Genomic DNA, 57,671 nt, shown 5'->3' with positions numbered 1-57,671 from the left:
TCAAGCAACCACACTACAAAGAAAATCAGTGTGACTGGAACGAGAATCAAATTAAAATCAAAATCCATAAGCGATTCCTAAGACTTTTTCTATCGATCAACTTTTAATACAGCCAAGAACGCTTCCTGTGGAATTTCGACACTTCCCACCTGTTTCATGCGTTTCTTACCTTCTTTCTGTTTCGCAAGCAGTTTCTTCTTACGAGACACGTCACCGCCATAACATTTTGCCAAGACGTTCTTACGCATGGCTTTAACGGTAGAACGTGCAATGATTTGCGCACCAATGGCTGCCTGAATCGCGACATCATACATTTGGCGGGGAATCAGGTCTTTCATCTTCTCAACCAGTGCAATACCACGATGGCGGGCATCCTGACGGTGACAAATCATCGCTAGGGCATCCACCTTTTCGCTATTAATTAACACGTCAACCTTAACCAGAGATGAACTCTCAAAACGGACAAAGTTATAATCCAGTGAGGCAAAACCACGAGAACATGATTTCAATTTGTCAAAGAAATCCATCACCACTTCAGCCATTGGAATCTCAAAGGTGATGGACACCTGATTGCCCAGGAATTTCATGTCTTTCTGCACACCACGACGCTCAATACACAAGGTCATGACATTACCCAGATATTCCTGTGGAACAAGGATATGACATTCTGCAATCGGCTCACGTAAATCTTCAACTGTCGAACCATCTGGCATTTTCGATGGACTGTCGATATAGATAATTTCACCTTTTTTGGTGAGCGCCTCATAAATCACTGTTGGCGCAGAACTAATCAGGTCAAGATCATATTCACGTTCCAAACGTTCCTGCACAATTTCCATATGCAGCATCCCCAGGAAGCCACAACGGAAACCAAAACCTAAAGCATCAGAGCTTTCTGGTTCAAAGAATAAAGCTGAATCATTAATCTGGAGTTTTTGCAGAGCCTCACGGAATGGCTCGAAATCACTGGCATCAATTGGGAAAAGCCCAGCATACACCTGTGGCTTCACTTTCTTAAAGCCTGGAAGTATTGCAACATCTGGCGTAGAGGCGAGCGTGATGGTATCGCCCACTGGTGCACCAAAAATATCCTTGATACCCGCAATGACAAAACCAACCTCACCTGCCTCAAGCAAGTCAGTCTCAGTATGTTTTGGATTAAACACACCTACCGATGTTACTGGATGCGTTTGGCCAGTTGATTTGACCAGCATCTTGTCGCCCTTACGGATACGACCCTGTTTAATGCGGACAAGCGAGACAACACCCAAATAGTTGTCAAACCATGAGTCAATGATCAACGCCTGCAACGGCGCATCACGGTCACCTTCTGGTGCTGGAATCACATCAACCAGACGCTCTAAAACGCCCTCAACCCCTAAACCTGTTTTTGCAGAACAGGTTGGTGCATCTGTTGCCTCAATCCCGATAATTTCCTCAATCTCATGGATGACACGTTCAGGTTCAGCCTGAGGCAAGTCAATCTTGTTCAGTATAGGCAATACTTCCAAGCCTTGCTCAATTGCGGTATAACAGTTTGCAACAGATTGAGCCTCAACCCCCTGTGCCGCATCCACGACCAGCAACGCACCTTCACATGCAGCCAAGGAACGAGACACTTCATAAGAAAAGTCAACGTGTCCTGGGGTGTCAATAAAGTTGAGTTGATATTCCTGACCATTCGGATGCGTATAGTACAATGTGACCGATGCAGCCTTAATGGTAATCCCACGTTCACGCTCAAGCTCCATGGAGTCCAGCACCTGAGCCTGCATCTCACGATCCTGTAAGCCGCCACACATTTGAATGAAACGGTCAGCCAGTGTTGACTTACCGTGGTCAATGTGAGCAATAATCGAGAAATTTCGTATATTTTTGATATCTACGGATTTTTTAGCTTGCGCCATGGGTTACCTTGAGAAAATAGAACGCCTGATACTTTTAAAAAGCAATAGGCCAAAGCGGTTTAACAAAATTGTTGCCGATTATAACAGAACAGCTTTTCAAAGTATCCAAAATAATGAGTTTCATTTAAAGGCTTCATGATTCACGCAACACCTGGATTCACTCTATAACAGCATAGGAAATTGAAAAATCCATCGGATCTATATCGGCTGAAATGGGCTGGTAGGCATGGGTAAAACTTGGTGACATGCGTTTGGGACGGCCTGTGGCAATTTCAATACAGGCCCATTTAGTGTTGCCAACAAACAGGATACTTTGGTCCTTGGGACGGTAAAATGCATACTGGCGAAAAGAATATAATGCATTAATATCATCAAGCCACGTCCTTAAGATGACTTCCTCCCCCTCAAGTGCAGCCCTACGATATTGCACATGGTGTTCAACCGCGACCATCGCATGCTTGAGTTGCAGATATTGTGCCAGCCCTAAACCCAATGTTTCGATATGCGCCTCAGCAACATCTTGCATCCACTGGATATAAATCACATTGTTGACATGCCCAAGTACATCAATATGTGCGGGCTGAACCTGTATTTTTAAATCAAAAATGGTACTCATTGTCCTGATATTTCATTAGTCAAAGTTTCGTTGCATACACTAGTCTAAACACATCGTCATTACAAAATAAAAACCACTCCAATGAGGAGTGGTTTTAAAAATCAAGATGAATTACTGAAGACGTAAACCAACAATTGCACGTTGCCCCTGACGGAGAATCACAATACGGGCCACACTATTTTTGGGCAATGCTGCAATTGCCTTGGCAAATGCCTGACTATTCGCAACAGGTGTGCTGTTGACTTGTACAATCACATCCCCCGCAACCAGATTCGACAATGAGGCTAAACCACCGCGCTTCACTTCTCGGACCAGAGTACCACCATTAACATTTAAACGGCTTTGTTCAGCTTCCGTTAGGTCTCGGATATTCATACCCAAGCCATTGGTTGGATTGTCTTTATCCTCAGCCGCAGGTGTATCATCTGGCGCCACACTTAAAGTCGCAGCAATGGTACGGAGCTTGTCATCTCTCAGAACTTCTAGCTGGATAGTTTGATTTGGCGCAATACGGTTTAAGCGATAAATCAGGTCGCTGGTACGGCTAATGCTGTTGCCATCTAGTTTTAAAATGACATCACCTGGTTTTAGGCCTGCTTTTTCGGCAGGAGATTTTGGTGAAACCTGATTAATTAATGAACCTTCTGGTTTTGGCAGTTTATAGGCATCGGCCAAGTTGCGGTCAATATCCTGCAACATCACCCCCAAATAAGAACGCGTTACCTTGCCATTGGTTTTCAACTGCTGCACAACATCCATCGCTACATCAATTGGGATAGAGAATGACAAGCCCATATAACCACCCGTACCACTAAAGATACGCGAGTTTACACCCACTACCTCACCACGCTGGTTAAACAATGGTCCACCAGAGTTACCTGGGTTTAAGGCTGCATCAGTCTGAATAAATGGAACTGATGTTTCACCACTCATATTACGTGATTTGGCACTAACAATACCTGCCGATGCTGAATAATCAAAGCCAAAAGGAGAACCTATTGCCAACACAGGTTCACCCACTTTTAGCTGATTTGAATCACCAATTCTCAATTCAGGGAAACTCGCGCCATTCACTTTTAACAAGGCAATATCAGTGCGCTCATCACTTCCAACCAGGGTTGCATCAAGCTCGCGGCGGTCATTTAAGGTAATGGTAATACGTGACGCATCGTCAATCACATGACGGTTGGTTAATAGATAGCCATCCTTACTGATAAAGAATGCGCTACCATAAGCTGTTTTTTCCTGTGGTCCCTGCTGTTGGGGAACAATCACCTGATTACCAAAAAAACGACGTAGAATTTCGGGAACCTGTTGCTGCAACAACTCTTCCTGAGTCATTTTCTTCACAACATTGACACTCACCACAGCAGGGCTAACCTGCTCAACGAGACTAGAAAAATCTACTGGCGATGCAGCATTGACTTGAGCAGCTGCCACCGTAAATACCGCAGCATACATTCCTTGTTGTAAATAGCGACTTTTCATGAAGCAAGAACCTACACACTGATGATCAAATAAAATTCAAGATTATGTTTTTATCATAACCCCAGCATTCTTTTCGTAAAAATATGTTTATATTTTCAAGGCATACAACGAAATAGAATGACAAAATATGGATAAATTATGGAGACAAGTCTGCTCACATTTACACTACATTACTTTTTATAAAAGATATCTTAAAAAATAATTAAAAAAATATTTCAAGTTCAGTAGAGATATGTTTTATTAGTGTTAATTAATTCATGTTTTTCGTATAAAATAACAATTATAAGATTGCAAGGAGGCAATAAATGTTTGAAAACAAATTAAATCAGGGCTCTGTATGTGCCTCCTTAGCACTAATGATAATTGACTTCTGTAAAGCCCATAATCTTCAAGTACCAAATGAATGTTTTTTATATGAAATGGATGAACGGATTCCATTTAATGTTTGGTGTTATATTCTAGAGAAAATTAAGTTACAAACCAATATTCCTGCCCTGGGTTTAGAGATTGCCAACTTTATTCAACCTCCTTATGCAGGGATTGTTTCTTATCTATCCTTTACCAAACCAACATTATTTGAAGCTGTACCAGAGTTTATTCATTATGGACGTTTAGCTTATGATTTTAACTTTATGCACTTTCAAATAGAAGACAATGAGATCGAGTTTAGCTGGGGTGATTATATTGCAAGACCAGGATTGTTAGTTGATGAAAATGCAATCTCCCTGCTCATCAATATTGTTCGGCATGCCATCACCCCACAAGAACTTCCGCTCAAAAGTGTACACTTTATTTACGAAAAACCAGATAACATATCAAAATATAATGATTTTTTTAAGTGCCCTGTTTATTTTAACGCAGCCGTCACCTCCGTATGTTTTTCCGTTACTGAGGTTAAAAATATTTCACTCCCTAAAACTGATCCATTTTTACATAAATTATTACAAAAACAGGCAGATTCTCTATTAAATAAACTTTCATCCTACAACCAGTTCGAACAAAAAATAAGAATCTGTATTATTAGCAGTTTAAAAAACAAGAAAATAAACATTGATATTATTGCTGAACAGATGGGTTTAAGTATTAAGAACTTAAGAGAATCACTTCACGAATATGGTTATACATTTAATGATATTCTTAATGATGTTAGATATGATCTGGCCAAGAAATATCTAAGCAATATTAAACTAAGTATTAATGAAATTTCTGATTTACTCGGTTATTCAGAACAAAGTGTTTTTCAGCGGGCATTTAAAACTTGGTCAGGAGAAACACCTTTAAAATGGAGAAACGACAATAATAGATATTTTCCTTTATAAAATGTAGCTAAAACTCCAGTTTTATTTCACCTAGTTTATAATCAAATTCACCTTGGTAAGTTTTGCCATCGTCAGCTATTAAGGAAAATATTATTCTATCAGGTTGAATAATATTAAAATCACTGGGTAATAAATAAGCCCGTTGGCTTAATGCTTTCGTCATCATATCCATATCCTGCGGAACCTGAACACCCTGCTCTGCCTGTACAACTGTAAGACCTGCAAATGAGACATTGTAGGGTGTTGGATTCTGGCAGGTTAAAAGCCATTGCCCTTGTTGCTGCTGCAAGGAAAAACGCAGTTGTTCAGCAATTTGCCTTAATTCCATCTTAGGGAGGCTTTTAGGTCGATAAAATACCTTGAGCTGAGTATTCATTGCCAAGTCCAGACGAGCCTGGTTGGGTTCTAGAGGCTTTATCTGCTCTTTGGTTTTGCCTGGAATTTCATATAGATTTAACCAGAAAACAGTTTCTCGGTCCTGTGGCATGGTGCTGCCATTTTGTACAATACGTAAGGCTTGAATGGCTTTGGTCTGCATTTTAAATACTGCTGGAAGCACAACAAACGGAGCATTTGCCTGATCAGGATTACCCTGCCCATCATCCACCCAGGTTTGGGCAATAATTGGATAATCATTGATATTCGACAGAATGAGGGAACGTTCCCGTTCTCCCTCAATGTAGATGATACGACTTGATGAGGTTGCAAATCCTGCATGGCACATACCACTTTGAAATAGCACAAGTAGTGGCGGAATAATAAGATTCAACCATTTCATTGGATTTTAACAACCACATATGCTGTTGAGTTGATCGTTCCAGCAGTGACTGGAGGCGCGCCTGTAATACGTTTAAGGTCAGCCATATAATTTGTGCGGTAAGTTGTATATCCAGTCAAAGGCGTACCAATATTGCTAAAGTAACCAGGATTCAAGACTGGATACCAACCTGCTGTATTCCCCTGTGGATAGGTGACAGCTGGGTAACACACTTGATTATTTGACGGCCCACAAGTCGAGTTATAGACATCTCGTGTAGTTTGAAGCAATGTTCCAGTTGCGCCTGGTTGCCCAAGCAATGTCAGGTAACTGCCTGCACCCTGATATTTAATATAGATACCCACATTTTGAGCAACACCTGTGGCACCATAACTATTGTCCAGTAATGCCACCACTCCATTATTACCATTTACCAACGAGACAGCCGAATAATTCTTCGCTGCATTATAAGCCTGTTGTGAGGGTTGTATACCTATCGCAATTTTTCCTGAAGCTGTTCCTGATTTACTGCCTGAAAGCACGCCATCATGACAGTCGACATCCACAGCAAAACTTCGACTGACAATATTTCCACTATTTAAAGCAGCGGTAGTGGTGGCATTAAAGTCAATGGTTGGTGTTACTGTCTTTAATTTGCAGGCGACACTGTCATTAATCAGGTAGGCCGCATTATATAAGGTATAGCCAAAACCATTATCCGCGCCCCAGAAACGATATGTTGAACCATCATAACCATGGGTCACACCCACAGTATCATGTGGAAAACTCACCAGATCGTCACCACTGTCAGAGCCTCCCGTATGTGCCGAGCCTGTATGGCCCAAGGTAATGTAGGATGAGGGTTGCGCACAGTTATAATTACCTGACTGGCCTAAATCCCTTAAATCCCCCGTTACACCAGAAGTTGGCGTCTGGTCTGTACACCACTTGTTATGTGTTCCACCTGTGCTGGTGCTATAAGGCGGCAAACCAGCCACCCGAACCAATTCAAACTGTAAAATGGGTAGATGTTTTAAACGGATACAATGCCAACCATTTTGACAAACGTCTTTTCCAGCGCTCGTTCCACCCGTTCCCGTTTCATACTGTATAGGCAGCTCAGTCCATTGCGGTGCTAAAGTCACCCCATTCATCACCTGGCGAATCCCTACACCAGCAAACCATGTATAAAATACGTTAGTCTGCCCACCAGCATCACTGGGATTGACAGGAAAAAAACCACCGACCCGATCATCCCCATTCACTGAAGTCAAAAAACGAATTTTTGCCATATCCGTTCCAGGAGTACATGCCCAGAGCAGGCTATTTTCATTGGCATTACGGATTTTATATTCTGTAGGTGGTACAGAGGCCTGAGCCAGAACACTGCCTATAGGCTGGATGGCAATATCCATAAGATGAATATTACCCACCCGAATCTTGGCGGCATGGCCATCTTCTGTTTGGGTAATGGGCCTTGAGTTTGAAAAACCTGTGTAATAAACGCCAGTTTGCCAATCTACCTGTTGGCAAGCTGCCCATACCTGTTTCCCACTACAGCAGCATATTGCCAACGTGATCAGTTTTAAAATGTCTATTTTTTTCATTGTTATTCTCCAACTGTACACGTTGCCTGTAACTTAATCAGTGCCTGGCCCAGTTGCTGGGAGTCAAGCTGGTATGGAAGCTTACAGCTTTGTCCAGCATCATTCCCCCAACGTAAAGTCAGTTGACCCTGCTGCTGTTCTACACGTACATACACCTGTCCGTTTTGACCCACCATTCCAATCACCTCGCCTGTATCTTTCAGGACATCGGCTCCCATTGGAATGATTTTTCCATCTGCAAGTCTACTTTGAATGAGTACACTATAACCACGACGGGTTTTAAATTTAACCTTAACCGCTGCACCTGCATAAGGGGCGATCCGTTGTTCACCCCCTTCCAACTCTACATCACCAGACATGCCCTGCGGGTCAAGTGCAATCGTGTTGTAACGATATGGACTGACACTTGGTAAAAGCGCATAGCCAAAACGGTCAATTTTGCTGGTTGGCGCACTGACAATTTTTGCACCTGTGGCATCCTTTGCCTCAATCAGGGCAAAGGTGTCTCCCACATATTGCCCGAGTGTGATGCCGCCCGAGTGAACTGCCATCGCACCGCTGGCATTGACTGAGCCTTGCCAGTATTGATCACTATAGGCTGTATTTAGTCCAAGCTGAATATTAGAGAAACGTTTGTATAAGCCCGCATTGTAGGTTTGCTGATCATTCCCCATGCCATTCATGCCCACGTTGTAGCTTAAACTATAGTCCTGATCCAACGCCCCACTGACACCCACCTGATAATTATCCATATCATTGCTACGGTTATAATTGGCATTGAGATTTGGTGTCATGACATTGCGGGAACGGCCTAAAGGCATATTGATAGATAAGCCACCAAAGTTGTCAAAACGTTCTTCCTTAAGTACGCCATTATTAAGGGTATGGATTTTCTGACGGGTATAGGTCAGGTTCATACTCAAAATGCCAAAGTTCTTGTTATAGCCCAACTGTAAAGAGGTATCCCGATCACGTCCATCCCGATAGTCCTGGGTTGAGCCTGTCACATAAAAGGAACCAAAGCGCCCCAATGGTTGGCTCATGCTGACCTGAAAACGCGAACGCTGCAAATAGGTAGAGGATGTATAAACCACACCATCCTGCCAAGCCTGCCTGATTCCCAAAACATCATTTAAGTCCCGATAGCCACTGGTTGAGTAACGGTAACTTGCCAATGAAAAGGTGGTCTGAGTGGGTGTCAAAGTCTTGCTATAGGTTAAGTCAGCCATCCAGCCATCAACATAGTCATTATTGTCTGTGGGGAGTTTCGCTCTGGAATAGGTAATATTTGAACCAATTGCACCATAACGTCCACCCAATACATTGCCCAAAGCCATTGCCTGATAATCATCCGCAATTCGCAATCCACTATTGAGGGTAATCAGGTTATTCACACCATATTCATAATTTAGGTCGGCAAAATAACTATTCAAACCCATGTTCTGGTCAGTTTTTCCAGCCGAAAAACTGTAGTTGGAAATCCCCTCACGTAATGATGTTGGAACGGCAGCATAGGGAATTTCAGTGGAATGGGTTGAACCATCCGCCTCAGTCACCACAACCGTCAAGTTGCCATTGTAGTTGGTCGGATAAAGATCAGTAATTTCAAACGGTCCTGGCGCAACAGTGATCTGATAAATATCCCGACCATTTTGCTGAACTGAAACTTTAGCATTACTTTGTGCTGTTCCCCGAATCACAGGCGCATAACCACGCAATGATTCTGGACGCATACGCTCATCTGTTGCCAAATTTAATCCTTTAAATGCCAACCCTGAAAAAAATCTGCCTGAGGTATATAACTGCCCCAGGGTGAGTTGTGACTGTAGCTGCTCAATCGGGCGCTGGACATAACTACGGATATTCTGCCATGTGGTTTCATGGTCATCATTCATCGATAGATTGGACTGCTGGCGATACTGCCATTTTCCAATATTGATCCCACCATTTAAACTCAGAAATGCGGATTCATTATTGAGATGATTACCTAAACGGCTCTCTGTGTAGTAATAGTTCCCCATATAGTTAATAAAACCAATGCTGGTACCTACGTCCAGTTCCGAGGGATTGACATAACCACGGGGTAAATTTTTCATTAAACTTTGTGGTACGGTTAAATCCAGGCGCAAGTTTGAAAAATCAAAAGAGCTGACACTTCCAGTTGCGACTTGTGCCAGTGTTAAACATTGTGCTAACTGAACCTGGGCATTTTCCTTATGCTGCTGCCGATAATCCATATCCCCTAAAATACCTGCTCGCTCAATTAAATCAGCATTTAGGCAAGCAACAGCACCTTGTTTGTTCTGTTCATCTTTTTCAAACCTGATATTGCCGCGTTCAAAAAAACATCCGTTGATATAGATATCAACTTTATACATTCCTGCCTCAACCTGATCAGCATGATTAAAACGTTCAATCATACTGGGTGTTAAACCACTCCCCTTAAACAGGTTGGGATCAAAAGCATACTCTTCCTGTTGCTTCGTACTGTGATCCGTTTTCACTTCCCTATCAGTTGTGTCTTCAGAAACAGATGCCATCACCTGTGCCTGTACTGTCTGCAATAAAATACCACTGACCAAAGCCGCCAGATATGAAAGACGAAAAAGGGGCGTATACCGTTCCATGTAATACTTCCTTTTTTAAATTATTATGGTTGTGCAATAAGGTCATACTTGGTGTATGCACCGTAATCTGTCACCAGAGTCACCGTAACGGTTGCCGAGGCTGTATGGGTCATGTTTTTCTGCACCAGCCATTTTTCACTGGACTTTGGCGCAACCATACCAATTGGCATTTCGGTGGTTTGTTCACCCACCTTGATAAAGGCCTGGGTTAAATTTGCGTAATAGCCTGTTGGATTATTGATCTGTAACCAGATGCCTTTTGCATCCTGCTGTAGGCGATAACGTAATTGTTTAGGTACATCCTCAACCTTGCCCACAATCGTTTTAGGGCGATAAAAAATTTTAAAACGGTTTTTGACAATTAAGACCAGCTTATTCTGGTCAACCGCATCCTTGCTCATGGCTGGAATTTGCTTGAAATTCAGGTAATAAATCGATTCACGGTCTTTGGATAATTGACCATCACCTGTATAGAATAACCGTGCGGTTTGCCCTGCTTGTGGATTAATCCGAAACACTTGTGGATTCACCATAAATGGTGCATCTGCCGTTTCAGGGGTGGATTGATCATTCCCTTGATCAACCCAGATCTGCACTAAAAAGGGCAGATTGTCTTTATTACTAAACTGAAGTGACTGGTCTTTGCTTTCCGCAGGAAAAACGACACGCGTCCCTGCCATCGTGACTCCCGCATACGCCATTGTTATCCCGAACATCTGGCAAAACAGCAGAAAAGCAAGCACCATATATCGAATCATGATCATTCCTCTATTCCTTGAGTCTTATCCTGATTAACACCATCAATAAAGTAATAGGATCACTTGCCATATCGAAACGGTTCAAGGGGTATGGCAAGTGATGTTCAGCAAGTTACGCGCTTGTGTAAAAATCAATCATAAACCAAGGTCCAGCCGAGTGCTGCCAATACAGTACCTGCTGTTGCATTACCTGTTGCCTTATATTTGGCAGTGAGTGGTAACGAACCAGTACCTGCTGTAGCGCCTGTAATAGCCACATTACCTGAACTTGCTGCCGCACCAGCAAATGCATATGGTGTAGATGAACCTATTGTTCCTCTTGCAATTTCAATCCCAACATTGGTGGCCGTACCTGTATTGGCAATCAAGCTATTATTCGTTGTATCAAAGCTCGCTGGCGTGAGGGTAAAATGTACACCACGGGCATCAGCACCTTCACAACCCGTTACATCCAGTGAAAATGCAGTTTCATTCGCCGTATCTCCAGCTGTAGCCAAAGCAGTTCTGTTTACCGTCGCCAAAGTCACTGCCGTTGCGCTTGCCCCACCCGTTAAGGCGGTTGCACAAGAATCCTGAATAACCTGTCCAGTAAAGTTAATTGTTCCTGTATCTGCCATTGCCATATTTGCTGCACCCATCGCAACAAATGCCAACGCTAAATGTTTAATTTTCATAAAAAGTCTTCCTTTTCAAACGCAAAAAATAAATTATTTTGTCCTTGGAGATCACATAAGAATACATCTCACACTCCACCAATTATGTGAAGTTGTTAGCATTCTTTTTAAAAATTAACAGAACAGCATGAAAAGCTCATTGATAGATATAGATTATTTTTTGACAATTCATTTTCAGTATTTTATGTTTTATTTTTATTTAAATTTTCCATTTATAATGAAAGGTTTATATTTTAAAAATCTCCATTTGATCAAAAAACCATCTCATATTCTGGTTTCTCCTGTTCTCAGTCCTCCATTGTCGAAATAAAAGGTAAAAACCTTTAAACTTTCAAAAAGAAAACTCATCATTTTTTACCAATTTATTTTTAATTCTGACCCTTTTTGTCGGTTTTATATTCCAATAACTTTCATTAAAAGTATTTTATTCGCAAAAAAATTGAGCAATTCTAGGCAGATTGGCACTTGCCTTTTTCATTAAAAAGCGTTGTCATTAGCGAACGTTTGAAAATGAAGCAGATCGTCATGCCTGATTTAGAAACAATTCACCATTTTGATGTGATTATTGTAGGCAGTGGTGGTGCAGGCCTAAGCCTCGCACTCTCTTTACCAAGTCATTACAACATTGCAATTTTGGCAAAGGCAGCGCTCACAGAAGCCAGTACCTTTTATGCTCAGGGCGGTGTTGCTGCGGTACTGGACGAGACTGATTCCATTCAACAACACATTAGTGACACTATGATTGCAGGCGCACATTTATGTGAAATGGATGCCGTCAAACATACTGTTGAGGGTGGCAAACCCTCTGTTGACTTCCTGCTAAAACAAGGTGTGCAGTTCACACTGGATGATGATGAGCAATTACACCTTACCCGTGAAGGGGGTCACTCACAACGCCGTATCATCCATTCAGCGGATGCAACAGGCAAAGCAATTTCAACCACATTGGTTGAACGCGCCAAAGAACGCGACAATATCACCATTTTTGAAAATTACATTGCAATTGACCTAATCACCTTGCATAAACTTGGCCACCAGAACCAGCCTAACCGTGCCATTGGCTTATATGCCCTGGATGAAAGTGCTGAACAGGTTCATACGTTTCTGGCACCGTTCACCGCTCTGGCATGTGGTGGGGCAATGAAAGCCTATCTATATACCTCGAACCCTGACATCGCGACAGGTGATGGTATTGCAATGGCCTATCGTGCGGGTTGCCGTGTTGCCAATATGGAATTTAACCAGTTCCACCCAACCTGTTTATACCATCCCAAAGCACGTTCGTTCCTGATTACTGAAGCAATGCGTGGTGAAGGAGCCTATCTGCGTTTACCTGATGGTGAGCGTTTTATGCTACGTTTTGATGAACGTGCCGAACTTGCACCCCGCGATATTGTGGCCCGTGCCATTGACTATGAAATCAAGCGTTTAGGTATCCGTCATGTATGGCTGGACATTACCCATAAATCACCAGAGTTTATTACCGAACACTTCCCTACACTCTATGCACGCCTGCTAGAGCTTGGCATTGATATTACCAAGGACATGATTCCTGTTGTACCTGCTGCCCACTATACCTGTGGCGGCGTGGTGGTGGATTCCAGCAGCCAGACCGATTTGACGGGTTTGTATGCCATTGGTGAAACCTCATATACAGGTCTACATGGTGCAAACCGTATGGCGAGCAACTCCTTGCTTGAGTGCTTTGTGTATGGCATGAGCGCAGCGGAAGATATTGAACAGAAATTTGATGCGGGCTTTAAATTCCCTGAGGTTCCTGCATGGGATGAATCACAGGTCACCGATGCGGATGAAGATGTGGTGATTCTGCAAAACTGGGATGAGTTACGTTCAACCATGTGGAACTATGTTGGAATTGTACGGACGACCAAACGTTTACAACGTGCCCTGCACCGTATTGAAATGTTAAAACGTGAAATCACGGAGTATTATCAGGATTACCGTGTCAGCAAGAACCTGATTGAACTGCGTAATCTGGTGCTTGTTTCTGAGATGATTGTTCGCTGTGCCATGCAACGCAAGGAATCCCGTGGTCTGCATTACACGCTGGATTATCCTGAACTTTCCAGTGAAATTCGTAAAACTGTTCTGACACCACCAAATTTTGCAGTGGAACAGCCATTGGTCAATCAATCCTAAAATTAATAAATAAAAACTAGGGTCTGTTTTTCAGCTTATGAATATAAACAGGCCCTATTCTTTTCAATGCTTATTTATATCCAGAATCAGGTACATTCCTTACATTCAACCTGGATAATCAAATTATAAGATTTAACATTCAACTGTTGCTGCTGATAAAATTGCTGCAAATTTTGGTCTAATTCACGTTGGTCCACTTCTATTCGTTTTTTGCACTTAATACATTCACAAATAACAGAACCCGATTGCGTACCTATAGAGAAAACAGCCTGGCGCTCACCTGGTTTATGATAACGCTGGATAATATTCGCCTGTTCCAATGACCTTAACACAGTATAAATACTGGTTAAAAATAGCGTACTATTTAATTCCGCCACAGCTTTTTCAATTTCATAGGCAGTCATCGCCTGATTGGATTCACTCAATATCCTTAAAATTAATAATCGGGGCAGCGTGGCGCGAACCTTGGCAGCACGTAACTTCTTTACGAGTTCATCCATGTTAACAGTATGATTCATCTTTCTTTATTCACATTTAATACCAGAAATCCACACTCAAAATAAACGCTTATGATCAAATAAGCTTCCGCTTTTTCTAGGATTTTATCTAAAGTAAAACTTAACATCCCGAGCTTACTTTAGCCTAAAACTTTAAAATTATGGCATACTCAATGTCAAAAAAATGTCAGATTTTTCCAATGAAATATCCACAAAATAAAATTTATCTCAAGTTTTATTTAGACAAATCAATATAATATGAAAATTTCAAAACATAAAAAATTATTTTTATTTTTTTATAAAATAGATTATTATTAAACAATAATAATTCTTATTAATATAATTGCTGTTTAAAAATAAACAAATAAAATACATAATCTCCATCATCATGGAGATTATGTTTATGCTTTATTAATACTGTTAGATTCATATTGTGAATGTAAATAAGAATTACTATTATTTCTCCACATTTGTAACCATTTATTAAGGTTGACCATGTCTTTTATTAAATCCCGTAAGAAAATTGTCAGTACGGCAATTCTTTCTACTCTGTCAGCGGTAGCAAATGCTGATAATAATGCGACACAATTACCAACCATTGATGTAAAAGCAGAACAAACCCAAGGTTTAAAAGTAGATTCTTCAGCAAATACAAAATATGTTGCACCTTTACTGGATACCCCTAAATCAGTCTCAGTGATTTCACAACAACTGATTCAGGATACTCAAGTGGTCACTTTGGCGGATGCACTTCGTACTGTACCAGGCATTACCTTAGGGGCTGGTGAAGGTGGAAACCCAAACGGCGATCGTCCGTTTATTCGTGGTTATAATTCTGAAGGCTCAATGTATGTCGATGGCATCCGTAGTATGGGCTCACAAAACCGTGAAATGTTTGCGGTAGAACAAGTCGAGGTCACCAAAGGCTCTTCTTCTAGTTTGGGCGGTGGTGGTAATGCCAGTGGTAATATCAACATGGTATCTAAAGTTGCCAAAAAAGGTGACAGCATTGAAGGTTCTGTATCACAAGGTACAGATGATTATCGTCGTATTGTGCTTGATGGGAACAAAGACTTTGGCAATGGTATTGCAGCACGTGTTGTGGCAATGGGGCATGAAAATAATAAGGCGGGTCAGGATAACGGTGCAGAATACAAACGTGCAGGTATTGCACCAAGTATCAGTATTGGTCTAGGCACACCGACCCGTGCGACGGCAAGCTATTATTATTTAAGAACTAATGATGAACCTGATTCAGGTGTGCCATATAGCAACCCATTTGGTGTAACAACTGCCAATGCAAAATTTAATGGTGATGGTTCGCCAATCAATGTAAAACAAGGTATTTACTATGGCTGGAAAGACCGTGATTTCCAAAAACAGGAAAATCAAATCGGTACATTAAAGCTAGAGCATGATTTACTTGATAATCTTACTGTAAGTAATATTGTAACTTATAGTAAATCTACCAATGATTATCTATGGACACAACCTGATGATTCTAAAGGTAACTTTATTAATCTAACAACAGGTGCATTGCAAGATACAGGTGTTTGGAGACGTGCAAACTCTCGTAGTACCGATACCACAACTTATGGTGACCAATTATCTTTGCGTGGTAAATTTGATACCAGCATCTTAAAACATAGCTTTAATGCAGGCGCAGAATATTCTAAGTTAGATAAAGATACCGCAAGTTATACCATAAAAGACCCAGCTTCTTCTAAAGTTGATGGTACGCTTGGAACAGGTGCTTGTTCACTTGGTTTGGCTAATGCAAATGGTTGGTGTACATCGACCTTTAATCCAAATGCAAATGACCCATTCTTAGGTACAATCACTAAGAATGCACCAACGTCAAATACCACAACCGAAACTACAGGTATCTATTTCTTTGATAATATCGAAATTATGCCTCAGTTGTTGCTTGATGTAGGTGTGCGTTGGGATAAATTTGAAACAGCAGTTAAGACTTTAGCAACTGGTGTGAAAATTGAAAGCGATTCAGATTTCTGGAGTTATAATGCTGGTGTAACCTTTAAGCCAACTGAAAATAGTGCGGTTTATGCAAGCTATGCAACTTCGGCAACACCTGTTGGTGTAGATTCTGGTGAATCTGCTGAATCAAGTCCATCTGTAGCCATTAAAGATCTTGATCCTGAAAAAGCACGCACCATTGAAGTCGGAACGAAATGGAACTTATTAAATAATAAGTTGAATGCAACCGCAGCAATTTTCCGTACTGAAAAAACCAATACTCGTGTTGCTGTTGATGCAAATACCACAATGAATGCTGGTTCAAGTAAAATGGATGGTTTTGAGCTTGGCTTGAGTGGTAATATCACAGACGCATGGGCGATTTCATTTGGTTATAGCTTCCTAGATAGCGAACTGGTTACAGCAGCCTACAATGCCAAAGCAAACGAAGGTCTGCCTCTAGCAAACGTTCCTAAAAACAGTGCAACTCTTTGGACAACTTACCAAGTCCTGCCACAAATCACTGTTGGCGGTGGTGCAACCTATATGGATAAAGTCTACGGTGCAAAATCAGCAACGGCTGAAAAATGGGTACCTGACTATGTCCGCTATGACGCAATGGCTCGTTATAATGTCAACAAGAATGTTGATTTACAGTTAAATGTAAATAACTTAAGCAATGAGCGTTATTTCACCAAAGCCTACGGTTCGCACTATGCAGCAGAAGCCGAAGGTCGTAGCGGTGTATTATCACTTAGCTTTAAATACTAATTGCTGATTAATCTTATATAAAAGTCTTTTGAGATAGCTTTAAAACTAAGGCTATCTCTTTTCTGTTTATTGACATTACACATAAATAAGGTGGTGGTTGTGATTCATCATATTCCTCAAGTATTAAGCAAGGAACAAGTGCGGTACTTCCGAGATGAAATGAATAAAATTGAATGGGTCAATGGCAAGGTCACCGCTGGCACCTTATCTGCAAGCGTAAAACAAAACCAGCAGCTTCCCGAAGACCATCCACTGACCCATCATTTGGGCAATATTATTTTAGAGTCTTTAGGCCAGCATCCACTGTTTTTATCTGCCGCCATTCCTCTGGATATCATCCCGCCCCTGTTTAACCGTTACGAGCATAATGAGCATTTTGGTTTTCATGTCGATAACTCGATCAGACGCATTCGCGGAACCAAGGACCGACTGAGAACTGACCTGTCCTGCACTGTTTTTCTCAGCGAACCAGATGAATATGAGGGCGGTGAACTGGTTGTGGAAGACACCTATGGCTACCATGAAATCAGGCTGCCCGCTGGGGATATGATTCTTTATCCATCCACCAGTCTGCATGAGGTGACAGCTGTTACACAGGGCTGCCGAATCGCCTCATTTTTCTGGGTGCAAAGCATGATTCGGGATGATGCCGAACGCCATATCCTGTTTAATCTGGACCAGACCATACAAAACCTGAGAATGCAGTTGGGAGACCATCATGAAGAAGTCATTAAACTCACCAGCCTTTATCACAACCTGATGCGAAAATGGGCAGAGCTTTAAATAATTTTCATAGCAATGCATAACCCAATCTGCATATAAGGATGATAAACACAACATGAGAATCCTGATTGTCGAAGACCATATTGACCTGCTCAGCAATATTTTTGCTTATCTGGAACCCAAGGACTATGTTTTAGATGCGGCTTATGATGCAGAAACAGCCTACCAACTGTGTCATATTCACCAGTATGATGTGCTGGTGATTGACTGGATGCTGCCGAAAATGCAGGGTATAGAGTTGCTAGAAAAACTGCGTCAGGACACAATTGAAACACCGATTATCATGCTGACGGCAAAAACAGAACTGGAAGACAAACTTTCCTGTTTTAACCTGGGTGCAGATGATTATCTGACCAAGCCTTTTTCAATTGAAGAACTGGAAGCCCGTATTCTGGCACTACACAAACTTTATAGCCGACAGAAAAAAATCCTACAGGTGGCAGACCTTAGCTATAACCTATATACCGATGAAGTCTCACGAAACAATACCGCCATTCATCTGCATGCAAGTGATAAAAAGCTATTGGCTATCCTGATGCAGGAAAGCCCCAAAGTTGTCTCCAGGGATAAGCTTGAATATGTTTTATGGGGCGATGACCGACCTGAAAAAGACCTATTGCGCACCCATATTTATGAATTAAGAAAAAGAATAGATGCGGAATATAAAACCAAGCTGTTAAGGACCATTCCCAAAGTGGGTTATCAAATCGCATGATCAGATTACCCAACCTTAGAAAAAATATTGTCATTGGTTTAGTGGGTTATACCCTCTTGCTTAGCTTTGCAGTGGGTCTGCATGGTTTTCTTGTTAATGAGCATATTGAAAAACTGGTTTGGCAAAATATTCTGGGCATTGATTTTGAAAACTTTAACCTGAACAAGATTCGTGCAGAGAACAATCAGGATTCATCAAACAACAACCTCAAATGGTATGACGAAAACCAGAATGACCGTATTCCTGCGGAATTTAGCGATTTTGAGGTTGGCATCCATGATGAGGTGGAATATCAGGATCGAGTTTATGTGATTCGTGTGACTGAAAAGAATGATAAAAAACAGATTCTTGCGCTGGACATTACCGAGATTGAGAAGCAGGAATTCTATGTCGTATTCTTCGCCTTTGTATTGATGGTTTTCTCAATCATACTGATTACCTATATTGCCTATAACCAGCTTGGTAAATTGATTAACCCATTACTGAGTTTGGCCAATGATCTGTCCAGACTAACTCCGATTCAGGACCAGATTCAAATTGACCGTTCAAAAATAAAATATTATGAGTCCTATGTTTTATCTGATGCCATTCAGAATTATGTTGAAAGGTCACAGCATTATCTAGAAAAGGAAAAGGTATTTTTTTCCACAGTGAGTCATGAACTTCGCACCCCTGTTTCCGTAATCTTGGGTGCAATTGAGGTGTTGCAACATCACCAGTCCACTCCTGCCACTGTGCTGCCACATCTGGACCGAATCGCACGGATCACACAAGATATGGAGGAGCTGATTGCCTGTCTGTTATTTCTAGCACGTGATCAGCAACGTTTAAACCTTTATGCTGAAGAAGTGGATTTGTACCATGAAATTCCAGTGATGATTGAACATCATATTTCCCTGTGTAAAGGAAAAAATGTGGAGATATTAAATCTGGTCAACCAGCCATTTAGAATTAACGTGCCCCCACAATTGATTCGGGTGGTGGTAAGCAACCTACTGAGGAACGCCATAGAAAACTGTGACGATGGCACAATTAAAATATATCAACATGACGCGCAGATCATGATTGAAGATTCGGGACATGGCATGTCGGCTGAGGCACTGAGTACCTTTTATACCTCACGTGCCAGAATGGGCAACAATCAAAGTGCGGGAATTGGCATTCCATTGATTTTAAAAATCTGTGACCATTTTGGCTGGTCACTCACCTTTAAATCCAAACCAGAGAAAGGAACCATTGCGATTTTAAAGTTTAGTTAAAATAATCCATCGCATCCTTAAACACCTGTTCAGGGTTCTGTGTGGCATCGAGTCGCTTAATCCGTTCAGGTTCAGCCTGCCACAAGGATTCATATCCTGCCCGCACCTTGGTAAAGAAGCTCAGCTTTTCCTGTTCAAAACGATCCAGTGCCCCACGCTCTCTGGCACGGGTCATACCCAGTTCAATCGGTGCATCCAGCCAGAAAGTAATCTTCGGCATATGCGAAACGAAAGTCTGGTTAAGTAGCTGCAACTTTTCCTGACTTAAGCCACGCCCAGCACATTGATAGGCAAAACTGGCATCGGTAAAACGGTCACTTAACACAATCTTGCCAGCCTCCAAAGCTGGAATAATCACCTGCTGTAAATGTTGCGCCCGTGCCGCATAGATTAGTAGCAACTCAGTATCATGGCTCATTTGTTCTTCATGATTCACCGCCAACAGCAACGAGCGAATCTGTTCCGCCAATGGTGTTCCCCCTGGTTCACGGGTGAGTACCACCTGTTTACCCTGCTGTTCAAAGTACTGATGAATTTTGCGAATCAGTGTGGTTTTCCCTACACCTTCCGTCCCTTCAAAACTAATAAACATCATTCACCCTGCTTTTTCTTTGAACGTAACACAGTTAAATATTCCTGCACCGCACGGTTATGCTCTTCCAACGATGCTGTAAATTTATGCCCACCATTACCTGTGGCAACAAAATAAATATTTTTTGAGTCATCTGGATGCATGGCGGCTTCAATCGCCTTTTTACTTGGCAAGGCAATCGGTGTTGGCGGCAACCCGTTAATAGTATAGGTGTTATAAGCTGTTGGGGTACGTAAGTCATTACGTGTGATATTGCCCTTATAATCAGCCCCCATGCCATAAATCACGGTTGGGTCGGTTTGCAGACGCATTCCGATTTGCAGGCGACGCACAAACACACCTGAAACCTGTTGCAACTCACTGTCCAGACTGGTTTCCTTTTCAATAATCGAAGCCATAATCAATGCTTCATACTTATCTTTGTAAGGAAGATTCGCCGCTTTATTTGCCCATGCCTCATCCAGTGATTTCATTTGACGGCGGTATAAATCGGTCAGGATTTTCTTGTCCGTTTCACCTTTGGCAAAGAAATAGGTATCAGGCGCAAACAAGCCTTCAGGATGTGAATATGGAATATCCAGTTCCTTGAGCAATTGATCCCGTGGCAAATCCAGAATGGTTTTGCTGACATTAGGGTCTTTTTTAAGATTCTGAACCAGTTGCTTAAACGTTGTTCCCTCAATCACCAGAATACGGTTCATCTGTGCATTTTCAGCATTCGACAACATATCCAGCACCTGACGAACACTCATGCCATGAGTGACTTCATACACACCCGCTTTCATACTGTCATGAATCATGAACTTCTGGTACAGCTTTAATATTATCGGAAAATTCACCTTATTTTCTTTTGCGAGACGGTCAATAAATCTGGAATAGGTATCGCCCGAAGAAATGACTAAAAGCTGTTTCTTGCCCTCAACAGGATAGTTTTTAAACAGGCTTGTCCCCACAATGCTCAACAGGATGACAAGTAAAACAATGATTGCACCCAAAAATGCTTTCACTGGAAATCTGGATTTCGGCTTGACTTTCGGTTTTTTCTTGCTTTTGCTTGAATTTGGCGGCTTTGGCATATTAATCAATCTGGTTCAGTTTTAAAGTTTTAAATAAATCAAGGCAGGGTTGTTGCTCTAAAGCCCGATCATGAAATCGAACAACCGCTTTCATCGGGTGCAAGGCATTACAGAAAAACAGGCTTTGAATCTGCCCAAGCTCATCTATTCCAATATAACGTTGCTCACATTCAATCTGTGATTGCTGCATCCGCGACAGGATGGTTGCCCGCATGACACCGTGGACGCCATTATAGCGAAGTTCTGGCGTAATCCACCGTCCATTTATACGAATAAAACAATTACTGCTCACGCCTTCAACAATATAGCCCTGTACATCACTGACCAATGCCTCAAGCCAACCTTGTTGGTCCGCTTCCTGTTTCAATAGCACTTGCTCTAAACGGTTCAGGGTTTTTAAGCCCACCAGATTCGGCATGGTTAGGCCCAAAGCACGATTTAGCATTCCACTGGCAATCCATTCAGGCTGGAAAGCCTGCAATGTGGCTGGATAATACCAAAGGTAAATATCGGCGGGATGTAAAGGCAAGCTATAGCCACGGTTTCCCTCTCCACGACTAATCACGATCTTTAAGGTGCCGTTTAAGCTTGAATGCTGTTGTTGCAACTGCTCCATTGATTTTTCAATTTGAGATAGATCAGCATCCAGACTCAGGCTCTGGCAAGCCCGTTTTAAACGTGCAAAGTGCAATTCTTTTAGTTCAAAAATTCCCTGAAAAATACGTGCTGTGGTAAAGCAGCCATCTCCATAGTGAAATGCCCGATCAAGTAAAGGGATAGAATCAATTAACTGTCCATTTTTATAGCATTGCATGATTCAAACACCTTTCAATCCAAATAGCCCACATGATTAATAATAAATAACTCTTTGATTTTAAATAATTATAACAATTTAAGAATTGGAATAAAAATTTATTATTTATCAATAATTCAGCATAGTTTATCTATTTTATGCAATTGCATTTTTTTCATATCAAATTCGTTTTTAATTATTTTTTTTGCAAAAAAACTAGCGTTATGCTGCATCCATATTCCAAATCAAGATTGAAGATCTGTTTATAACAGATCAATTAAAGGGGTTTTTCATGCGTTTATCTCAGTTAAAAGTTGGTGTCATTGCCGCATTACTCTCAGTGTCTTCTTTCGCGGCACAAGAGTTTTTGAATGTCTCTTATGACCCAACCCGCGAGCTTTATACCGATTTCAATAAGCAGTTTGGTGCTTTCTGGAAACAGCGTACAGGTCAGGACATTGATTTCAAACAATCCCATGGGGGTTCAGGCAAACAGGCCCGTGCCGTGATTGATGGCTTAAGTGCTGATGTGGTGACACTTGCCCTTGCAGCGGATATTGATGAAATTGCTGAAAATGCAAAATTGCTTCCAGCAGACTGGCAGAAGAAACTGCCAAACAACTCAACACCTTATACCTCAACCATCGTTTTCCTTGTGCGTAAAGACAACCCTAAACAGATTAAAGATTGGGGCGACCTGATTAAGCCAGGTGTAGAAATCATTACACCGAACCCTAAAACTTCAGGTGGTGCGCGCTGGAACTATTTAGCAGCGTGGGCTTGGGCAAAACACCAGAAAGGTGGTAATGATGCCAAGGCACAGGAATTCGTACGCCAGATTTATAAACAAACCAAGGTGCTTGACTCAGGCGCCCGTGGTTCAACCACGACCTTTGCTGAACGTGGAATCGGTGACGTGTTGCTGGCTTGGGAAAATGAGGCGTTCCTTGCCGTACGTGAGCAGCCAGGCAAGTTTGAGATTGTGACTCCATCACTTTCAATTCTTGCTGAGCCACCTGTGGCAGTGGTTGAGAAAAATGCCGAGAAGAAAGGCAACCTGCAAATTGCCCGTGGTTACCTGAACTATCTCTATTCACCATCAGGTCAGGAAATTGCAGCGCGTAACTTCTACCGTCCGCGTAATGCAGATACATTGAAGAAATACAGTAATGTATTTAAGCCGCTCAAACTTGTCACCATTGATAAAGAGTTTGGTGGCTGGACCAAGGTGCAAAAAACCCACTTTGACAACGGCGGTATTTTTGACCAGATCGTTAAGACCAATAGTACAGGCAAATAGAATCCCTCCCTCTTGCGGAACTATAATCGTTCCTCATCCCTCCTAAAATAAGGAAGAATTTCCACGAATACAAAAACTTACCCATATTCGTGATATTCCCTCTCCTATTAGGAGAGGGCTAGGGAGAGGTTAAGAAAATTTAAAGGAGAATAGACATGGTTCATACAGTCATTGTTCCTGGTGTTGGTGGCAGTGAAGCACAACATTGGCAGTCGTGGTTACAACAGCAACTCGTGTCTAGTTCTCGTGTGCAGCAAAAACACTGGGACCGACCAGTATTAAATGAATGGGTTGCCCAGTTTGTCAAAACAGTTGCAACAATTAAATCACCTGTGCAAATCGTTGCACACAGTTTTGGTTGCCTAACCAGTGTTGCGGCACTTGCTGAACATCCTGAACTCAGGGCAAAAGTGAAAAACCTGATTCTGGTGGCACCTGCCAACCCTGCCCGTTTTGGTGAAAGTGGTTTTGCCCGTCATAGTTTGACTGATTACAAGCAATATTTTCATCAGCTCAGCATTGATGTACCGACCACATTATTGATTAGTGAAAATGATCCGTGGCTGGGTTATGTCGATGCGTTACAGCTTGCACAGGCATGGAAACTTGCCCCAATCAATTTAGGTCAGGTTGGTCATATCAATGTGGCATCTGGGTTTGGTCCTTTTCCTGAAATCCTCAATTACATGCTGCCCGAAAAAAAGATGCGGCCTGTAAACCGAATGAGTCAGGCAAATTTTAACCTAAAATTTGCCTAAGCTCAGCTCTTCATACTTTTGGTTTTCGCGTTATTTATTTGCTTACTGGTCTTTAGCAAGCATCTCTCATCTTGAGGAAATATCATGTCGCAGCGTTCCCGAGTGCTGCCTGGGTTTGGTCTCTCTTTAGGCTTTACCCTCGCTTACGTGTCTTTCATTGTGCTTATTCCTTTATCTGCTGTGTTTATCAAATCCTTTGGGATTGGATGGGACGGATTATGGGAAATCTTAACGTCAGAACGAATTTTAAAGTCTTTACAACTGAGCTTTAGTGCGGCCTTGATTGCCGCCACAGTCAATGTGATTTTTGGCTTATTACTGGCATGGTGTCTGGTACGTTATAGCTTCCCAGGCAAAAGAATTGTCGATGCACTGGTTGATCTTCCTTTTGCATTACCAACTGCGGTTGCAGGTATTGCCCTCACCTCACTGTATGCAAAAAATGGCTGGATTGGACAATACCTTGAACCTTTAGGCATTCATGTGGCCTATACCCCGCTGGGTATTACCCTTGCCCTGATCTTTATTGGCCTACCTTTTGTGGTGCGTACCGTACAACCCGTACTCAGTGACATTGAAACGGAGCTTGAAGAAGCGGCTTCTGCACTGGGCGCAAATCGCTGGCAGACCATTAGCAAGGTGATTCTGCCGATTTTATTCCCAGCATTACTGACAGGTTTTGCGCTGGCATTTGCCCGCGGTGTTGGTGAATATGGTTCAGTTATTTTCATCGCAGGAAATATGCCATATAAGACCGAGATTGCACCATTGATGATTATTTCCCGTCTGGAAGAATATGATTATGCAGGTGCAACCACCATTGCCGTGGTGATGCTGGTTCTCTCCTTTGCCATCCTATTTTTAATTAACTTATTACAGGCATGGGCAAGCCGTCGCACAGGGAGAGTTGCACAATGAGCTTAAATAACAATAGCAATGCCTTGGCACTCAAGTTACAGGCCCGCGATGCAACCCGTGAACCGACCTGGGTACGTTATACGCTGATCACAGTGGCAATGATTTTTTTCCTGAGCTGCCTGATTTTGCCGCTGATTCTGGTGTTTGTAGAAGCATTTAAACAAGGGATTGAAGTGTATATCAATGCCCTGACCGATTCAGATACCCTGTCTGCAGTGAAGCTGACTTTATTAACTGCTGCAATTGCCGTTCCAATCAATGTGGTATTCGGGGTTGCAGCGGCATGGGCGGTGGCTAAATTCCAGTTTCGTGGCAAGGCCATCCTCACCACCATTATTGATATGCCGTTTTCGGTTTCCCCTGTCATTGCTGGTTTAATGCTGGTGCTGATTTTTGGTACGCAAGGCTGGATTGGTGGCTGGTTAATGGATCATGACATCAAGATCCTGTATGCCGTTCCTGCGATTGTATTGGCGACCATTTTTATTACCGTTCCTTTTGTTGCCCGCGAGTTAATCCCACTGATGGAAGCTCAGGGCACAGAGGAAGAGGAAGCTGCAATTGTTTTGGGCGCTTCAGGCTGGCAAACCTTTTGGAAAGTGACCCTGCCAAATATTAAATGGGGTCTGATTTACGGTGTGATTCTGTGTAATGCCCGTGCAATGGGTGAGTTTGGTGCGGTATCGGTGGTGTCAGGACATATTCGTGGTCAGACCAATACCTTACCGTTACACGTTGAGATTCTTTATAACGAATATACCTTTAGTGCTGCATTTGCTGTGTCTTCATTACTGGCATTTTTAGCGATCATTACCCTGATTTTGAAAACATGGTTAGAAATCCGTCAAGACCAAGCCAATGAACATCAGCCAAATACATAAGGAATGAACACATGAGTATTCAAGTTAAAAATATTGAAAAACACTTTGGTGCATTCCATGCGCTAAAAAACATCTCCCTGGACTTTCCTGAGGGTGAACTGGTTGCATTGCTTGGCCCATCTGGCTGCGGTAAAACCACCCTGCTACGCATCATTGCAGGACTGGAATCTGCCGATGGCGGTCAGGTCCTGCTTGAGGGTGAGGATGCCACCAATATTCATGTACGTGAGCGTCAGGTCGGCTTTGTATTCCAGCACTATGCCCTGTTCCGCCACATGACGGTATTTGACAATATTGCCTTTGGCCTACGTGTTCGCCCACGTGCCACCCGTCCAACAGAAGCTGAAATAAAAAAACGTGTGACTCGTTTATTGGACTTGGTGCAATTGGGATTTCTGGCAGACCGTTACCCTGCCCAGCTTTCGGGTGGTCAACGTCAACGTATTGCTTTGGCTCGTGCCTTGGCAGTTGAACCACGCGTCCTGCTACTGGATGAGCCATTTGGCGCACTGGATGCCAAAGTGCGTAAAGAATTACGTCGATGGTTGCGTACCCTGCATGACGAACTACATATCACTTCAATCTTTGTCACCCATGATCAGGAAGAAGCTTTGGAAGTTGCTGATCAAATCATTGTGATGAACAAAGGTGATGTTGAGCAAATCGGTTCACCACGTGAAGTGTATGAAAAACCTGCCACACCATTTGTATTCGATTTTCTGGGTCAGGCAAACCGCTTTGAGGGTGAGCATACAGGCGGTATCATTCGCCTCGGTGATGACCGTATTCAGTTACCGACTGCTATTGATGCTCCGCAAGGAAAAGTGATCGCCTTTGCACGACCAAATGAACTGCATATTCATGCACAACCACAGCCAAATACTATTGAGGCAACGTTCCTACGTGAAGTCTGGATTGCTGGTAAAGTCATTGCTGAATTACAAGATCGCAGTGGACGTAACATCGAAATTTTATTAAGTGTAGAAGAAGCGAATTTACATCAATTCAAGCCAAATCAAACCGTTTGGATTAGTGCGGCTCAACTTCATTTATTTGCAGACCAAACAACGCAAGTGGCTTAAAATAATATATGGAGGAACACTAAACTTCCCTACTGAACTTTAGTTGTTCCCCACCTCTTATGTGGAAAAATATTTATGAACTTTCAACAACTCAGAATTATTCGGGAAACTGTTCGTCAAAACTTTAATTTAACCGAAGCGTCTGCGGCACTTTATACCTCCCAGTCAGGTGTCAGTAAACACATTAAAGATCTGGAAGATGAGTTGGGCGTACAACTTTTTGTCCGTAAAGGCAAACGTTTACTGGGGCTGACTGAACCAGGCCAGTCATTGTTGAGTATTGTTGAACGGATGCTGGTCGATGCAGACAATATCAAGCGTCTTGCCGATGACTTTAACAAGGTGGATGAAGGAACACTGACCATTGCCACCACCCATACTCAGGCACGTTATGTACTTCCACCGATTGTGAATCAATTCAAGAAATTATTTCCAAAGGTTCACTTGGTCTTACAACAGGCCAGTCCAGTAGAAATTGCAGAAATGCTACTTCAGGGCGAGGCGGATATTGGCATCGCAACGGAATCATTAACCACAGAGGAAAATCTGGCAAGCGTGCCTTATTATGAATGGCATCACAGCATCATTACGCCTAAAGATCACCCATTAGCCAAATTGGACAAAATTAGCCTTGAAGTCTTGGCGGAATATCCGTTGATTACCTATCATGGTGGTTTTACAGGTCGTTCAAAAATTGACAAGGCCTTTGAAGATGCGCAACTGCATGCTGACATTGTGATGTCTGCACTTGATGCCGATGTCATCAAGACCTATGTTGAATTGAATATGGGTGTAGGGATTGTCAATGATGTCGCCTATGATGCTGAGCGGGATTATCGTCTACAACAGATCAAAACCGATATTTTTGGTGCCAATACCACATGGATTGCTGTACGCAAAGGACATTTGCTCCGTGGTTATGGTTATGAGTTTATTTCCTTATGCTCACCTGAAACCGATATCAGGGCGCTTAAAAAAGTTGCCTATCCTGATGAATAATCAAAAGCCTATTCAACTTACACTGAATAGGCTTTTAAATTACAAGATTATGGTTTTATTTATGAATTAGGAAATGCCAAACGAATGTTATTCCACCATGTAGTGCCAAACTGCCGTGTCAGGGAACCCCTGTTATAGGGAATACCATAACGTGCAGCCAAAGCTTCAACACGAGGCGACACTTCTGGATAACGGTTGCTACACATATCAGGGAAAATATGATGCTCAATCTGATGGCTTAAATTTCCCGACATAATATGGAACAGTTTACCGCCCTCAATATTGGCTGAACCGAGCATTTGACGTAAATACCATCTTGCTCGTGTTTCTCCCTCAACCTGTTCCAAGGTAAAGGTATGCACCCCTGCTGGAAAATGTCCACAGAAAATAATCACAAAGGCCCAGACATTACGAATGATATTGGCAATCGCATTTGCACCAGCCACCAATCCAAATACTAAAAATGGTGAGGCAGGCACATAAAAAGAAATTGGAATACTGACCAGCATGGCTGCCAGAGGCCACATCAGATAATCTTTAATGACTTGTCCTCGAACTTTACGTCCGATATGCCGTAACATCGGAAAAGTCTCTTTCCATTTCCTTTTGCCATGCAATTTATCATCAATCACCTGTTCATGCACAGCTACACCCTCTTCAAACAACAGCATCAACAAAATAAACCAAAGGGGTTGCAATAAAAAAGAGGGTTTCCACGGCTGCATCGGAGTCACCCGCAAAATGCCATACCCCACATCCAAATCTTTTTCCAATACATTGGTCCAAGTATGATGCACCACATTATGCGAGTTCATCCAACGGTCAGACGGGCTCATGTTATCCCATTCCCAAGTATTGGACTGAATTTCGGGGTCTTTCATCCAGTCCCACTGGGCATGCATCACATTATGGCCAATTTCCATATTTTCCAGAATTTTGGCACACCCCAACATAAATGTACCAATTGCCATAATACCTAATGCGATTCCCCATGACGCCAGGGCATGCCCCCACGCTGGAATAAAAAACAGGCCTGCATAAATAATGATTCGTCCAATTACCGCCATACTGCGTTGGGTACGAATCACCTTGAGAATATAGGCACGGTCTTTCTCTCCCCGACTGTCCATGACTTCGTTATAAATGTCATCCATTTCACGACCGAACTCTTCAATCTGGGCATCAGTAAGATTTACAGGAAGTTTATGTGTCATATCATCCGCTCCTATTGATTCAGTTCACAATCACCAGCCGCCGCACAAACACAGGTTTGTACAATGCTGCCTGCTTCATTAATAATCTTGCCTGTACGCAAATCACGGACACAACCTGAAACCAGCGTGGTATTACAAGTATGACAAATACCCATTCGACAGCCATGCGGTGGATTCATCCCTGCATCTTCGGCAACACGCAATAAAGGCGTTTGATGATCTGCTTGCACTGCAATATCACTTTGGGCAAAACGCACCAGACCACCCACCGCATCTTTAGGTACTTCTGCAAATGCGGCACGGAAGCGTTCAGTATGCACATAGCGGAAACGCCCAGCCTGTTCAAACAATTGTTTAACCGCATCCAGCAAGGCTGGAGGACCACAGGCATAAACTTCCCGCTCACGCCAGTCAGGGCAAAGTCGGGACAGTTGCTCTTCATTAAAATAGCATTGACGGCGTTTTTCCTGTTCATCCCCCAATGCATGGGTATGCACTTCGTGTAAGGTGTAACGTGGATATTGTTGCGCCAGTTGCCGTAACTCCTGCCCAAAAATCATGTCAAACTCATGTGGTGCATAATGAATATGCACACTATCAGGCAAACGTTCCCGTGCAATCAAACTGGTGATCATACTTCTGGCTGGAGTAATGCCACTGCCTGCGGTAATAAATAGAGGTTTTACGGGCTGCGCATCAGGCAGATAAAAATCTCCCTGTGGCAAACCAATGGGTAAATAATCTCCAACCTTTAAATTACGCACAATGTGGCGTGAGATCCGTCCATCTGCAATGGCTTTCACCGTAATGGTAAAACATCCATCCTGCTCTTCCCGTTCAGCTGAGGAAGAGATGGTATAGGTTCGGGTATAGTGCATTCCCTCAACAGGAATCCCAACCCGAACATGCTGACCAGCACGGTGACCACGCCAATTTAGACCAGGTTTTAAGGTAATGGTACGGGCATCTTTGGTCTCATCCCATACACGCTCAATCCTTGCCTGTAATTTATGGGTTGACCAGAGTGGATTGACCAACTCAAGGTAATGAGAGGTTCTCAGTGGAAAAGCAAATAAATCGGTGATGACTGCAACTTTTGACCATAATGAAGTTGTGGCTGTTCCGTTGGATGGCTGCATATTATCTTATCCTTATCGTATTATATTGAATTTCATCCTGATTCATTTTTATTTTATAAACTTTCTAGAATTGTTCTCCTTTATTTCATAATGCTGTTGTTTTGATCATTAAACAAAGTGAAACATACAATCAAGGTTTTTTTATAATCACAGCTCGACAATAGATAAGCGGTAGCTTTTTTAAAGATGGAAAAGCTTGGATATACTTGAATATACTTGAATATTGCAATAAAACAGACATAAAAAAACGAGCATTACGCTCGTTTTTTTATAACAACTAAAGTATTAGAAACGGAAGCTCACACCAAGTTTAGCAGCAGGCAACCATTCATAAGTACCTTTGTTCTCAATTTTGCGTTCTTCAGCGCGAATTGCCTGACCTAATGTACGTCCATCATCACCAACTAATGCCAATGAGGCTGCGTCAGCATTTAAACTAACAGTTGGGTTACCTGTATAATAAGCTCCCAACTCTCCAAATACACCCCAACGGTTAGTAATTGCAGGAGAGAAGCCGACACCTACATAAGGTACAATATCATTTTTGTATTTCATCGTACCGTTAATTTGAGTAGTGCCTAGAGGGTTTGCGAAACGTGCGCCATCAACCTTAAATGAAGCATTTTGTCCCGCACGACGCTCCAAACCATAATCATTGTCAAGGTAAGATACACCAGTTGCAACATAGAACCAATTTGCCCAAGGACGAATCTCAGCGTTTAAATAAACGTTGTTATTATCCATATCAAGGTCATACTTTGAACCATTAATCTTGAGATCATCTGACCATGAGATATCACCACCGTTATAACCCAGTGTTACACCCACATATGGATTGGCATTGTAAGAAATTGCTCCACCATAACCTGTTGTACCAACTTCAGCACGAACAGATGCTGGTTTCAAGAAAGAGAAAGTTGCTACACCCTCATCTGTCACAATACGCTCATCAGCCGCAAAAGTTGTTCCAGCGATTGCAGTTAAAATACCAGCACTTAAAAGAATACGTACAGCTTTCATTGAAGTCTCCTCAAAAAAACGCTTTTATTTAAATATAATTGTTACCGTGGTTTTATATTAAAATAATGATTCATATCTTTTTATACAGAAACTGATTACTTTTTGTTATTTTTTGATACAAATTCAGGATAATTGTGTATTCCAAAATAATGAATAAAAAACAACTAAATCCGCTTTCATTACCGTTTTATTTCATATTTTAAAAACAAATTATTGTAACTATTTTTTTCAAAGATTCTTGTAGCAAATTAGTGTAAAATCTTCAAAATTTTTTTGGAAGAAGGAAGATCATGTCTCAGCTTTCTACGATCATTGAGCAAGCATTTGAAGACCGTGCCAACTATAGCGCAGCGGACTGCCCTACTGAAATTCGTCAGGCTGTAGAAGAAGCATTGGCAGGTTTGGACAATGGCACACTTCGTGTTGCTGAAAAAATCGATGGTGAGTGGGTTGTTCACCAATGGTTAAAAAAAGCCGTTTTACTTTCATTCAAACTGAATGACAACCAGCCAATCGAAGCATGTGATCTACAGTTCTATGACAAGGTGGCAACCAAATACTCAGGTTGGACTGAAGAGCAGTTTAAAGCGGCTGGCGTGCGTGTTGTACCACCTGCGGTTGCTCGTCGTGGCAGCTTCCAGGCAAAAAATGTGGTGTTGATGCCATCTTATGTCAACATTGGTGCCTATGTGGATGAGGGTACAATGGTGGATACATGGGCTACTGTAGGTTCATGTGCACAAATCGGCAAGAATGTTCACCTGTCAGGTGGTGTGGGTATTGGCGGTGTGTTAGAACCATTACAGGCGAATCCAACCATCATTGAAGACAACTGCTTCATCGGTGCCCGTTCTGAAATCGTTGAAGGCGTGATTGTTGGTGAAGGTTCTGTGATTTCAATGGGCGTTTTCATTGGCCAGTCCACCAAGATTTATGACCGTGAAACTGGTGAGATCCATTATGGTCGAGTACCAGCAGGTTCTGTGGTTGTTGCGGGCAGTCTGCCATCTAAGTGTGGTAGCTACAGCCTTTATGCCGCGATTATCGTGAAGAAAGTGGATGCAAAAACACGTGCAAAAACCAGCTTGAATGACTTGTTACGCGCTGACTAAGCAACTCTAACCCCGTTATTTTCGTCTCTACAACCAGTCATGGTTGTAGGGATTTTGTTCTTTTATATGGTGTGGTTCTGAATCTATGGCTTCCTTACGTTCTTCTGCAATTCCTGTCTCCGATCCTGCGGCTGGTTTACGCATTACCGAGATCTTTTATTCTTTGCAAGGCGAAGCGAACACTTTTGGTTTACCTACCGTTTTTATTCGTCTGACAGGTTGCCCGTTACGTTGCAGTTATTGTGATACCACCTATTCGTTTGAGGGTGGCGAACGTCTGTCACTTGAACACATCATTGAAACAGCAAGCCAACATAAAACCCCTTATATCTGTGTCACAGGTGGTGAGCCACTGGCACAACCGAATTGCTTAATTCTATTACAGCGCCTGTGTGACCTGGGTTGTCAGGTATCCCTTGAAACCAGCGGTGCGTTAGATGTTTCAAAGGTAGACCCACGTGTTTCCAAAGTGCTGGATTTAAAGACACCGACATCAAAAGAAGACCATCGTAATTTATTAACCAATCTTGACTATTTAACCCAGCATGACCAAATTAAGTTTGTGATTTGTAATCGTGAGGATTATGAATGGTCAAAGCAACAATTGATCAATTTTCAATTGCAGGATAAGGTCAGTACCGTTTGGTTCTCCCCTGCCTTTGCCGTTGAAAAAGGTGCTGCTGTGCTGCCTGCTTTTGCGCGTGACCTGGCACAGTGGATTTTAGATGACCATCTCCCTGTTCGCTTCCAGCTACAGTTGCATAAACTGTTGTGGAATGATGAATCTGGTCGCTAAACAGTTCAAACTCAGTTCATTTTCGAACTTGCTTTTCTTAAATATATTTAGGTTGAATCATGGAAAATAATATGCGTTCCCGCGCCATCGTATTATTGTCTGGTGGCTTAGACTCAACAACTTGCCTTGCCTGGGCACAAGCACGCTATGAATGTATTGCCATTAGTTTTATGTATGGACAGCGCTCCACCACAGAACTTGATGCAGCCAAGGCCTTGACCCAGCGTGCGGGTGTTGAGCACCGTGTCATTAATATTGATCTTGGAAATTTAGGTGGCTCGGCACTTACAGACCATAACATTGATGTGCCAGAACAATTACAGGAAGGTATTCCTGTAACTTATGTTCCTGCACGTAACACAATTTTCCTGTCCTATGCACTTGCCGCCGCTGAGGTTTTTGATGCCGAAGCCATCGTGATTGGAGTCAATGCCGTTGATTATTCAGGATATCCTGACTGTCGTCCTGAGTTTATTGATGCATTTGCCAATCTTGCGCGTTTGGCAACAAAAGCGGGTGTGGAAGGAAAACCCCTTAAAATTGAAACACCTTTGTTACATTTATCCAAAGCGAATATTATACGCTTAGGTATCGAACATGGCGTAGACTATAGTCAAACGGTATCCTGCTATCAGGCAGATGCTCAAGGACGTGCGTGTGGCAAATGCGACAGTTGCCGTTTACGTCAACAAGGTTTTATCGAAGCAGGTATTGCGGATCCTACACGTTATACCGAATAGACGATATAGGGTTATAATTAGGTACAATATATGAAGTTTTTTAAATCAAATCTTATTCTTTCCACAATGATGTCAGCGGCTGCCCTACTTGCAACGGCAACCCATGCTGCGGATGAGAATCCACTCCAAGCTGCGTATAAAAGTACCAATGTCAAATCTGCATTGATCAACGTCTGTAAAGACCAGACCACAAAGGGTGGAAAACTGACTGCGGCAGAAGTCAGCAAATTCTGTTCTTGTAATATTGAAGCACAGGGCAAAGTAACTGAAGCACAGAAATGGGAAATTCAAAGTGCAATCAATACCAAGAAAAGCCCAAGCTCCCTTGCCTTTGTACAGCAACAGAATAAGGATTTACAGGCTTGCCTAGGTGCACCGCTTGTTACCAAGCTAGAAAAGTTGACTGAGGAAGCAATGAAAGCTGCCCAGCAACAGGCACCTAAAAAATAATCCTGCGCTGTTGTAAACAAGGCCTGCATTGATGCAGGCTTTTTTATAAGTTCTGTTAAAATTTCCTTTATCTCTAATAAGTTGAACAATACCATGCAGGACCAATGGAAAACCAATGCCCACCACAGCCAATGTATTGTTTCCTTTAGTGGTGGCAAGGACAGTTCCCTTGCCTTGTATCATGCCCTGCAAACAGGCAAGGTCATTGGACTGATTGTCATGCTGGAAGAACAGGGTCAGCGCTCCCGTTCACATGCCATGCCACTTGATATTATCCGAGCACAAGCTGACTCAATTGGTTTGCCTGTTTTTATGGCCTCCTCAAGTTGGGTAGATTATGAAAGCAAGTTCATAGAGTTACTCCGTCAGGCCAAACAACAAGGGGCTGAGGTACTGGTCACAGGGGACCTGGATATGCCCCAGCATGGTCGCTGGCATGATCGCGTTACCCAACAAGTCGGGCTGAAACTGGGTATGCCGCTATGGCTACGCCCTCACTGTGAGGTGGTTGAAGAGTTTATCAATCTTGGCTTCCTTAGCGTGATTGTCACCGTAAACATAAAACTGGGCATGCAAGTTGAGGATTTAGGCAAAGTCCTGACACTGGAATACATTCAGGAACTTGAGCATCGTGGCATTGATCCTTGCGGCGAGGGTGGAGAATTCCATACCACTGTGATTGACGGGCCAATTTTTAACAAAGCTATTCCTGTACGTCAGGGAAATATTGTTTATCATGAAGAATATGCTTTTTTACCCCTTGAATTAGATCAAATTTAGCTTTGGCAAAGGATACAAAATGTCTGAACAAATCCAGTTACCCAATCAAACCTTTCCAGCCACTCAGGGCGAAATCAACCTAGCCGAACTCACAAATGAATGGCTGGTATTATATTTTTACCCAAAAGACTCAACTCCTGGCTGTACAACCCAGGCGGTTGGCTTTTCCTGCCTAAAAGACCAGTTTGATGGATTGAACTGTAAAATCATTGGTGTATCCCGCGATTCGGTCAAGGCACACCAGAACTTTACCGAAAAACAGGCACTGACCATTGACCTGATTAGCGATAAGGAAGAAGTACTTTGTAAACACTTTGATGTGATTAAGGAAAAAAATATGTATGGCAAACAGGTGATGGGGATTGAACGCTCTACCTTTATTTTCCATAACAAACAACTGGTTAAAAGCTATAGAAAAGTAAAGGCGGCGGGACATGCCGAACAGGTGCTTGAAGATTTAAAAACACTGCAAACAGCTTCGTAAACCTAGGTAACAAAAGGCAAGTTTCACTTGCTTTTTTGTTGCGGCAAATTGCTCCTATCTTTGAGCTTGGCGTATGATGAAAATATTCAAATAATTCAACCAAAGGCATCCAAATGAGTCAGTTCAAGGTATTTATCTCGTTGCCTTTTTATCTTTTTATCTCAGCATGTGGGGTAAGTTCAACCACGATGCCTCAGGACATTGCTGCGTCCATTCCCCAAATTCAAAAACCCGCCTTGGAAATAAGCTGTCAGGATTTACAGAATCCAGCCTATCAGCAAGTCATCATGAATGCAATTAATGAAATTCGGCAACATCCCCGTCAATGTGGGCAACAATATTTTGCCGCTGTGGCACCACTAACATGGAATAGCAGTCTGCACAGGAGTTCCCTTGCCCATGCACAGGATATGGCGGAACATAATTTTCTGGGTCATACCAGTAGCACAGGCTTGAATTTAAGGTCACGTCTTCAACTGTATCAGGTTAAAACGCGCGGTGGCGGTGAGAATGTGGCACGGGGCCAAAAGAATCTGGATGAAGTCATGGCAACTTGGGTCAGCAGCCCTGTGCATTGCAGCAACCTGATGCAGTCAAAATTTACCGATTACGCAGTTGCCTGTAGCTTTGATCAGTCAGAAAAACCCAAGGCATACTGGGTGCAACAATTTGGTGTTCGTTAAGAGGAAGCATGATGCAGTCTGGTACAATTACCCCCATATTTCGGATATTCGATCTTGAGTTGGCCAACAGTTTCTATCTGGAATATCTAGGTTTCCAGATCGACTGGCAGCACAGGTTTGGAGACAACTTTCCTTTATACCTACAGGTTTCCAAAGGCGACTGTATCATTCACCTTTCAGAGCACTTTGGTGATGCCAGTCCGCATAGTGCCATCCGTATTTATTGGGAAGACCTCGCCTCTCTGCATGCTGAACTGACTAAAAGTGATTATAAGTTTGCCAAGCCTCAAATTGAAAAAACAGACTGGGAAACTCTGGAACTGAGCATCACCGATCCATTTTCAAACCGAATCACCTTTTGGGAAGATGCTTAAGTCACATAAACCCAAACAACTTCCTTTTTAGCCTTGAAAAGATTCAAGATGACAGAGTTTCATAATGAAAAACTTTGGTGATAATTTTCCATTGCTGTTGTTCATATGTGAGGGTTAACGCATCATAAAAGTATTTCGGTTGGATAGCGCACTCAACATGCACTATTGCCAATTGATTATGAATCAGGTTAATTGAGACAATTGTATCCTGTCTTAACTCATTTTTAGATGCGGGTGAAACACGTTTTTCCACAATTGCAAAATATGATTCCATATCCATTTTCAGGAGAGGATCATCGTTTGCATTGATATAAACTGCATCAGGATGAAACACGTCTCGTAGTTGATTCACATCACAAAAATATAAACCATCAAAATATTTCTGGAGTTGCGAATGGATATCTAAAATTGTGTCTTTAACCATCTTTGTCACCCAATTCCATCGCCTACTTTTATGCTCTGTTTCTGTCTTAGCAGGGATACCGATTCGCCCGCTACGCCCCAATTATCTGTATCCACTTCATCAATCACCACAAATGTGGTTGCAGGATCTTTGTCCAGGACCCGAACCACAAGCTCTGTCGCCTCTTTAATCAGTTGCTGCTTTTGCTGTACTGAAACATTCTCTTTCGTCACTTGAATCAGGATATAAGGCATGATTTTCTTCTCCTCTGGTATTATTTTATTAAGATAGATATTTCTAAGCAGCTTCGGCTGCAAGCGCTTCTTGTACAGTGTGTCGGTTGGCAACTTGCTGCATAAATCTAGTCAAATGAATAAAATGTTCCAGCTCCAAGCCAATAAAACCAGCCCATCGCGTTACGACAAACAGGTAAATATCCGCAATGGTGAAATCATTTCCAGTTAAATAGTCTTGCCCAGCCAATTGCTGATCGACCCATTCATAGTGCTTATTTAAGATTTCGCTAAATACAGCTTTGCTCTGCTCACCATACGATTCATGGAAAAATGGCGAATATGCCTTATGAATTTCTGAAGCAATAAAGTTCATCCATGCCAGCACTTGATAACGTTGCGGTATATTGATTTCAGCCAACAAATCTCTTCGACCAGCCTGATCAACCAGAAACTGGCTGATGACAGCACCCTCAGTTAAAAATGAACCATCACCAAGCTGCAACAAAGGCACCTGTGCTTTTGGATTAAATTGATAAAAATCCTCGCCCAACGCAGTCAGATGCTGCTGTAAATCCACCTTGATCAACTCAAAGGAAATTCCAAGTTCTCTTAAAACAATATGGGGGGCTAAAGAACAGGCATCTGGTGAATAAAATAGTTTCATATAATCGCTCCATCACAAGGTATGCAGCCATCTTATTATTTACATTTATGTGCTTAAATAGCATATAACTCAAATCATTTTTTACATGGTGTAATCAATGACTCAACAACTCAAACGCATGATGTTTAGCAGTGTAGAACTGTTTTGTCTGGTTGCTGAATATCAAAGTTTTTCCAAAGCGGCACTGCATGCGGGTGTCAGCCCAGCAGCTGTGAGCCGTTCCATTGCCCGTCTGGAAAAGCATTTGACCATTCCCCTTTTTATCAGAACCACTCGTCAGGTCCGTTTAACCCAGCAAGGCAAAATGTATTTCGATGAATGCAAACAGGCATTGAACCAGATTCTTGAAGCGGAGCAGCAATTAAAAAACCAGAACCAGCAACCTACTGGTCTCATCAGAATCAGCGTTCCCACACCTTATGGGCATTATCGAATATTGCCTTTACTGGCAAAGTTCTCGCAGCAATATCCAAAGATCGAGATTGATATACAGCTCACCAATAAAAATGTGGACTTTATAGCGGAGGGTTATGATCTGGCGATTCGTGGACGACAGTTTGCCGATTCAAGCCTGATTGCACGCCAACTCGAACAGGCGGAACTGATTGTGGTTGCATCACCGCAATATTTAAGAGACTTTGGCACACCGCAAAACCTTGAGGACTTACAACAGCACCAATGTATCCAGTTTGTACTCCCCAGCACAGGAAAAAATGTACCCTGGCTGTTTAATGTAAATCGCCAAATTGTTGAATATGTCACCACCGCAAAACTACGTTGTCTGGATGATATTTTAGGAACCGTCACCTTAGCCAAACATGGTGCAGGTTTATTACAGACCTATCGCTTTATTGTGGAAACAGAACTCGAAAATAATGAACTTGTTGAAGTCCTAAAAGACTTTTCTGGAGCATCACGCCCTTTTTCTTTGATTTATCCATCTAAAAAACACGAATCTTTTCATATCCGTGTTTTTATTGATTTCCTCATCAATGAGTTAAAAACATCCAACTGATTTACTGAATATTACTGCGGTCATCGGCCAGATATTTTTTCTGTAATTCAGTGTAGATTGGAGATTTCTGAAATTGCGTAAGGAACTGGACTGTCCCCTCTGGAAAAAATTCCGTATGTATCTCACCGCGATAATAGGCTTCTCGCATTGGTGTTGCCGAAATCGCATCTTTCAGGCTGTCCAATTCCACCATTTCCCACTCAGGAAACAAGGCCAAGTAATAGGAGGACTCATCCTTAAAGTGACCAATCAGGCCAACTTTCGCATTTGGCTGGATGATCTGGTTAACAAGCCCTTTAACCTGCTTCACCCATTTTTCATCATTATAAACATCAATCACATGCACAAAGTGAATCCGTTTTTGGTCTTGCTCTGAAAAATTGGAGAGAATCATCTGCTCACGTTCAGTCGCCAAAAATGGATTCTTGATATTCCGTTCCAATTGTGCCGACCCCAAAGCCAAGATCACATGCTGACTTTGCTGTAACGCAATTTCAATGGTTTGCATATGAGCCAGATGAAATGGCTGAAAGCGTCCAATAAAAACAAGATAGTCAAATGTGTACATAGGCGTCATTTCACTTTTTGTGAACTCATCAGTTGCACCATTCAGGCAAATATGCGACATAATGAGGACACTTAAAAATCAATCTGGATTAAAGCAAGGATAGTACGATGACACTTAGCTGTATTCAACAACCTCATCAACATTTGCAAGCAAATTTAGAAGATGGCGTACTCACCTTAGCCATTAACCGTTCAGAAGCAAAAAATGCACTTTATGGTGAACTTTACCTGTGGATCGCAAAAGCTTTAGATGAAGCGGATACCAACAAGGATGTTCGCGTGGTGATTTTCCGTGGTGCAGAACAGGACTTTACAGCGGGTAATGATATGAAAGACTTCATGGGCTTTATGCAAAAGCCATATGAAGGCAAAGCGGGTGATCAACCACCATTTGTATTATTAAAAGCTGCGGCTCGTTTTTCCAAGCCACTGATTATTGCAGTGAAAGGTGTTGCGATTGGTATTGGTGTAACGATCTTGTTACATGCCGATATGGTATTTGCTGACAATACAGCCCTGTTCCAGATTCCATTTGTGAGTCTTGGCCTTTCTCCAGAAGGTGCCGCAAGCCGTTTATTGGTGAAACAGGCAGGCTATCAAAAAGCAGCCGAACTGTTATTCACGGCGAAGAAGTTTGATGCCGCAACAGCAGTAAAAGCAAATCTGGTGAATGATGTGGTTGAAGATGTTTATGCAACGGCGCAACAAACAGCACAACATCTTGCTGCCCTGCCATTGGCTTCACTGAAACAAAGCAAGGCACTCATGAAAAAAGACCTAGCTGAAATCATCGCCTGTGTGGATGATGAAGCTGAAATCTTTATGCAACGTGTCCGCTCACCTGAAATGATGGAAGCGGTACAGGCCTTTATGCAAAAGCGTAAACCTGATTTTTCTCAGTTCAATTAATGAGGTAATAACTCATTAATGAAAACAAAACCACTTCAATTGCAAAATCGAGGTGGTTTTTTTATTGAACGTCCCAATATGAATATAAAGTAACTTTAGGATGATATTTTCCTCATGTCAGAACAAACACAAACCGAAAAGAAACGTTATTATGAAGCCGCGCCACAAGATATTGATGTTGACAATTTCCGCAAGGTGATTGAAAGCCGCCGTTCAGTGCGTAAATTTACCGACAAGCCGATTCCTAGCGAAGTTTTAGATGCCTGTCTGGATTTGGCGCTGCTTGCACCCAACTCGTCCAACTTACAACCGTGGACTTTTTATGTGGTGCAAAATTCAGGTAAGAAAAAACAATTGGTCAAAGCCTGTCTAAACCAACTGGCTGCAAAAACCGCCTCTGAACTGATTGTATGTGTTGCCCGTACAGACCGTCTTGATGAAATGGCAAAGCGTAACATTAGTGAGTTCCCTTTTCCCGAAGCACCACCTGCCGTTCAGAAGTATTACCGTTTTATTCCATACAACTATAAAACAGGTTACTTCAATGCATTGGGCAACTTTAAGAAAGTTGCATTTAAGGTAGTGCGTACACTGGATAAACAACTTCCTGTGACTGCATTTAATCCTGCCGATGCAAAATTATGGGCAACCAAAACCACTGCCCTGGCCTGTGAAAACTTGGTCTTGGCTTTACGCGCCTATGGTTTTGATAGTTGTATGATGGAGGGTTTTGATGAACCACTGGTTCGTAAAATTCTGAAACTGAATGATGAGCAATATCCTGTCATGGTGATTGGTGCAGGTGAGCGCGCCAAAGATGGCGTGTTCTTTCCTCAATATCGTTTTGACCGTGACCTCTTTATTCAAAAAGTTTAACCTTATTGAATATCCAAAATCTGGATAAACTCAAAGGCAGGCTCTTCGTAAGGATGGTTTGCCTTTAATGCTTTTGCAACAGCACTTGCCTTTTCTTCTGGAACAATGGTTTCTACTCTCCATTCCTCAAGTTGTTCCAGTTCATCCAATTGACCTAAAAAAGGATTTGCACCTTTAACTGGCTTAAACTGCCCTACGCCTTTCACCTGCCATGCACAGTGTTCATAATTACCGATACCACCAGCCCCTACTTCAAAAATAGCGAGCTTGGTCGACTCCAGATGTGACTCAGGAACGTAATAAATAAGTTTTAGCATGGATAGAATGACTCAAATAGGATGACCAGTCATTGAATCATAGCGTTAAAAAACACCAATAATCAAAGTGAAATATTGATTACAAGATAGCTCACCACAATACATAAAATCTGGATTACCACCGTTAATCCAAACCAAAACCAACCCTTATCTTTTGTGTATATTGTTCTGATATGATTTTCATGTTTCATCATTCTGCTCTCCAAGACCTAAAATATCTAAGTTCTGATCACTACAATAAGAAAAGCAAAATTTGAACCATGTAAAACATTTAAAAAATAATGATGCTAAAATAGCCACTCCAAACCTTAAATCAATAGGTTACAAAATGGGATAATGTCCAAACAAACACCCCCACTACAACAAGAAAATCTGCAAACATATCAAGACTCACCTTTGATTTTTACCGTAGACAAAGTGTTCTCAAGTGAAGAATGTGGTGCTTTTATCGCGCTCAGCAATAAATATCATTATGAAACAGCAGATATATTTGTAAACTCAGCTCGTCAAGTGCTCACCAATGTCAGAAATAACAAACGGGTGATTTATGATGATATTCAGCTTGCCAAAACCCTATTTTCCAGACTTAAACATTTCCTGCCTGAACAATTCAATGGCTGGACATTAAGTGGCTTAAATGAACGTTTTCGTTTTTATCGTTATGAAAATGGCGAAACGTTTAGACCACACTATGATGGTATTTATGAAGTGAACGATTGGCACAGTAGCCAACTTACTTTATTGATCTATCTGAGTGAAGATTTTACAGGTGGAGAAACCATTTTTTACCGTGACAGTGGCATGCTGAAACCGTGTAAAGAAACGCAAATCGCCAATATCCAACCAAAACTTGGACAGATTCTAGTCTTTGAGCATCAACAGTTGCATGAGGGAGCACCTGTGCTTTCAGGTCAGAAATATGTGCTGCGTACCGATGTGATGTATAAGCATCCAATGATCCTAAAATCTCAGGATTGCTAAATCCCATAAACTTATACAGGTAAAAGCCATTTTATGATGGCTTTTACTTTTCCAGATCAAAATACTTTCTTATAAAAGCTAATGCTTCCTGAAAAGTCTCGTGCCAATCTGCATTCGGTTTTTGGTTTAATGGATACCAAAAGAATTCAAATGCCAGACCACCATCATCCTGACAATGATAAACCCAGGTCTCAGGAAGCACATGGCTAATGTCACATAGATAGAAATACCAATCCTGCTGGTTAAATTGAAGCGAAAGATTTCCCATGAATTTTGGTTTTAGTTTAGCCACTAATCCAGATTCTTCAAATAATTCGCGGATAGCGGCATGTTCATATTGCTCATCCTGTTCTATTGTTCCCTTGACCAATTGAGTTCCAGCCAATGGATGGCGAAAGGCCAATATTTCCAAGCCTTGCCCATGATTTCTTACCACAACTGGAACAGCTTTTTTCATGATTTCTTATCTATCAGATGCTTTAATATTTAGGAGCTAAAAAAGCTAACTACTCTCTACTTTCCCACATTTAAGCACCTACACTTTCTGAAACCTTTAAATGTCTTTTCTCATATAAGGTCATGGCAAAGGCCAAACCACATAAAACCACGAAACCGCAGGTCATTGGAATGAGTGTTCCGTTATAAAGCTGCCCGATAATAGAGGCCAGAATCAGGGAGAGCACCGAAGATGCGGCCCCAATAATCGCAGATGCCATACCAGCAACATGCCCCATTGGTTCCATTGCGATCGCATTAAGATTTCCAAACAGTGTTCCAAACAATAAAAACAAGATGCAGGCATATAGCATAAACATCCAGAACGAAACTGGTACACCTACTAGCTGAATAATCAGAAATACCAATGAAATTAAACATAGGCCAAGAAAGCCATAAATACAGATGGGGCGCATGCCAAACTTCATGACAATTCGAGAATTGGTAAAAGATGCAATCCCCATCACACCTGCTAATAAAGCAAAGTAGGCACTAAACTCCTGTCCTGTTTTACCGAATTGCTGCATAAAGATTTGCTGTGAAGTCCCCAGATAACCAATAAACCCACCAAAACAGAAGCCAGCACATAACAGATAGCTCATGGTGGTTTTATTACTGATCACTTCCTTAAAGCCATGCTGGAACGCCTCTAAACGCATAGGTAGGCGATTTTCAGGAACAAGGGTTTCTTCCAAGCGTAAAGCCACCCATGCGCCTACAACCGTGGCATAAACCATATACAAAACAAAAATATCGCGCCAGCCAAAGAAATGGATAATCAACTGCCCCAAACTTGGTGCAATTGCAGGTGCAACCATAAACACCATCATAATCAGGGACATGATACGTGCCATTTGTGCGCCGCTGTATTTATCCCGCACGATGGAAATGGAAGCGACATACGGCCCTGAAACCCCAATTCCCTGAATAAAGCGTCCAGCCAAAAACCATTCAAAACTTTGTGTGGAGAAGCACAATAAGCTTCCCAAAAAGTAAATGACGATTCCCGTGAATAAAATACGTTTACGTCCAATTGCATCGGATAACGGCCCTGCAATCAATTGGCCTATCGTCATTCCTGAAAAGATACCAATAATCACCCACTGCGCCTGATTGCCACTTTGCAGTGTAAAAACCTTTCCAATTTCACCTAGCGCGGGCAAGACCGCATCTATGGAAAAAGACACAATCGACATCAACAATGCCATTAACAGGGCAAATTCATGGAAATGGATTTTTGATTTCATTATTGTTCTCTACGATTGATCAATCTTTTAGCCAATATAAAGCCACCTTACGGTGGCTAATCTGCTTAATTTATATGAGAAAGATTCTAAAATCATGCATTATTTCTACTTTAGCCTTTCGAAAGCCACTAAATCTTATAGCAATATGCCTAGAATTCTAAAACTGCCTATTTTATGCCAATTCCATATTTATGCCTGATTGATTCATTGATGGGGGCTGAAGCATAGACTTTACTTTCATCACCTACATTTTCTGTTGCACAGCCAACTTCAACTGTCGATTTAGGTGCATAGACTTTGGAAAATTCATTCGCATCAGCATGAATGCGGTTTTCTATTGTGCTTGAATAGGCATTGATCTTATGAGTTTGTGGTAGCACTAAACTGCCGATATTTTCATTGGCAGCACTCAATACTTTAAAATTGCTGCAACCTTTGGCAATCATCAACTCAGAAGCACGTAACAAAGCCAAGTCACTTGCTCGCTCTGCGGAAGTTTTTTCATTGCCCTGAAATGTGATTTTAAAATGATTTTGTGTCAGTTCTGTTTCGTTAAAGCCACTCTTATTAAAAGCAGTATGCGGTTGATAAGAGCTTGCACATCCTGTTAGCAACATTGTAAGTATCAGTAATTTTTTCATAATTTTTCTCCCCCATACAATGAAAAAGAATAGCACATCTTAGACCAAAGTATAGTAGACAAAGTTTTTAATTACCAATAAATCAATGTTTATCAAATATTTATTTTTAATTGAATAGTAAATTATATTCTATTTATAAAATCAGTCTGTTATGAAAAAAAATGCCACTAAATAAGTGGCATTTTCAACAATTGGTTGCTTAATTAACCAATAAATTTACGTGCATTACGGAACATACGTAACCAAGCACCATCTTCCGCCCAGTCTTCTGGCTTCCAAGAGTGCTGTAAGGCACGGAAGTTACGCTCTGGATGCGGCATCATCACTGTTGCACGACCATCTTTAGAGGTTAAGCCTGTAATCGCCTCAGGTGAACCGTTCGGGTTCAATGGATAGTGTTGAGTTGGATGACCCAAACTATCCACATAACGCAAGATCACTTGGTTCTCGGCATTTAAAGCAGCAATTTGCTGTTCAGTTGCAACCAGACGACCTTCGCCATGGGCAACCGCGATTGGCAGAATCGAACCTTGCATATCTTCGAGCAATACCGAAACAGATTTTTCTACACGAACGTTGACTGCACGCGCTTCGAATACTTCTGAAATGTTACGGTGGAAACGGCCCCAATGCTCTGCACCTGGAATCAATGGTGCAAGTTGCGACATCATTTGACAGCCATTACATACGCCTAAGCTGAATGTATTTTCACGATGGAAGAACTGTTCGAACTGGTCACGTAACTTGGCATTGAACAATACTGATTTCGCCCAGCCACCACCAGCACCCATCACGTCACCGTATGAGAAGCCACCACATGCCACTAAACCCTCGAAGTCGCTTAAGCTAACACGACCAGCAAGTAGGTCACTCATGTGTACGTCGATGGTGTTAAAACCAACTTTGTCAAACGCAGCTGCCATTTCAACATGACCGTTAACACCCTGCTCACGCAAGATGGCCATGTTTGGACGACGTGTATTGATAAACGGTGCTTCAACTGGCTCATTTAAATCATACGTTGCTTGTGCAATTAAACCTTTGTGGTTTTGGTCTGCAATTAAAGCAAACTCTTGATCAGCAGTTTCAACGTTGTCACGTAAACGCTGGATTTGATGTGAAACTTCTGCCCAAGCTTGTTGTAATTCAGCACGTTCTAAAGTTAAACCATTAACCGCCAATTGATCCGTGCTATTTACACGACCAACCACTGCAATGGCATCTTTCAGACTAGAGGCTGCAACTTCTGATTCTAATTGCGCCCAATCGGCTGCTGTGATTTGTAATACAGCACCAATTTCTTCTGCAAATAAGCTTTCAGTCGTTTGATTTTCTAAAGCCACACCTAAGCGTGAAGCAAACATCATCTCGGCAACAGTCGCCAATAAACCGCCATCACCGATATCATGGTAAGCCTTAATCACACCACGATTGTTCCAATCTTGAATCAAAGCAAAGAATGCTTTGAAGTCATCAAAACTATCAACATCAGGTGTCACTGAACCAATGGCTTTATATACTTGCGCAAGGATTGAACCACCTAAACGGAACTGGCCTTTAGACAAATCAATACGAACGAGTACAGAGTCTTCAAGATTTTTCAATTCAGGTGTTAATGTTTTGCGAACATCTAATACAGGAGCAAATGCAGTAATCACACCTGTCATTGGAGAAGTCACCGCTTTGTCTTCACCATCATTCCACGTGGTACGCATTGAAAGTGAATCTTTACCGACTGGAATTGCGATGCCTAATGCAGGACACATTTCCATACCAATCGCTTTCACACCTTCAAACAAGGCCTGGTCTTCACCTTTTTGACCTGCCGCTGCCATCCAGTTTGCAGAAAGCTTGATATCGCTGATTTGTTCGATGTTGGCACAAGCAATGTTGGTAATCGCTTCTGCAACCGCTAAACGCGCAGATGCAGCAGGATTCAACAACGCCACAGGTGGACGTTCACCCATTGCCATTGCTTCACCAGTGAAACCTTGCAAACTTGTCGTTGTTACTGCTGCATCAGCAACAGGCACCTGCCAGCGCCCCACCATCTGGTCACGTGCAACCATACCCGTAATCGAACGGTCACCAATGGTGATCAAGAACGATTTAGATGCCACTGTTGGATTTTTCAATACACGGAAAATCGCATCTTTTAAATCAACTTTCGTAGCATCAAAGTCGTTACCCGTACGCTCAATCGTTTCATATGAACGTTGCATACGCGGTGTACCACCTAAGATCACCTGCATTGGGATATCAACAGGCTTGTTCTCAAACAACGGATCTTCAACCGTTAAGTGACGCGCTTCAGTCGCCTCACCCAATACCGCAAACGGGCAACGCTCACGTGCACAAATTTCTTCAAACTGTTCTAAAGACTCTGGACGAATGGCAAGTACATAACGTTCTTGCGCTTCATTTGACCAGATTTCCATCGGGCTCATACCTGGCTCTAATGATGGAATTTTACGTAGGTTAAGCACTGCACCCAACTCGTGATCATTCACAAGTTCTGGCATCGCATTAGATACACCACCTGCACCCACATCATGTACAGACACGATTGGGTTAAAATCTTCTAAGCGCCAGCAGGTATCGATGACTTCCTGACAACGGCGTTCCATTTCTGGGTTTTCACGTTGAACAGAAGCAAAGTCTAAGCTCTCACCCATGGTACCGCTGTCCACAGAAGACGCTGCGCCACCACCCAAACCAATGAGCATGGCTGGGCCACCCAACACAATGAGTAAATCACCTGGCTGGATTGCATCTTTCTCTACATGGTCAGGACGGATGTTACCGTAACCACCAGCAATCATGATTGGCTTATGGAAGCCTTTCACTTCACCATTGACATTCTGTTCAAAAGTACGGAAATAACCATTCAATGCAGGGCGGCCAAATTCGTTGTTAAACGCCGCACCACCTAAAGGGCCTTCAATCATAATTTGAAGTGGTGATGCCATACGGCTTGGTTTACCGTAGTTTTCTTCCCACGGTTGTTCAAAACCTGGAATATTCAAGTTTGAAACGGTAAAGCCAGTTAAACCAGCTTTCGGTTTACCACCACGACCTGTTGCACCTTCATCACGGATTTCACCGCCTGAACCTGTTGCAGCGCCCGCAAATGGAGAAATTGCGGTTGGGTGGTTATGCGTTTCCACTTTCATTAAGATATGAGCGGCTTGACTCTTATATTTATAAACGAAGTGACCATTTTCATCCGCTTTTGGATAAAAGCGCATGGTGTCATAACCCACGATCACAGAGGCGTTATCTTTATATGCTGACAATACATCGGTTGGCGATTCTTTATAAGTATTTTTAATCATCTGGAACAATGACAATGGTTGTTTTTCACCATCAATTGTCCATTCAGAACCAAAGATTTTATGACGGCAGTGTTCAGAGTTGGCCTGTGCAAACATCATCAATTCGATGTCATTTGGATTACGACCCAGCTTGGTAAATGCTTCAGTTAAGTAATCAATTTCCTGCTCAGATAAAGCAAAACCAAACTCATTGTTGGCTTTAACCAATGCTTCTTTACCCTGCCCCAGAATATCAATTGAGTTCAGTGGTTTCGGTGCTGTTTCTGAGAATAGAGCTTTTGCATCATCAATTTGAGCAAAAACAGTTTCTGTCATACGGTCATGCAGAGCCAGTTTCACTTCATTAGAAACTTCTGTCACACCTTTCAGTGTAAACAGGATACCGCGTTCCAAACGGTGAATTGGGGTATTACAGTTCTGGAAAATATCGGTTGCTTTCGATGACCACGGCGAGATTGTGCCGACACGTGGTGTCACTAGAATCTGGATTTCATCACTTGCAGCCTGGCGAAGTTCGAAAGATTGACCATCATTTAATAGTTGTAATGCCGATTGATGTTGCTGCTCGTTGAGCGCTTGATCAAACAAATAAACCCACTGGCTGTCAAAAGATTGAACAGAACTCATTGACGCTAAACGGTTTAAGAGTTGAGTTTTCTTAAAAGAAGAATGTGCTGTTGCACCGGCCACGATAAACATGCTGACTTTGGCTCCACGGGCAGGTCTGACGAACCTACCGCAATGTGACTTATGAGAGAGCGCATATTCTACTGTGAAAGCCTGCTTTCAGCTAGCCATATCCATCTTAAAAATCAGAGTTTTCTATGCCAAGTCGTTTAATTGCTTCTCGCTTTATCGCTTTTCCATATTCGTAACAATTCATTTGCTTTGTAGAGTGCATCACATTTCCAGTCTGGGATTCTTTTTCTACGCCGTTCAACTTTAATTACCAATATAGATGAGATATAGAATTCTGATTCACTTCATGATCAAAGACAACTTGTGTCGCCCTACCCTAGTGCTTTCATCTTTTTTTTGGCATGATGAAGCTGAACTCATAGTGAATAATAATCAATGGAACAAATGCGTTGGTTGGAATTGCTTTCCGCAATTCGTTTAGGCAGTAAAAAAAGCAGTACAGAATTGGCCCGAAGCCCATTCCACAAAGATTATGACAGAATTATATTTTCCCAAAGCTTTCGTCAACTAAATAGAAAAACACAGGTTCACCCACTCACTCAACATGATGGTATCCATACCCGCCTTACTCATTCGCTTGAGGTTTCCTGTATTGGTCGCTCGCTGGGTATGTTGGCTGCGGAGAAGATTAAAGATGAACTACCGATGTGGATTTCCCCTGCGGATGTCGGTGCGATTATTCAGGCAGCCTGTTTGGCCCATGACATTGGCAATCCACCTTTTGGCCATGCAGGTGAATATGCGATTCGGGAATGGTTTGATGATGCCTCCCATCGGGACTTTTTAACTAAACTCACGCCAGAAGAAGCAGCCGATGTCCGCCAGTTTGAGGGTAATGCGCAAGGACTTCGTCTGTTAAGCCGTATTGACTATCATCCTGATGATGGCGGTATGCGTCTAACCTATGCAACACTCGGTGCTTATTTAAAATATCCGTGGCTCTCCAAAACCATTGAGGAACAAGGCGACATTCCCTCTCATAAACGGGCCAAGTTTGGTTGCTATCAATCTGAAAAAGAAATTTTAAAACAGATTGCCGAGCAACTCGGACTGATTCAGTTGGGCGAATATCATTATTGCCGTCATCCTCTCACTTATTTATTGGAAGCAGCCGATGATATTTGTTATGCCCTGATCGATCTGGAAGATGGCATCATCCTCAACATGCTGAATTATGCCGAAGTTGAGCCTATTTTCCTGAACCTGATTGCGGATTATGGCTACCCAGAAGAGCTGCATTTACCACATACCACATGGCAACAAAAAATCGCCGCCCTGCGTGGCCGTGTGATGAAACGTCTGGTCGATGAAGTCACCACAGCTTTTGCCAAATATCAGTACGAAATCCTGACAGGACAGCTTCGGGGCAGTTTACTCCAATATTGTTCACCTGATATTGAGGCAGGTATTCAAACTGCCAAGAATCTTGCCAAAGATCGGATTTTTGAGCATCCACAAAAATCAGGTCTGGAAATCATTGCTCATCAAAGTTTACAGACCATTTTAGATGCTTTTGTGCCCTTAACCATGCCACATAAAACCCTAAGCTTTAAGGAACAACGGTTGATGTCAATATTGCAACATTCAGGCGCACATTTCCAAAACAACCATTACCACAATATTATGCAAGTTCTGGATATTATTAGTAAGTTTTCTGACCATCAAGCCTATAGTTTGGCACAGGAGTTACAAGGCAATAAAGTTGGGTTCTTCTAAGAAATAAGATTTACTCAGGCTATTTTTATTTTGATTGATTTGAATAAAATCCACGCGAAATCACAAATAAATATGAAAAGCCATTTTGCGTTTAGAGCAAATGGCCTCTACTATTCAACCATTAACAAACAAGTGAAAATAACTCAATGATCGGATGTTTAATTGGCGAAGTGTTTGCCTTGGAAGCCCCAACAGTACTGTTAAATGTGAATGGCGTTGGCTATGAAATCGACACACCACTTTCGACATTTTGCCAATTACAAAAGGGCCAGAAAGTGACATTATGGACACACTTGGTGGTCCGTGAAGATGCCCAGCAACTCTATGGCTTTAACGATGCGCAGGAAAAAACCATTTTTCGCACATTACTGAAAGTGAATGGTGTCGGTCCTAAAGTGGCTTTGGGGATATTATCCACTTTAAGTGTTGAATTATTAATTCATACCATTGAACACGATGACATCAATACCCTGATCAAGGTTCCTGGTGTAGGTAAAAAAACGGCTGAACGGTTAATGATTGAATTACGGGACCGTTTCAAGGCCTTAGCACAGTCAACCAGTAGTAGCAATGCAAGCTCAACCACGGCTCAAATCCAGTTTATGGCAAACTCACCTGTTGCTGAAGCCGAAGCGGCATTGCAGTCACTCGGCTATAAACCTGCTGAGGCACAAAAAGCGGTTGCAGCCGTTAAGGCAGACTATACAGAATCTGCCGATATTATTCGTGCGGCACTTAAATCCATGATGAAGTAATACCTATATGCAAGATCGTCTTATTAGCGGAACAGAAAAACCAGAAGATCATTTTGATCGTGCAATTCGTCCAACTTCATTGGCAGACTATATTGGACAGCCTGTCGTCCGTGAACAAATGGAAATCTTCATTGGTGCCGCACGTGGACGTGGTGAAGCGCTTGACCATACTCTAATTTTTGGCCCACCTGGTTTAGGTAAAACCACGCTTGCCAACATTATCGCTCGGGAAATGGGTGGTAATTTAAAATCAACCTCTGGTCCTGTGTTGGAACGTGCAGGCGATTTGGCCGCAATGCTGACCAATCTTGAAGAGGGGGATGTTCTTTTTATTGATGAAATCCACCGCCTTTCTCCAGTGATTGAAGAAATTCTTTATCCAGCGATGGAAGATTATCAGTTGGATATCATGATTGGCGAAGGCCCCGCTGCCCGTTCAATTAAACTGGACTTGCCTCCATTTACACTGGTTGCAGCCACTACCCGTGCTGGCCTGCTCACCTCACCCTTACGTGACCGTTTCGGGATTGTGCAACGTCTAGAGTTCTATTCAGTTGAGGACTTAACCCATATTGTCACACGTTCAGCAAACTTGATGGATGTACCAATCACACACGAAGGCTCTGCTGAAATTGCACGCCGTGCCCGAGGAACACCACGTATTGCCAACCGTCTGTTACGTCGAGTTCGTGACTATGCCCAAGTCAAGGGTACAGGTGAAGTGACTCAGGATATGGCCCAGCGTGCCTTGGATATGCTGAATGTGGATAAGGCAGGTTTGGATACGCTGGATCGCCGTTATCTCAGCATGTTGCTTGAGCGTTTTGATGGTGGGCCTGCTGGTGTAGAGGCTTTAGCTGCTGCGATGGCAGAGGACAGTGGCACATTGGAAGATGTGATTGAGCCTTATCTCATCCAGCAAGGTTATGTCATGCGTACTGCACGTGGTCGTATTGCCACCAATATGGCGTATTTACAGTTTGGATTAACCCCGCCAGAAGCATAAGTTTAAATTTCTTCCAACTCTCTTGAATATTCAGGAGAGTTTTGTATAAGGACGTCATCATGGCCAATCATTTTGAATTTAATATTCGTGTATATATCGAAGATACAGATGCAGGTGGGATTGTCTACCACGCCAATCACATCCGTTTTATGGAACGTGCCCGTACAGAATGGCTACGCTCCACAGGCATCGCACACTATTGGCATCAAAAGGATTACAGCTTTGTTGTCCACCAGATTCAGGTCAAATATGTACGCCCTATATTAATGGACGATTTAATTACCGTTACAGCACGTGTTATTTCGTGTAAAGCCGCGTCATTTGTGTTGCAACAAAATATATATCGTGGTGAAATCTTGCTGGCTTCAGGTGAGGTTACGTTGGCATGTTTAAACAAGGATTTGATGCCACGCAGACTTCCTGATGAAATTCGTGACCTGATTCAAAAAGAATTGGCACAGGACTAAAAATAAACTTTCGGCACTCAACTTATGGCAACAAATTTAGAATCTTCCCTGCACATTTCTGACCTGATTTTACAGGCAAGCCCTGTTGTACAATTGGTCATGTTGATCCTGTTACTTGCTTCTATTTTTAGCTGGTATTTGATTGCCAAACTACATATGGGCTTTAAAAAGGCAGCGCAGGATGATGAGCATTTTCAAAAAATGTTCTGGTCAGGTGCCGAACTGAACACTTTATACAACAACGCCCAGCTCAATTCCAAACGCCATGGGCTGGAAGATATTTTCTATCAGGGGCTGGGTGAATTTTTCAAGCTGCAAAAGCGCAAGGCCGACACCAACCAGACCATCGAGGGAACTGAACGTATCCTCCGTGTTGGCTTAAGCCGTGATCAGGGCGGATTGGAGCAAGGTCTAGGCGCATTGGCAAGTATTGGTTCTGTCGCTCCCTATATCGGCCTGTTTGGTACAGTCTGGGGCATTATGAATGCCTTTATAGGTCTTGCCGCAGTGGATCAGGTGACTTTGGCAACTGTGGCACCTGGTATTGCAGAAGCATTGATTGCAACCGCGATTGGCTTGTTTGCCGCAATTCCTGCGGTACTTGCCTTTAACCATTTCACCGCAAAAGGTGAATCCATCTATTCAGACCGTGCCCTATTTGCCGAAGAAATGGTTGCCCTGTTACAGCGTCAAGCAATTGGAACGACACAGGAAGATGCATAATGGCGATTCAACGATCTGGACGTTTTGAACGCATCAAGAAGCCACTGAAAAGTGACATGAATGTCGTGCCATATATTGATGTCATGCTGGTGCTTTTGGTCATTTTTATGGTCACTGCACCAATGATCACCAGTGGGATCAAGGTGGATTTGCCACAAGCCAATAGCACACCAATTGAATCCAAAGATATACCTGCAATGGTCACAATTGGTAAGGATGGTAATATTTATCTGCAATATCAAGATAATAAAGGCACTGAACCACTAACACATGAGCAGCTTGAAAGCATTTTAAGTGATGCCCAGAAACAGGCTGAACAAGACAATAAACAGCTTATGGTCTTGGTGAATGGCGAGAAATCTCGCCCTTATGGGGAAGTTGTCTCCCTAATGGCAAGTTTACAAGAAGCAGGTTTAACCCAAGTCGGCTTACTGACAGAGCCATTAAAATAAGTTATGAAAAGATTCCAAGAGCCACCTTTTAAGCAAAATGCGATTGCACTGGGTTTTACACTCGGCGTTCATGCCATCGCCATTGTTGGCTTACTTTTTTTAGGCTTGAGTAAACCACCTGAGCAGCCTAAAAAGCTAACTACCATTTTAGTTAAACCAGAAGATTTGCCACCACCATTGGCAAAACCTGTAGAACAGGAAACGACGGCTGAAAATCAGGCAGAAGAAATATTAAGTCCAATTGTAGATGAAACTCAGCCTGAAAATCTTCCTGTTGCCCCTCCACCACCTACTGCTCAGCAACTTGCTGCCGAAAAGCTGAAAGCTGAACAGGCGCAACAGGCAAAGTTGGCTGAACAAAAACGTAAGGCTGAGGAAGCCGCAAAAGCAAAAGCACAGGCAGAAGAACAACAGAAGCAAGCGGAAGCTGTCGCACAAAAACAACGTGCAGAAGCTGATGCCAAAGCCAAGGCTGCCGAAGAAAAACGTAAAGCCGATGCCGAGGTGAAAGCAAAAGCTGCGGAGCAAAAACGACAAGCTGAAAATGAGGCAAAAGCCAAACAGGCAGAAGAAAAACGTCAGGCAGATGCCATAGCAAAAACAAAAGCGGCTGAACAGGAAGCAAAACGTAAAGCTGATCTGGCCGCTAAAACCAAGGCAGATAATGCAGCCAAGTTGAAAGCTGAACAAGATGCCAAGGCAAAAGCCGCGGAAGAAAAGCGTAAAGCAGACGCTGACGCCAAGAAAAAAGCTGAGCAAGATGCCAAGGCCAAAGCTGCTGAGGAAAAGCGTAAAGCAGATGCTGACGCCAAGAAAAAAGCGGAAACAGATGCCAAAGCCAAGGCTGCTGAAGAAAAACGTAAAGCAGACGCTGATGCCAAGAAAAAAGCTGAGCAAGATGCCAAGGCCAAAGCTGCTGAGGAAAAGCGTAAAGCAGATGCTGACGCCAAGAAAAAAGCGGAAACAGATGCCAAAGCCAAGGCTGCTGAAGAAAAACGTAAAGCAGACGCTGATGCCAAGAAAAAAGCCGATGCCGACGCTAAGGCAAAAGCGGATGCTGAAGCCAAGCGTAAGGCAGATGCAGATGCTAAAGCTGAAGCCGATGCAAAACGTAAAGCCGATGCCGACGCTAAAGCAAAAGCGGATGCAGAAGAAGCCAAAGCTGCTGCCGCTAAAAAAGCTGAACAGGAAGCAGCGCAGAAAAAGGCTGATGCCAAGAAAGTTGCTTCAACAGCCAAACGGGATTTTGAAAGCAAAATTAAACGTGCCTGGGACATACCATCAGGTTCATCGGGTCAAAAGGCAACTGCTCGTGTCACCTTAAGTGATAGTGGTGCAGTATTATCAGTCGTTGTAAATGCAAGTGATCCTGATGTAAAAGCCAGTGTGGACGCTGCGGTTCGAGCCGCCGCACCTTATCCAATGCCAGAAGATCCTGATGCACGCCGTGAGGCCAGAAGCTTTACTTCAAGTTTCACAGCAAAATAGTAATTTATCGTGAATAGTTACATGCCTGTCATAGCACAAAGCATGTAACTATGTTAAATAATCAACAGCCACAACAATACGACACAAATTATTGTAATTATGGACAAGACTCGTAAACACCTCATCTCCTTAGCAGTTTTTACTGCGATTAGCACTGTTGTTCCAACAGCAACTTTCGCACAACTCCATCTTGAAATCGCCAAGGCACCTGAACAGGCTCCTAAAATTGCGATTGTGCCATTTACCAATGATAGGGCGGTTTATCCAATTGTTGAAAGCGACCTAAACCGTTCAGGTCGTTTTACCAGTGCATCACAAAACTTACCTGCCACTGCAAGTATTGATCAGATTCAGGCTGGTGACTGGCAGAATGCTGGTGTTCCCTATGTTGTTGTCGGGCAGATGAAAACGGTTGATGCCAATACATTTGAAATTCAATACCAGTTGTATGATGTACAGAAACAACAATATCTACTCAATGAAGTTTTGACTGTACCAAGCTCCCGTATTCGCCAAGCTGGACATATGATCAGTGATGCGATTTATCAGGCATTGACAGGTATTGCGGGTGACTTTAGTGGCCGTATCGCCTATGTACTACGCAATCAGGCAACGCCAGCCCAACGTTATACCCTTCAGGTTGCCGATACCGATGGCGAACAACCTAAAACTGTTCTTTCATCACGCGATCCAATCCTCTCCCCAGCCTGGACACCAGACGCAAAGAAAATTGCCTACGTTTCTTTTGAAACCAAACGCCCTGCAATCTATCTTCAAGACTTGGCCTCAGGACAGCGTGAAGTTTTAGCAAGCTTCAGGGGCTTGAATGGTGCACCAAGCTTTTCACCAGATGGTAAGTCCATGCTCTTTACCGCTTCAATGCATGGTAACCCTGAAATCTATCAAATGGACTTAGCCAGCCGCCAAGTCAAGCGGATGACCAACGATTCAGCGATTGATACCGAAGCACGTTATGCACCAGATGGTAAGTCATTTATCTTCACTTCTGACCGTGGCGGTTCTCCACAAATTTATAGCTATCGTTTTGATGATGGTTCAGTTAAACGCTTAACATTCAAAGGTGCGTTCAATGCCCGTGGCACATTAAGTGCGGATGGTAAAAAAATTGCATTAGTTCATCGTCCAAGTGGAAGCAACTATAAAGTTGCCATTCAGGATATTAATACAGGCATTACCAATATCCTGACACCGACCAGTTTGGACGAATCACCAAGCTTCTCACCCAATGGGCAAATGGTGGTTTATGCGACACGTGAGGGAGAGCGCGGCTTACTCTCTATCATGTCAACAGATGGTCGCTTCCGTATGAACTTACCAAGTGAGCAAGGTGAAGTTCGGGAACCAGCTTGGGCACCCAAATAAATTTGATTAATTGGAGAAACATATGAATATTAAATATCTTACACTTCCCTTACTCGCAGCGACCTTGGTTTTTACAGGCTGTGCCAGCCGTAAACCTGCTGCTGAAATTACCGCAGGTAATACGCCAAACAGCGCAACAACGGTAAGTACCGATGGTCTAAGTGAAGATGCTGCATTAAATGCACAAAAC

The 57,671-nt window shown here is 42.5% G+C and carries 59 protein-coding genes (2 of these 59 cut by a window edge); 33 read left to right on the top strand and 26 right to left on the bottom strand.

Annotation, left to right across the window (positions count from 1 at the left end; all coding sequences use genetic code 11):
- From lepB to QLH32_RS16920, 4 genes are all read right to left on the bottom strand, one after another.
- Positions 1–68 carry the beginning of a signal peptidase I gene (gene lepB / locus QLH32_RS16935; RefSeq protein ID WP_283267205.1) on the bottom strand. Its footprint begins 796 nt before the window's first position, so 68 of the gene's 864 nt are visible here — the first part of the coding sequence; it begins with the start codon at positions 66–68; its stop codon lies off the left edge, out of view.
- 21 nt (positions 69–89) lie between these two features.
- Positions 90–1,907, bottom strand: coding sequence for a translation elongation factor 4 (gene lepA, locus QLH32_RS16930; protein WP_283267204.1), 1,818 nt, complete (start codon positions 1,905–1,907; stop codon positions 90–92).
- A 157-nt stretch (positions 1,908–2,064) separates the two neighbouring features.
- Positions 2,065–2,523, bottom strand: a complete 459-nt coding sequence (locus QLH32_RS16925) for an acyl-CoA thioesterase (protein WP_283267203.1) — start codon at positions 2,521–2,523, stop codon at positions 2,065–2,067.
- 111 nt (positions 2,524–2,634) lie between these two features.
- A complete protein-coding gene (locus QLH32_RS16920; protein ID WP_283267202.1) occupies positions 2,635–4,011 on the bottom strand; it encodes a Do family serine endopeptidase in 1,377 nt (458 codons plus the stop codon).
- A gap of 305 nt (positions 4,012–4,316) precedes the next feature.
- Here QLH32_RS16920 and QLH32_RS16915 point away from each other — a divergent pair, with 305 nt between their 5' ends.
- Complete coding sequence (locus QLH32_RS16915; RefSeq protein WP_283267201.1) at positions 4,317–5,330, top strand: helix-turn-helix transcriptional regulator; 1,014 nt, start codon at positions 4,317–4,319, stop codon at positions 5,328–5,330.
- A gap of 7 nt (positions 5,331–5,337) precedes the next feature.
- Here QLH32_RS16915 and QLH32_RS16910 read toward each other — a convergent pair whose 3' ends face one another.
- From QLH32_RS16910 to QLH32_RS16890, 5 genes are all read right to left on the bottom strand, one after another.
- The gene (locus QLH32_RS16910) at positions 5,338–6,108 is read right to left on the bottom strand and encodes a fimbrial biogenesis chaperone (RefSeq protein WP_283267199.1); all 771 of its coding nucleotides are present in this window, start codon (positions 6,106–6,108) and stop codon (positions 5,338–5,340) included.
- Positions 6,105–7,694, bottom strand: a complete 1,590-nt coding sequence (locus QLH32_RS16905; RefSeq protein WP_283267198.1) for a fimbrial protein — start codon at positions 7,692–7,694, stop codon at positions 6,105–6,107. Before QLH32_RS16905 ends, QLH32_RS16910 begins: the two co-directional genes overlap by 4 nt.
- A gap of 2 nt (positions 7,695–7,696) precedes the next feature.
- The gene (locus tag QLH32_RS16900) at positions 7,697–10,321 is read right to left on the bottom strand and encodes a fimbria/pilus outer membrane usher protein (protein WP_283267197.1); all 2,625 of its coding nucleotides are present in this window, start codon (positions 10,319–10,321) and stop codon (positions 7,697–7,699) included.
- A 23-nt stretch (positions 10,322–10,344) separates the two neighbouring features.
- Positions 10,345–11,085 carry a fimbrial biogenesis chaperone gene (locus QLH32_RS16895; protein WP_283267196.1) on the bottom strand — a complete coding sequence of 247 codons (741 nt, stop codon included), beginning with the start codon at positions 11,083–11,085 and terminating at the stop codon, positions 10,345–10,347.
- 125 nt (positions 11,086–11,210) lie between these two features.
- Complete coding sequence (locus QLH32_RS16890) at positions 11,211–11,753, bottom strand: fimbrial protein (protein WP_267978962.1); 543 nt, start codon at positions 11,751–11,753, stop codon at positions 11,211–11,213.
- Positions 11,754–12,272: 519 nt separating this feature from the next.
- On the opposite strand from QLH32_RS16890, the gene nadB reads away from it, so the two are divergent.
- Positions 12,273–13,913 (top strand): L-aspartate oxidase, encoded by a 1,641-nt coding sequence (nadB, locus tag QLH32_RS16885; protein ID WP_267980004.1) that lies wholly within the window; start codon positions 12,273–12,275, stop codon positions 13,911–13,913.
- An 86-nt stretch (positions 13,914–13,999) separates the two neighbouring features.
- Here nadB and QLH32_RS16880 read toward each other — a convergent pair whose 3' ends face one another.
- Positions 14,000–14,431, bottom strand: coding sequence for a transcriptional repressor (locus QLH32_RS16880; protein ID WP_279959891.1), 432 nt, complete (start codon positions 14,429–14,431; stop codon positions 14,000–14,002).
- Between the two features lie 474 nt (positions 14,432–14,905).
- Between QLH32_RS16880 and QLH32_RS16875 the strand changes: the two genes are divergently transcribed.
- The 4 genes from QLH32_RS16875 (at position 14,906) to QLH32_RS16860 (ending at position 19,915) form a co-directional block, all read left to right on the top strand.
- Positions 14,906–17,158 (top strand): TonB-dependent receptor, encoded by a 2,253-nt coding sequence (locus tag QLH32_RS16875; protein WP_283267194.1) that lies wholly within the window; start codon positions 14,906–14,908, stop codon positions 17,156–17,158.
- A 99-nt stretch (positions 17,159–17,257) separates the two neighbouring features.
- Positions 17,258–17,941, top strand: a complete 684-nt coding sequence (locus QLH32_RS16870) for a Fe2+-dependent dioxygenase (protein ID WP_283267192.1) — start codon at positions 17,258–17,260, stop codon at positions 17,939–17,941.
- 55 nt (positions 17,942–17,996) lie between these two features.
- Positions 17,997–18,656 carry a response regulator transcription factor gene (locus QLH32_RS16865; protein ID WP_283267191.1) on the top strand — a complete coding sequence of 220 codons (660 nt, stop codon included), beginning with the start codon at positions 17,997–17,999 and terminating at the stop codon, positions 18,654–18,656.
- Complete coding sequence (locus QLH32_RS16860; RefSeq protein ID WP_283267190.1) at positions 18,653–19,915, top strand: sensor histidine kinase; 1,263 nt, start codon at positions 18,653–18,655, stop codon at positions 19,913–19,915. The genes QLH32_RS16865 and QLH32_RS16860 overlap by 4 nt, the downstream gene beginning before the upstream one ends.
- Here the strand turns inward: QLH32_RS16860 and tmk are convergent.
- Genes tmk through pabC form a run of 3 tightly spaced genes read right to left on the bottom strand, consistent with a single transcriptional unit; the run spans position 19,908 to position 22,397 of the window.
- Complete coding sequence (tmk, locus tag QLH32_RS16855) at positions 19,908–20,507, bottom strand: dTMP kinase (RefSeq protein ID WP_283267189.1); 600 nt, start codon at positions 20,505–20,507, stop codon at positions 19,908–19,910. The two genes, QLH32_RS16860 and tmk, sit on opposite strands and share 8 nt — an antisense overlap.
- Positions 20,507–21,583 (bottom strand): endolytic transglycosylase MltG, encoded by a 1,077-nt coding sequence (gene mltG / locus QLH32_RS16850; RefSeq protein ID WP_283267188.1) that lies wholly within the window; start codon positions 21,581–21,583, stop codon positions 20,507–20,509. Before mltG ends, tmk begins: the two co-directional genes overlap by 1 nt.
- Position 21,584: 1 nt before the next feature.
- The gene (gene pabC, locus QLH32_RS16845) at positions 21,585–22,397 is read right to left on the bottom strand and encodes an aminodeoxychorismate lyase (protein ID WP_283267187.1); all 813 of its coding nucleotides are present in this window, start codon (positions 22,395–22,397) and stop codon (positions 21,585–21,587) included.
- A gap of 271 nt (positions 22,398–22,668) precedes the next feature.
- On the opposite strand from pabC, the gene QLH32_RS16840 reads away from it, so the two are divergent.
- The 6 genes from QLH32_RS16840 to QLH32_RS16815 all read left to right on the top strand — a co-directional run bounded on the left by QLH32_RS16840 (position 22,669) and on the right by QLH32_RS16815 (position 28,314).
- On the top strand, positions 22,669–23,676 hold the full coding sequence (locus QLH32_RS16840) for a sulfate ABC transporter substrate-binding protein (RefSeq protein ID WP_283267186.1): 1,008 nt from the start codon (positions 22,669–22,671) through the stop codon (positions 23,674–23,676).
- Positions 23,677–23,831: 155 nt separating this feature from the next.
- Positions 23,832–24,434 carry an RBBP9/YdeN family alpha/beta hydrolase gene (locus QLH32_RS16835; RefSeq protein ID WP_283267185.1) on the top strand — a complete coding sequence of 201 codons (603 nt, stop codon included), beginning with the start codon at positions 23,832–23,834 and terminating at the stop codon, positions 24,432–24,434.
- An 84-nt stretch (positions 24,435–24,518) separates the two neighbouring features.
- Positions 24,519–25,352, top strand: coding sequence for a sulfate ABC transporter permease subunit CysT (gene cysT / locus QLH32_RS16830; RefSeq protein ID WP_004676888.1), 834 nt, complete (start codon positions 24,519–24,521; stop codon positions 25,350–25,352).
- Entirely contained in the window at positions 25,349–26,233 is an 885-nt protein-coding gene (gene cysW / locus QLH32_RS16825) for a sulfate ABC transporter permease subunit CysW (RefSeq protein ID WP_262450360.1), read from the top strand. The genes cysT and cysW overlap by 4 nt, the downstream gene beginning before the upstream one ends.
- 11 nt (positions 26,234–26,244) lie before the next feature.
- Positions 26,245–27,315 (top strand): sulfate/molybdate ABC transporter ATP-binding protein, encoded by a 1,071-nt coding sequence (locus tag QLH32_RS16820; RefSeq protein WP_004757691.1) that lies wholly within the window; start codon positions 26,245–26,247, stop codon positions 27,313–27,315.
- 75 nt (positions 27,316–27,390) lie between these two features.
- Complete coding sequence (locus QLH32_RS16815) at positions 27,391–28,314, top strand: CysB family HTH-type transcriptional regulator (RefSeq protein WP_267978950.1); 924 nt, start codon at positions 27,391–27,393, stop codon at positions 28,312–28,314.
- Positions 28,315–28,373: 59 nt separating this feature from the next.
- On the opposite strand, the gene QLH32_RS16810 is transcribed toward QLH32_RS16815, so the two are convergent.
- The 3 genes from QLH32_RS16810 to carO all read right to left on the bottom strand — a co-directional run bounded on the left by QLH32_RS16810 (position 28,374) and on the right by carO (position 31,687).
- The gene (locus QLH32_RS16810) at positions 28,374–29,528 is read right to left on the bottom strand and encodes a fatty acid desaturase family protein (RefSeq protein ID WP_283267184.1); all 1,155 of its coding nucleotides are present in this window, start codon (positions 29,526–29,528) and stop codon (positions 28,374–28,376) included.
- 11 nt (positions 29,529–29,539) lie between these two features.
- Positions 29,540–30,667, bottom strand: coding sequence for a ferredoxin reductase (locus tag QLH32_RS16805; RefSeq protein WP_283267183.1), 1,128 nt, complete (start codon positions 30,665–30,667; stop codon positions 29,540–29,542).
- A gap of 285 nt (positions 30,668–30,952) precedes the next feature.
- The gene (gene carO / locus QLH32_RS16800) at positions 30,953–31,687 is read right to left on the bottom strand and encodes an ornithine uptake porin CarO (protein WP_279959879.1); all 735 of its coding nucleotides are present in this window, start codon (positions 31,685–31,687) and stop codon (positions 30,953–30,955) included.
- A 290-nt stretch (positions 31,688–31,977) separates the two neighbouring features.
- On the opposite strand from carO, the gene dapD reads away from it, so the two are divergent.
- From dapD to QLH32_RS16760, 8 genes are all read left to right on the top strand, one after another.
- Positions 31,978–32,799 (top strand): 2,3,4,5-tetrahydropyridine-2,6-dicarboxylate N-succinyltransferase, encoded by an 822-nt coding sequence (gene dapD / locus QLH32_RS16795; protein ID WP_283267182.1) that lies wholly within the window; start codon positions 31,978–31,980, stop codon positions 32,797–32,799.
- 85 nt (positions 32,800–32,884) lie between these two features.
- Entirely contained in the window at positions 32,885–33,595 is a 711-nt protein-coding gene (queE, locus tag QLH32_RS16790) for a 7-carboxy-7-deazaguanine synthase QueE (RefSeq protein ID WP_283267180.1), read from the top strand.
- 71 nt (positions 33,596–33,666) lie between these two features.
- Entirely contained in the window at positions 33,667–34,335 is a 669-nt protein-coding gene (gene queC / locus QLH32_RS16785; protein WP_283269370.1) for a 7-cyano-7-deazaguanine synthase QueC, read from the top strand.
- A 30-nt stretch (positions 34,336–34,365) separates the two neighbouring features.
- Positions 34,366–34,785, top strand: a complete 420-nt coding sequence (locus QLH32_RS16780; protein ID WP_279959877.1) for a hypothetical protein — start codon at positions 34,366–34,368, stop codon at positions 34,783–34,785.
- Positions 34,786–34,878: 93 nt separating this feature from the next.
- Positions 34,879–35,565, top strand: coding sequence for a Dph6-related ATP pyrophosphatase (locus QLH32_RS16775; RefSeq protein WP_283267179.1), 687 nt, complete (start codon positions 34,879–34,881; stop codon positions 35,563–35,565).
- A gap of 19 nt (positions 35,566–35,584) precedes the next feature.
- Positions 35,585–36,049, top strand: coding sequence for a peroxiredoxin (locus QLH32_RS16770; protein WP_283267177.1), 465 nt, complete (start codon positions 35,585–35,587; stop codon positions 36,047–36,049).
- 113 nt (positions 36,050–36,162) lie between these two features.
- Complete coding sequence (locus QLH32_RS16765) at positions 36,163–36,732, top strand: CAP domain-containing protein (protein WP_283267175.1); 570 nt, start codon at positions 36,163–36,165, stop codon at positions 36,730–36,732.
- Positions 36,733–36,743: 11 nt separating this feature from the next.
- On the top strand, positions 36,744–37,106 hold the full coding sequence (locus QLH32_RS16760; RefSeq protein WP_267978940.1) for a glyoxalase superfamily protein: 363 nt from the start codon (positions 36,744–36,746) through the stop codon (positions 37,104–37,106).
- A gap of 43 nt (positions 37,107–37,149) precedes the next feature.
- On the opposite strand, the gene QLH32_RS16755 is transcribed toward QLH32_RS16760, so the two are convergent.
- The 3 genes from QLH32_RS16755 to gstA are packed head-to-tail and all read right to left on the bottom strand — an operon-like array spanning position 37,150 to position 38,409.
- Positions 37,150–37,530, bottom strand: a complete 381-nt coding sequence (locus tag QLH32_RS16755) for a nuclear transport factor 2 family protein (RefSeq protein WP_283267174.1) — start codon at positions 37,528–37,530, stop codon at positions 37,150–37,152.
- Between the two features lie 5 nt (positions 37,531–37,535).
- A complete protein-coding gene (locus QLH32_RS16750) occupies positions 37,536–37,763 on the bottom strand; it encodes a tautomerase family protein (protein WP_267978938.1) in 228 nt (75 codons plus the stop codon).
- A 43-nt stretch (positions 37,764–37,806) separates the two neighbouring features.
- Positions 37,807–38,409, bottom strand: coding sequence for a glutathione transferase GstA (gstA, locus tag QLH32_RS16745; protein ID WP_283267173.1), 603 nt, complete (start codon positions 38,407–38,409; stop codon positions 37,807–37,809).
- A 97-nt stretch (positions 38,410–38,506) separates the two neighbouring features.
- On the opposite strand from gstA, the gene QLH32_RS16740 reads away from it, so the two are divergent.
- Positions 38,507–39,424 (top strand): LysR family transcriptional regulator, encoded by a 918-nt coding sequence (locus QLH32_RS16740; RefSeq protein ID WP_283267172.1) that lies wholly within the window; start codon positions 38,507–38,509, stop codon positions 39,422–39,424.
- Position 39,425: 1 nt separating this feature from the next.
- On the opposite strand, the gene QLH32_RS16735 is transcribed toward QLH32_RS16740, so the two are convergent.
- Entirely contained in the window at positions 39,426–39,992 is a 567-nt protein-coding gene (locus QLH32_RS16735; protein WP_267980002.1) for a nicotinate-nicotinamide nucleotide adenylyltransferase, read from the bottom strand.
- Between the two features lie 107 nt (positions 39,993–40,099).
- On the opposite strand from QLH32_RS16735, the gene QLH32_RS16730 reads away from it, so the two are divergent.
- Positions 40,100–40,900 carry an enoyl-CoA hydratase-related protein gene (locus tag QLH32_RS16730; protein WP_267978935.1) on the top strand — a complete coding sequence of 267 codons (801 nt, stop codon included), beginning with the start codon at positions 40,100–40,102 and terminating at the stop codon, positions 40,898–40,900.
- Positions 40,901–41,014: 114 nt separating this feature from the next.
- A complete protein-coding gene (locus QLH32_RS16725) occupies positions 41,015–41,776 on the top strand; it encodes a nitroreductase family protein (protein ID WP_279959869.1) in 762 nt (253 codons plus the stop codon).
- Between the two features lie 2 nt (positions 41,777–41,778).
- On the opposite strand, the gene QLH32_RS16720 is transcribed toward QLH32_RS16725, so the two are convergent.
- Both QLH32_RS16720 and QLH32_RS16715 read right to left on the bottom strand, forming a co-directional pair.
- Positions 41,779–42,093, bottom strand: coding sequence for a YqfO family protein (locus QLH32_RS16720; RefSeq protein ID WP_283267170.1), 315 nt, complete (start codon positions 42,091–42,093; stop codon positions 41,779–41,781).
- 62 nt (positions 42,094–42,155) lie between these two features.
- Positions 42,156–42,287, bottom strand: coding sequence for a KGW motif small protein (locus QLH32_RS16715; protein WP_283267168.1), 132 nt, complete (start codon positions 42,285–42,287; stop codon positions 42,156–42,158).
- Between the two features lie 142 nt (positions 42,288–42,429).
- On the opposite strand from QLH32_RS16715, the gene QLH32_RS16710 reads away from it, so the two are divergent.
- Positions 42,430–43,074, top strand: a complete 645-nt coding sequence (locus QLH32_RS16710; RefSeq protein ID WP_283267167.1) for a prolyl hydroxylase family protein — start codon at positions 42,430–42,432, stop codon at positions 43,072–43,074.
- A 43-nt stretch (positions 43,075–43,117) separates the two neighbouring features.
- Here the strand turns inward: QLH32_RS16710 and QLH32_RS16705 are convergent, their stop codons facing one another.
- The 4 genes from QLH32_RS16705 to purL form a co-directional block, all read right to left on the bottom strand.
- Positions 43,118–43,531 (bottom strand): NUDIX hydrolase, encoded by a 414-nt coding sequence (locus QLH32_RS16705; RefSeq protein ID WP_283267165.1) that lies wholly within the window; start codon positions 43,529–43,531, stop codon positions 43,118–43,120.
- Between the two features lie 70 nt (positions 43,532–43,601).
- A complete protein-coding gene (locus QLH32_RS16700; protein WP_283267163.1) occupies positions 43,602–44,816 on the bottom strand; it encodes a multidrug effflux MFS transporter in 1,215 nt (404 codons plus the stop codon).
- 167 nt (positions 44,817–44,983) lie between these two features.
- Complete coding sequence (locus QLH32_RS16695; RefSeq protein WP_283267161.1) at positions 44,984–45,457, bottom strand: CC0125/CC1285 family lipoprotein; 474 nt, start codon at positions 45,455–45,457, stop codon at positions 44,984–44,986.
- 203 nt (positions 45,458–45,660) lie between these two features.
- The gene (gene purL / locus QLH32_RS16690) at positions 45,661–49,491 is read right to left on the bottom strand and encodes a phosphoribosylformylglycinamidine synthase (protein WP_283267160.1); all 3,831 of its coding nucleotides are present in this window, start codon (positions 49,489–49,491) and stop codon (positions 45,661–45,663) included.
- A 375-nt stretch (positions 49,492–49,866) separates the two neighbouring features.
- Here purL and QLH32_RS16685 point away from each other — a divergent pair, with 375 nt between their 5' ends.
- From QLH32_RS16685 to pal, 9 genes are all read left to right on the top strand, one after another.
- Complete coding sequence (locus QLH32_RS16685) at positions 49,867–51,207, top strand: deoxyguanosinetriphosphate triphosphohydrolase (protein WP_283267159.1); 1,341 nt, start codon at positions 49,867–49,869, stop codon at positions 51,205–51,207.
- Between the two features lie 146 nt (positions 51,208–51,353).
- Positions 51,354–51,962, top strand: coding sequence for a Holliday junction branch migration protein RuvA (ruvA, locus tag QLH32_RS16680; protein ID WP_283267158.1), 609 nt, complete (start codon positions 51,354–51,356; stop codon positions 51,960–51,962).
- A 7-nt stretch (positions 51,963–51,969) separates the two neighbouring features.
- Entirely contained in the window at positions 51,970–52,968 is a 999-nt protein-coding gene (gene ruvB, locus QLH32_RS16675) for a Holliday junction branch migration DNA helicase RuvB (protein ID WP_279959860.1), read from the top strand.
- Positions 52,969–53,027: 59 nt separating this feature from the next.
- Positions 53,028–53,435, top strand: coding sequence for a tol-pal system-associated acyl-CoA thioesterase (gene ybgC / locus QLH32_RS16670; protein WP_004676848.1), 408 nt, complete (start codon positions 53,028–53,030; stop codon positions 53,433–53,435).
- Between the two features lie 24 nt (positions 53,436–53,459).
- The gene (gene tolQ / locus QLH32_RS16665) at positions 53,460–54,158 is read left to right on the top strand and encodes a protein TolQ (protein ID WP_279959859.1); all 699 of its coding nucleotides are present in this window, start codon (positions 53,460–53,462) and stop codon (positions 54,156–54,158) included.
- Positions 54,158–54,610 (top strand): protein TolR, encoded by a 453-nt coding sequence (gene tolR, locus QLH32_RS16660; RefSeq protein WP_283267156.1) that lies wholly within the window; start codon positions 54,158–54,160, stop codon positions 54,608–54,610. Before tolQ ends, tolR begins: the two co-directional genes overlap by 1 nt.
- A 3-nt stretch (positions 54,611–54,613) precedes the next feature.
- On the top strand, positions 54,614–56,098 hold the full coding sequence (gene tolA, locus QLH32_RS16655; RefSeq protein WP_283267154.1) for a cell envelope integrity protein TolA: 1,485 nt from the start codon (positions 54,614–54,616) through the stop codon (positions 56,096–56,098).
- A 99-nt stretch (positions 56,099–56,197) separates the two neighbouring features.
- On the top strand, positions 56,198–57,481 hold the full coding sequence (tolB, locus tag QLH32_RS16650; protein WP_283267153.1) for a Tol-Pal system beta propeller repeat protein TolB: 1,284 nt from the start codon (positions 56,198–56,200) through the stop codon (positions 57,479–57,481).
- Positions 57,482–57,503: 22 nt separating this feature from the next.
- Positions 57,504–57,671 carry the beginning of a peptidoglycan-associated lipoprotein Pal gene (gene pal / locus QLH32_RS16645; RefSeq protein ID WP_283267152.1) on the top strand. Its footprint extends 399 nt past the window's final position, so the window shows 168 of its 567 coding nt (coding positions 1–168); it begins with the start codon at positions 57,504–57,506; its stop codon lies off the right edge, out of view.

This window comes from Acinetobacter corruptisaponis (genome assembly GCF_030053775.1).
Classification (GTDB): domain Bacteria; phylum Pseudomonadota; class Gammaproteobacteria; order Pseudomonadales; family Moraxellaceae; genus Acinetobacter; species Acinetobacter corruptisaponis.
This window is presented reverse-complemented; position numbering and strand designations above follow the sequence as displayed.

Excerpts from the sequence above, each read along its gene's own strand:
- lepA (WP_283267204.1), bottom strand. The coding sequence starts at position 1,907 with ATGGCGCAAGCTAAAAAATCCGTAGATATCAAAAATATACGAAATTTC.
- QLH32_RS16925 (WP_283267203.1), bottom strand. The coding sequence starts at position 2,523 with ATGAGTACCATTTTTGATTTAAAAATACAGGTTCAGCCCGCACATATT.
- QLH32_RS16920 (WP_283267202.1), bottom strand. The coding sequence starts at position 4,011 with ATGAAAAGTCGCTATTTACAACAAGGAATGTATGCTGCGGTATTTACG.
- QLH32_RS16915 (WP_283267201.1), top strand. The coding sequence starts at position 4,317 with ATGTTTGAAAACAAATTAAATCAGGGCTCTGTATGTGCCTCCTTAGCA.
- QLH32_RS16910 (WP_283267199.1), bottom strand. The coding sequence starts at position 6,108 with ATGAAATGGTTGAATCTTATTATTCCGCCACTACTTGTGCTATTTCAA.
- QLH32_RS16905 (WP_283267198.1), bottom strand. The coding sequence starts at position 7,694 with ATGAAAAAAATAGACATTTTAAAACTGATCACGTTGGCAATATGCTGC.
- QLH32_RS16900 (WP_283267197.1), bottom strand. The coding sequence starts at position 10,321 with ATGGAACGGTATACGCCCCTTTTTCGTCTTTCATATCTGGCGGCTTTG.
- QLH32_RS16895 (WP_283267196.1), bottom strand. The coding sequence starts at position 11,085 with ATGATCATGATTCGATATATGGTGCTTGCTTTTCTGCTGTTTTGCCAG.
- QLH32_RS16890 (WP_267978962.1), bottom strand. The coding sequence starts at position 11,753 with ATGAAAATTAAACATTTAGCGTTGGCATTTGTTGCGATGGGTGCAGCA.
- QLH32_RS16880 (WP_279959891.1), bottom strand. The coding sequence starts at position 14,431 with ATGAATCATACTGTTAACATGGATGAACTCGTAAAGAAGTTACGTGCT.
- QLH32_RS16875 (WP_283267194.1), top strand. The coding sequence starts at position 14,906 with ATGTCTTTTATTAAATCCCGTAAGAAAATTGTCAGTACGGCAATTCTT.
- QLH32_RS16865 (WP_283267191.1), top strand. The coding sequence starts at position 17,997 with ATGAGAATCCTGATTGTCGAAGACCATATTGACCTGCTCAGCAATATT.
- QLH32_RS16860 (WP_283267190.1), top strand. The coding sequence starts at position 18,653 with ATGATCAGATTACCCAACCTTAGAAAAAATATTGTCATTGGTTTAGTG.
- tmk (WP_283267189.1), bottom strand. The coding sequence starts at position 20,507 with ATGTTTATTAGTTTTGAAGGGACGGAAGGTGTAGGGAAAACCACACTG.
- mltG (WP_283267188.1), bottom strand. The coding sequence starts at position 21,583 with ATGCCAAAGCCGCCAAATTCAAGCAAAAGCAAGAAAAAACCGAAAGTC.
- pabC (WP_283267187.1), bottom strand. The coding sequence starts at position 22,397 with ATGCAATGCTATAAAAATGGACAGTTAATTGATTCTATCCCTTTACTT.
- QLH32_RS16840 (WP_283267186.1), top strand. The coding sequence starts at position 22,669 with ATGCGTTTATCTCAGTTAAAAGTTGGTGTCATTGCCGCATTACTCTCA.
- QLH32_RS16835 (WP_283267185.1), top strand. The coding sequence starts at position 23,832 with ATGGTTCATACAGTCATTGTTCCTGGTGTTGGTGGCAGTGAAGCACAA.
- cysT (WP_004676888.1), top strand. The coding sequence starts at position 24,519 with ATGTCGCAGCGTTCCCGAGTGCTGCCTGGGTTTGGTCTCTCTTTAGGC.
- cysW (WP_262450360.1), top strand. The coding sequence starts at position 25,349 with ATGAGCTTAAATAACAATAGCAATGCCTTGGCACTCAAGTTACAGGCC.
- QLH32_RS16820 (WP_004757691.1), top strand. The coding sequence starts at position 26,245 with ATGAGTATTCAAGTTAAAAATATTGAAAAACACTTTGGTGCATTCCAT.
- QLH32_RS16815 (WP_267978950.1), top strand. The coding sequence starts at position 27,391 with ATGAACTTTCAACAACTCAGAATTATTCGGGAAACTGTTCGTCAAAAC.
- QLH32_RS16810 (WP_283267184.1), bottom strand. The coding sequence starts at position 29,528 with ATGACACATAAACTTCCTGTAAATCTTACTGATGCCCAGATTGAAGAG.
- QLH32_RS16805 (WP_283267183.1), bottom strand. The coding sequence starts at position 30,667 with ATGCAGCCATCCAACGGAACAGCCACAACTTCATTATGGTCAAAAGTT.
- carO (WP_279959879.1), bottom strand. The coding sequence starts at position 31,687 with ATGAAAGCTGTACGTATTCTTTTAAGTGCTGGTATTTTAACTGCAATC.
- dapD (WP_283267182.1), top strand. The coding sequence starts at position 31,978 with ATGTCTCAGCTTTCTACGATCATTGAGCAAGCATTTGAAGACCGTGCC.
- queE (WP_283267180.1), top strand. The coding sequence starts at position 32,885 with ATGGCTTCCTTACGTTCTTCTGCAATTCCTGTCTCCGATCCTGCGGCT.
- queC (WP_283269370.1), top strand. The coding sequence starts at position 33,667 with ATGCGTTCCCGCGCCATCGTATTATTGTCTGGTGGCTTAGACTCAACA.
- QLH32_RS16780 (WP_279959877.1), top strand. The coding sequence starts at position 34,366 with ATGAAGTTTTTTAAATCAAATCTTATTCTTTCCACAATGATGTCAGCG.
- QLH32_RS16775 (WP_283267179.1), top strand. The coding sequence starts at position 34,879 with ATGCAGGACCAATGGAAAACCAATGCCCACCACAGCCAATGTATTGTT.
- QLH32_RS16770 (WP_283267177.1), top strand. The coding sequence starts at position 35,585 with ATGTCTGAACAAATCCAGTTACCCAATCAAACCTTTCCAGCCACTCAG.
- QLH32_RS16765 (WP_283267175.1), top strand. The coding sequence starts at position 36,163 with ATGAGTCAGTTCAAGGTATTTATCTCGTTGCCTTTTTATCTTTTTATC.
- QLH32_RS16760 (WP_267978940.1), top strand. The coding sequence starts at position 36,744 with ATGCAGTCTGGTACAATTACCCCCATATTTCGGATATTCGATCTTGAG.
- QLH32_RS16755 (WP_283267174.1), bottom strand. The coding sequence starts at position 37,530 with ATGGTTAAAGACACAATTTTAGATATCCATTCGCAACTCCAGAAATAT.
- QLH32_RS16750 (WP_267978938.1), bottom strand. The coding sequence starts at position 37,763 with ATGCCTTATATCCTGATTCAAGTGACGAAAGAGAATGTTTCAGTACAG.
- gstA (WP_283267173.1), bottom strand. The coding sequence starts at position 38,409 with ATGAAACTATTTTATTCACCAGATGCCTGTTCTTTAGCCCCCCATATT.
- QLH32_RS16740 (WP_283267172.1), top strand. The coding sequence starts at position 38,507 with ATGACTCAACAACTCAAACGCATGATGTTTAGCAGTGTAGAACTGTTT.
- QLH32_RS16735 (WP_267980002.1), bottom strand. The coding sequence starts at position 39,992 with ATGTACACATTTGACTATCTTGTTTTTATTGGACGCTTTCAGCCATTT.
- QLH32_RS16730 (WP_267978935.1), top strand. The coding sequence starts at position 40,100 with ATGACACTTAGCTGTATTCAACAACCTCATCAACATTTGCAAGCAAAT.
- QLH32_RS16725 (WP_279959869.1), top strand. The coding sequence starts at position 41,015 with ATGTCAGAACAAACACAAACCGAAAAGAAACGTTATTATGAAGCCGCG.
- QLH32_RS16720 (WP_283267170.1), bottom strand. The coding sequence starts at position 42,093 with ATGCTAAAACTTATTTATTACGTTCCTGAGTCACATCTGGAGTCGACC.
- QLH32_RS16715 (WP_283267168.1), bottom strand. The coding sequence starts at position 42,287 with ATGATGAAACATGAAAATCATATCAGAACAATATACACAAAAGATAAG.
- QLH32_RS16710 (WP_283267167.1), top strand. The coding sequence starts at position 42,430 with ATGTCCAAACAAACACCCCCACTACAACAAGAAAATCTGCAAACATAT.
- QLH32_RS16705 (WP_283267165.1), bottom strand. The coding sequence starts at position 43,531 with ATGAAAAAAGCTGTTCCAGTTGTGGTAAGAAATCATGGGCAAGGCTTG.
- QLH32_RS16700 (WP_283267163.1), bottom strand. The coding sequence starts at position 44,816 with ATGAAATCAAAAATCCATTTCCATGAATTTGCCCTGTTAATGGCATTG.
- QLH32_RS16695 (WP_283267161.1), bottom strand. The coding sequence starts at position 45,457 with ATGAAAAAATTACTGATACTTACAATGTTGCTAACAGGATGTGCAAGC.
- purL (WP_283267160.1), bottom strand. The coding sequence starts at position 49,491 with ATGTTTATCGTGGCCGGTGCAACAGCACATTCTTCTTTTAAGAAAACT.
- QLH32_RS16685 (WP_283267159.1), top strand. The coding sequence starts at position 49,867 with ATGGAACAAATGCGTTGGTTGGAATTGCTTTCCGCAATTCGTTTAGGC.
- ruvA (WP_283267158.1), top strand. The coding sequence starts at position 51,354 with ATGATCGGATGTTTAATTGGCGAAGTGTTTGCCTTGGAAGCCCCAACA.
- ruvB (WP_279959860.1), top strand. The coding sequence starts at position 51,970 with ATGCAAGATCGTCTTATTAGCGGAACAGAAAAACCAGAAGATCATTTT.
- ybgC (WP_004676848.1), top strand. The coding sequence starts at position 53,028 with ATGGCCAATCATTTTGAATTTAATATTCGTGTATATATCGAAGATACA.
- tolQ (WP_279959859.1), top strand. The coding sequence starts at position 53,460 with ATGGCAACAAATTTAGAATCTTCCCTGCACATTTCTGACCTGATTTTA.
- tolR (WP_283267156.1), top strand. The coding sequence starts at position 54,158 with ATGGCGATTCAACGATCTGGACGTTTTGAACGCATCAAGAAGCCACTG.
- tolA (WP_283267154.1), top strand. The coding sequence starts at position 54,614 with ATGAAAAGATTCCAAGAGCCACCTTTTAAGCAAAATGCGATTGCACTG.
- tolB (WP_283267153.1), top strand. The coding sequence starts at position 56,198 with ATGGACAAGACTCGTAAACACCTCATCTCCTTAGCAGTTTTTACTGCG.